The organism is Pseudomonas fluorescens, from assembly GCF_001307275.1.
Taxonomy (GTDB): domain Bacteria; phylum Pseudomonadota; class Gammaproteobacteria; order Pseudomonadales; family Pseudomonadaceae; genus Aquipseudomonas; species Aquipseudomonas fluorescens_AA.
Genome location: NZ_CP012831.1, coordinates 2,929,301 through 2,984,973 on the forward strand (window position 1 = coordinate 2,929,301; position 55,673 = coordinate 2,984,973).

Annotated in this window: 54 protein-coding genes and 1 other RNA gene (1 of these 55 cut by a window edge); 32 read left to right on the top strand and 23 right to left on the bottom strand. The window is 62.4% G+C overall.

Annotated elements, in window-relative coordinates:
- Positions 1-1,318: the 3' portion of an FTR1 family protein gene (locus tag AO356_RS12880; RefSeq protein WP_060740112.1), read on the top strand. Its footprint begins 581 nt before the window's first position; only the last 1,318 of its 1,899 coding nucleotides appear in the window; its start codon lies off the left edge, out of view; its stop codon occupies positions 1,316-1,318.
- Between the two features lie 114 nt (positions 1,319-1,432).
- Positions 1,433-1,888 (top strand): YaiI/YqxD family protein, encoded by a 456-nt coding sequence (locus AO356_RS12885; RefSeq protein WP_060740113.1) that lies wholly within the window; start codon positions 1,433-1,435, stop codon positions 1,886-1,888.
- Between the two features lie 120 nt (positions 1,889-2,008).
- On the opposite strand, the gene elbB is transcribed toward AO356_RS12885, so the two are convergent.
- Complete coding sequence (elbB, locus tag AO356_RS12890; protein ID WP_060740114.1) at positions 2,009-2,677, bottom strand: isoprenoid biosynthesis glyoxalase ElbB; 669 nt, start codon at positions 2,675-2,677, stop codon at positions 2,009-2,011.
- Positions 2,678-2,800: 123 nt separating this feature from the next.
- Here elbB and AO356_RS12895 point away from each other — a divergent pair, with 123 nt between their 5' ends.
- Positions 2,801-4,036: a sterol desaturase family protein gene (locus AO356_RS12895; RefSeq protein WP_060740115.1), complete on the top strand. Its 1,236-nt coding sequence runs from the start codon at positions 2,801-2,803 to the stop codon at positions 4,034-4,036.
- Here AO356_RS12895 and AO356_RS12900 read toward each other — a convergent pair.
- A complete protein-coding gene (locus tag AO356_RS12900; RefSeq protein ID WP_060740116.1) occupies positions 4,017-4,640 on the bottom strand; it encodes a DedA family protein in 624 nt (207 codons plus the stop codon). The two genes, AO356_RS12895 and AO356_RS12900, sit on opposite strands and share 20 nt — an antisense overlap.
- Before the next feature lie 204 nt (positions 4,641-4,844).
- On the opposite strand from AO356_RS12900, the gene hemB reads away from it, so the two are divergent.
- Both hemB and ppk1 read left to right on the top strand, forming a co-directional pair.
- On the top strand, positions 4,845-5,858 hold the full coding sequence (hemB, locus tag AO356_RS12905; RefSeq protein WP_060740117.1) for a porphobilinogen synthase: 1,014 nt from the start codon (positions 4,845-4,847) through the stop codon (positions 5,856-5,858).
- Positions 5,859-5,875: 17 nt separating this feature from the next.
- Positions 5,876-8,092, top strand: coding sequence for a polyphosphate kinase 1 (gene ppk1 / locus AO356_RS12910; RefSeq protein ID WP_060740118.1), 2,217 nt, complete (start codon positions 5,876-5,878; stop codon positions 8,090-8,092).
- A 78-nt stretch (positions 8,093-8,170) separates the two neighbouring features.
- Here ppk1 and ppx read toward each other — a convergent pair whose 3' ends face one another.
- The 5 genes from ppx to AO356_RS12935 form a co-directional block, all read right to left on the bottom strand.
- Complete coding sequence (gene ppx / locus AO356_RS12915; protein ID WP_060740119.1) at positions 8,171-9,673, bottom strand: exopolyphosphatase; 1,503 nt, start codon at positions 9,671-9,673, stop codon at positions 8,171-8,173.
- A 199-nt stretch (positions 9,674-9,872) separates the two neighbouring features.
- A complete protein-coding gene (locus AO356_RS12920; RefSeq protein WP_060740120.1) occupies positions 9,873-10,610 on the bottom strand; it encodes an amino acid ABC transporter ATP-binding protein in 738 nt (245 codons plus the stop codon).
- Complete coding sequence (locus tag AO356_RS12925) at positions 10,597-11,247, bottom strand: amino acid ABC transporter permease (protein WP_053126442.1); 651 nt, start codon at positions 11,245-11,247, stop codon at positions 10,597-10,599. The genes AO356_RS12920 and AO356_RS12925 overlap by 14 nt, the downstream gene beginning before the upstream one ends.
- Positions 11,244-11,912 (bottom strand): amino acid ABC transporter permease, encoded by a 669-nt coding sequence (locus AO356_RS12930; protein WP_060740121.1) that lies wholly within the window; start codon positions 11,910-11,912, stop codon positions 11,244-11,246. Before AO356_RS12930 ends, AO356_RS12925 begins: the two co-directional genes overlap by 4 nt.
- Before the next feature lie 21 nt (positions 11,913-11,933).
- A complete protein-coding gene (locus AO356_RS12935) occupies positions 11,934-12,719 on the bottom strand; it encodes a transporter substrate-binding domain-containing protein (RefSeq protein ID WP_060740122.1) in 786 nt (261 codons plus the stop codon).
- Positions 12,720-12,974: 255 nt separating this feature from the next.
- On the opposite strand from AO356_RS12935, the gene AO356_RS12940 reads away from it, so the two are divergent.
- From AO356_RS12940 to AO356_RS12965, 6 genes are all read left to right on the top strand, one after another.
- Positions 12,975-13,682 (top strand): FadR/GntR family transcriptional regulator, encoded by a 708-nt coding sequence (locus AO356_RS12940; RefSeq protein WP_060740123.1) that lies wholly within the window; start codon positions 12,975-12,977, stop codon positions 13,680-13,682.
- A 121-nt stretch (positions 13,683-13,803) separates the two neighbouring features.
- Positions 13,804-14,133 carry a thioredoxin TrxA gene (trxA, locus tag AO356_RS12945; RefSeq protein ID WP_003206727.1) on the top strand — a complete coding sequence of 110 codons (330 nt, stop codon included), beginning with the start codon at positions 13,804-13,806 and terminating at the stop codon, positions 14,131-14,133.
- Positions 14,134-14,374: 241 nt separating this feature from the next.
- Complete coding sequence (gene rho, locus AO356_RS12950; protein ID WP_003206716.1) at positions 14,375-15,634, top strand: transcription termination factor Rho; 1,260 nt, start codon at positions 14,375-14,377, stop codon at positions 15,632-15,634.
- Between the two features lie 124 nt (positions 15,635-15,758).
- Complete coding sequence (ubiD, locus tag AO356_RS12955) at positions 15,759-17,225, top strand: 4-hydroxy-3-polyprenylbenzoate decarboxylase (RefSeq protein ID WP_060740124.1); 1,467 nt, start codon at positions 15,759-15,761, stop codon at positions 17,223-17,225.
- The gene (locus tag AO356_RS12960; protein WP_060740125.1) at positions 17,225-18,193 is read left to right on the top strand and encodes a CDP-6-deoxy-delta-3,4-glucoseen reductase; all 969 of its coding nucleotides are present in this window, start codon (positions 17,225-17,227) and stop codon (positions 18,191-18,193) included. The genes ubiD and AO356_RS12960 overlap by 1 nt, the downstream gene beginning before the upstream one ends.
- A gap of 323 nt (positions 18,194-18,516) precedes the next feature.
- Complete coding sequence (locus AO356_RS12965; RefSeq protein WP_060740126.1) at positions 18,517-19,185, top strand: gamma-glutamylcyclotransferase; 669 nt, start codon at positions 18,517-18,519, stop codon at positions 19,183-19,185.
- Here the strand turns inward: AO356_RS12965 and glpT are convergent.
- Positions 19,161-20,510: a glycerol-3-phosphate transporter gene (gene glpT, locus AO356_RS12970; protein ID WP_060740127.1), complete on the bottom strand. Its 1,350-nt coding sequence runs from the start codon at positions 20,508-20,510 to the stop codon at positions 19,161-19,163. The two genes, AO356_RS12965 and glpT, sit on opposite strands and share 25 nt — an antisense overlap.
- A gap of 216 nt (positions 20,511-20,726) precedes the next feature.
- Positions 20,727-21,704: an NADPH:quinone oxidoreductase family protein gene (locus tag AO356_RS12975; RefSeq protein WP_060740128.1), complete on the bottom strand. Its 978-nt coding sequence runs from the start codon at positions 21,702-21,704 to the stop codon at positions 20,727-20,729.
- A gap of 150 nt (positions 21,705-21,854) precedes the next feature.
- On the opposite strand from AO356_RS12975, the gene AO356_RS12980 reads away from it, so the two are divergent.
- Positions 21,855-22,271, top strand: coding sequence for a flagellar basal body-associated protein FliL (locus AO356_RS12980; protein WP_060743112.1), 417 nt, complete (start codon positions 21,855-21,857; stop codon positions 22,269-22,271).
- Positions 22,272-22,333: 62 nt separating this feature from the next.
- Here AO356_RS12980 and AO356_RS12985 read toward each other — a convergent pair whose 3' ends face one another.
- From AO356_RS12985 to AO356_RS13000, 4 genes are all read right to left on the bottom strand, one after another.
- Positions 22,334-23,452 (bottom strand): ABC transporter permease, encoded by a 1,119-nt coding sequence (locus AO356_RS12985; RefSeq protein WP_060740129.1) that lies wholly within the window; start codon positions 23,450-23,452, stop codon positions 22,334-22,336.
- The gene (rbbA, locus tag AO356_RS12990; RefSeq protein WP_060740130.1) at positions 23,452-26,178 is read right to left on the bottom strand and encodes a ribosome-associated ATPase/putative transporter RbbA; all 2,727 of its coding nucleotides are present in this window, start codon (positions 26,176-26,178) and stop codon (positions 23,452-23,454) included. The genes AO356_RS12985 and rbbA overlap by 1 nt, the downstream gene beginning before the upstream one ends.
- Positions 26,175-27,140, bottom strand: coding sequence for an HlyD family secretion protein (locus AO356_RS12995; RefSeq protein WP_060740131.1), 966 nt, complete (start codon positions 27,138-27,140; stop codon positions 26,175-26,177). Before AO356_RS12995 ends, rbbA begins: the two co-directional genes overlap by 4 nt.
- Before the next feature lie 80 nt (positions 27,141-27,220).
- On the bottom strand, positions 27,221-27,670 hold the full coding sequence (locus AO356_RS13000) for an EVE domain-containing protein (protein ID WP_060740132.1): 450 nt from the start codon (positions 27,668-27,670) through the stop codon (positions 27,221-27,223).
- Between the two features lie 195 nt (positions 27,671-27,865).
- Here AO356_RS13000 and AO356_RS32825 point away from each other — a divergent pair, with 195 nt between their 5' ends.
- The gene (locus AO356_RS32825) at positions 27,866-28,012 is read left to right on the top strand and encodes a hypothetical protein (RefSeq protein ID WP_177431714.1); all 147 of its coding nucleotides are present in this window, start codon (positions 27,866-27,868) and stop codon (positions 28,010-28,012) included.
- A gap of 23 nt (positions 28,013-28,035) precedes the next feature.
- Here the strand turns inward: AO356_RS32825 and AO356_RS13005 are convergent, their stop codons facing one another.
- The 4 genes from AO356_RS13005 to AO356_RS13020 form a co-directional block, all read right to left on the bottom strand.
- Positions 28,036-28,653, bottom strand: a complete 618-nt coding sequence (locus AO356_RS13005; RefSeq protein ID WP_060740133.1) for a 5-formyltetrahydrofolate cyclo-ligase — start codon at positions 28,651-28,653, stop codon at positions 28,036-28,038.
- Positions 28,654-28,770: 117 nt separating this feature from the next.
- A non-coding RNA gene (gene ssrS, locus AO356_RS13010) (6S RNA) lies at positions 28,771-28,950 on the bottom strand.
- Positions 28,951-28,980: 30 nt separating this feature from the next.
- Positions 28,981-29,298, bottom strand: a complete 318-nt coding sequence (locus AO356_RS13015; protein WP_039590276.1) for a cell division protein ZapA — start codon at positions 29,296-29,298, stop codon at positions 28,981-28,983.
- On the bottom strand, positions 29,295-29,504 hold the full coding sequence (locus AO356_RS13020) for a TIGR02449 family protein (protein ID WP_003177365.1): 210 nt from the start codon (positions 29,502-29,504) through the stop codon (positions 29,295-29,297). The genes AO356_RS13015 and AO356_RS13020 overlap by 4 nt, the downstream gene beginning before the upstream one ends.
- A gap of 130 nt (positions 29,505-29,634) precedes the next feature.
- Between AO356_RS13020 and AO356_RS13025 the strand changes: the two genes are divergently transcribed.
- The 8 genes from AO356_RS13025 to gcvH all read left to right on the top strand — a co-directional run bounded on the left by AO356_RS13025 (position 29,635) and on the right by gcvH (position 38,619).
- Complete coding sequence (locus AO356_RS13025; protein WP_060740134.1) at positions 29,635-30,189, top strand: YecA family protein; 555 nt, start codon at positions 29,635-29,637, stop codon at positions 30,187-30,189.
- A 25-nt stretch (positions 30,190-30,214) separates the two neighbouring features.
- Positions 30,215-31,549, top strand: a complete 1,335-nt coding sequence (pepP, locus tag AO356_RS13030; RefSeq protein WP_060740135.1) for a Xaa-Pro aminopeptidase — start codon at positions 30,215-30,217, stop codon at positions 31,547-31,549.
- On the top strand, positions 31,546-32,733 hold the full coding sequence (ubiH, locus tag AO356_RS13035) for a 2-octaprenyl-6-methoxyphenyl hydroxylase (protein ID WP_060740136.1): 1,188 nt from the start codon (positions 31,546-31,548) through the stop codon (positions 32,731-32,733). The genes pepP and ubiH overlap by 4 nt, the downstream gene beginning before the upstream one ends.
- A gap of 67 nt (positions 32,734-32,800) precedes the next feature.
- Positions 32,801-34,018, top strand: a complete 1,218-nt coding sequence (locus AO356_RS13040; RefSeq protein WP_177431715.1) for a 2-octaprenyl-3-methyl-6-methoxy-1,4-benzoquinol hydroxylase — start codon at positions 32,801-32,803, stop codon at positions 34,016-34,018.
- 217 nt (positions 34,019-34,235) lie between these two features.
- Complete coding sequence (locus AO356_RS13045) at positions 34,236-35,240, top strand: extracellular solute-binding protein (RefSeq protein ID WP_060740138.1); 1,005 nt, start codon at positions 34,236-34,238, stop codon at positions 35,238-35,240.
- A gap of 88 nt (positions 35,241-35,328) precedes the next feature.
- Positions 35,329-36,945, top strand: coding sequence for an ABC transporter permease (locus AO356_RS13050; RefSeq protein ID WP_060740139.1), 1,617 nt, complete (start codon positions 35,329-35,331; stop codon positions 36,943-36,945).
- 155 nt (positions 36,946-37,100) lie between these two features.
- Positions 37,101-38,183, top strand: coding sequence for a glycine cleavage system aminomethyltransferase GcvT (gene gcvT, locus AO356_RS13055; protein ID WP_060740140.1), 1,083 nt, complete (start codon positions 37,101-37,103; stop codon positions 38,181-38,183).
- A 52-nt stretch (positions 38,184-38,235) separates the two neighbouring features.
- On the top strand, positions 38,236-38,619 hold the full coding sequence (gene gcvH, locus AO356_RS13060; protein WP_060740141.1) for a glycine cleavage system protein GcvH: 384 nt from the start codon (positions 38,236-38,238) through the stop codon (positions 38,617-38,619).
- Positions 38,620-38,799: 180 nt separating this feature from the next.
- Here gcvH and AO356_RS13065 read toward each other — a convergent pair whose 3' ends face one another.
- From AO356_RS13065 to AO356_RS13085, 5 genes are all read right to left on the bottom strand, one after another.
- Entirely contained in the window at positions 38,800-39,117 is a 318-nt protein-coding gene (locus AO356_RS13065) for a DUF2388 domain-containing protein (protein ID WP_060740142.1), read from the bottom strand.
- A 68-nt stretch (positions 39,118-39,185) separates the two neighbouring features.
- Positions 39,186-39,635, bottom strand: coding sequence for an NfeD family protein (locus AO356_RS13070; protein ID WP_060740143.1), 450 nt, complete (start codon positions 39,633-39,635; stop codon positions 39,186-39,188).
- Between the two features lie 9 nt (positions 39,636-39,644).
- Positions 39,645-40,565, bottom strand: a complete 921-nt coding sequence (locus AO356_RS13075) for an SPFH domain-containing protein (protein WP_014340768.1) — start codon at positions 40,563-40,565, stop codon at positions 39,645-39,647.
- Positions 40,566-40,754: 189 nt separating this feature from the next.
- Positions 40,755-42,539, bottom strand: coding sequence for a GspE/PulE family protein (locus tag AO356_RS13080; protein WP_060740144.1), 1,785 nt, complete (start codon positions 42,537-42,539; stop codon positions 40,755-40,757).
- A 145-nt stretch (positions 42,540-42,684) separates the two neighbouring features.
- Positions 42,685-43,023 carry a hypothetical protein gene (locus AO356_RS13085; protein ID WP_060740145.1) on the bottom strand — a complete coding sequence of 113 codons (339 nt, stop codon included), beginning with the start codon at positions 43,021-43,023 and terminating at the stop codon, positions 42,685-42,687.
- Between the two features lie 126 nt (positions 43,024-43,149).
- Between AO356_RS13085 and AO356_RS13090 the strand changes: the two genes are divergently transcribed.
- On the top strand, positions 43,150-43,620 hold the full coding sequence (locus tag AO356_RS13090; RefSeq protein ID WP_060743113.1) for an Lrp/AsnC family transcriptional regulator: 471 nt from the start codon (positions 43,150-43,152) through the stop codon (positions 43,618-43,620).
- A 131-nt stretch (positions 43,621-43,751) separates the two neighbouring features.
- Here AO356_RS13090 and AO356_RS13095 read toward each other — a convergent pair whose 3' ends face one another.
- A complete protein-coding gene (locus AO356_RS13095) occupies positions 43,752-45,119 on the bottom strand; it encodes an inorganic triphosphatase (protein WP_053189063.1) in 1,368 nt (455 codons plus the stop codon).
- Positions 45,120-45,277: 158 nt separating this feature from the next.
- Between AO356_RS13095 and argE the strand changes: the two genes are divergently transcribed.
- The 10 genes from argE to AO356_RS13145 all read left to right on the top strand — a co-directional run bounded on the left by argE (position 45,278) and on the right by AO356_RS13145 (position 55,561).
- A complete protein-coding gene (argE, locus tag AO356_RS13100; protein WP_060740146.1) occupies positions 45,278-46,435 on the top strand; it encodes an acetylornithine deacetylase in 1,158 nt (385 codons plus the stop codon).
- Between the two features lie 137 nt (positions 46,436-46,572).
- Positions 46,573-47,871 (top strand): amino-acid N-acetyltransferase, encoded by a 1,299-nt coding sequence (argA, locus tag AO356_RS13105; RefSeq protein ID WP_053126389.1) that lies wholly within the window; start codon positions 46,573-46,575, stop codon positions 47,869-47,871.
- A gap of 466 nt (positions 47,872-48,337) precedes the next feature.
- Positions 48,338-49,660, top strand: coding sequence for an OprD family porin (locus AO356_RS13110; RefSeq protein ID WP_060740147.1), 1,323 nt, complete (start codon positions 48,338-48,340; stop codon positions 49,658-49,660).
- 290 nt (positions 49,661-49,950) lie between these two features.
- Positions 49,951-50,589, top strand: coding sequence for a peroxiredoxin (locus AO356_RS13115; protein ID WP_024617266.1), 639 nt, complete (start codon positions 49,951-49,953; stop codon positions 50,587-50,589).
- Between the two features lie 314 nt (positions 50,590-50,903).
- Entirely contained in the window at positions 50,904-51,497 is a 594-nt protein-coding gene (gene ssuE, locus AO356_RS13120) for an NADPH-dependent FMN reductase (protein ID WP_060740148.1), read from the top strand.
- Between the two features lie 90 nt (positions 51,498-51,587).
- Positions 51,588-52,553, top strand: coding sequence for a sulfonate ABC transporter substrate-binding protein (locus AO356_RS13125; RefSeq protein WP_060740149.1), 966 nt, complete (start codon positions 51,588-51,590; stop codon positions 52,551-52,553).
- 25 nt (positions 52,554-52,578) lie between these two features.
- Positions 52,579-53,727 (top strand): FMNH2-dependent alkanesulfonate monooxygenase, encoded by a 1,149-nt coding sequence (gene ssuD / locus AO356_RS13130; RefSeq protein ID WP_060740150.1) that lies wholly within the window; start codon positions 52,579-52,581, stop codon positions 53,725-53,727.
- Between the two features lie 7 nt (positions 53,728-53,734).
- Positions 53,735-54,517 carry an aliphatic sulfonate ABC transporter permease SsuC gene (ssuC, locus tag AO356_RS13135; protein WP_060740151.1) on the top strand — a complete coding sequence of 261 codons (783 nt, stop codon included), beginning with the start codon at positions 53,735-53,737 and terminating at the stop codon, positions 54,515-54,517.
- Positions 54,514-55,320, top strand: coding sequence for an aliphatic sulfonates ABC transporter ATP-binding protein (gene ssuB, locus AO356_RS13140; RefSeq protein WP_060740152.1), 807 nt, complete (start codon positions 54,514-54,516; stop codon positions 55,318-55,320). The genes ssuC and ssuB overlap by 4 nt, the downstream gene beginning before the upstream one ends.
- Before the next feature lie 25 nt (positions 55,321-55,345).
- Positions 55,346-55,561: a TOBE domain-containing protein gene (locus tag AO356_RS13145; protein WP_003177394.1), complete on the top strand. Its 216-nt coding sequence runs from the start codon at positions 55,346-55,348 to the stop codon at positions 55,559-55,561.
- Positions 55,562-55,673 lie beyond the last annotated feature (112 nt).

The following is a 55,673-nucleotide window of genomic DNA, read 5'->3' on the forward strand; positions in this document are numbered from 1 at the left end:
CGACATGCCGGCCTTCGCCGATCAGCTCGACGACCGTCAGCGCTGGGACCTGGCAACCTACATCGCCAGCTTCAGCGCCGACCCGGCCGCGGCCAAAGGCGAACAGGTCTTCAATCTCGCTGACCTGGCGCGCCAGACCCCGGCCGAAGTGCTCGCCGCGCAAGGCCCCGCAGCGGCGGCGACATTCCGTGCCCAGCGCGCCCAGCCGCCGCAGGTGCAACGTGGCCCGGCGCAGTTGCTCGACTACACGGCCGCCACCCTGGATAAAAGCATCGCCGCGTATCGCGCCGGTGACCACGACCAGGCCTATGACTTGTCGGTAGCGGCTTACCTGGAAGGTTTCGAGCTGGTGGAAAGCTCGCTGGACAACGTCGATGCCAACGTGCGCAAGGACACCGAAAAGGCCCTGATGGCCTACCGTCAGTCGTTGCAGGACGGTTTGCCGGTGGAGCAGGCCGTACAGCGCCTGGACACGGCCAAGGCCAAGTTGAAGGAGTCCGCTGGCCTGCTGGGTGGCGATGGCTTGAGCTGGTCGCTGAGCTACATCTCCGGGTTGCTGATCCTGCTGCGTGAAGGGTTGGAGGCGATCCTGGTGCTGGCGGCGATCCTGGCGTTCCTGCGCAACACCGGCCAGCAGTCGGCGGTGCGCAGCGTCAACGTCGGTTGGGGCCTGGCGCTGCTGGCCGGCCTGGCGACCTGGGGGCTGGCGGCGTATGTGATCGACGTCAGCGGCGCCCAGCGCGAGCTGCTCGAAGGCGCGACGGCGTTGTTCGCCAGTGTGATGGTGCTGTGGCTCGGGGTCTGGATGCACGACCGTCGTCACGCGGCGGCCTGGCAGGATTACATCAAGAGCAGCCTGGTGGGCGGCGGTGGTCGGTTTGGTTTTGCGATCCTGGCGTTCTTCTCGGTCTATCGTGAACTGTTCGAAGTGATCCTGTTCTACGAAACCCTGTGGTTGCAAGCGGGTCCTGCCGGGCATGACGCAGTGCTGGCCGGCGGCGCGACGGCGCTGGTGTTGCTGGTGGGGCTGGCCTGGGTGATCCTGCGCGGCTCGGCGAAACTGCCGCTGGCGCTGTTCTTCAGCATCAACGCCGCGTTGCTGTGCGCACTGTCGGTGGTGTTTGCCGGCCATGGCGTGAAGGCGTTGCAGGAAGCCGGGATCTTCGGCACCCACCCGGTGGCGTTCTTCGACTTCGACTGGCTGGGCATTCATGCCGATGCCTATTCGCTGGCCGCTCAAGTGGTGGCGATCCTGGCGATCGTGGTGCTGTATGGGCGCAGTTGGGTGGCGGAGAAGCGTCGGGTCCAGGTTTCCTGAACAGCGGCATTCGCTGCGCTCATGATCGCGAGCAAGCTCGCTCCCACAGGATGTAGGCTGTCCTGTGTGGGAGCGAGCTTGCTCGCGATGCATTTAAAAAGAGGAACAACCCCAATGCGCGTATGGATCGACGCCGATGCCTGCCCCAAGGCGGCGAAGGAGCTGGTGGTCAAGTTCGCCCTGAAGCGCCGGTTCGAGGTGGTGCTGGTGGCCGGTCAACCGCAGATCAAGCCGGCCCTGGCCTGTGTGAAATTGATCGTGGTGCCCAGCGGCCCCGACGCGGCGGACGACTACCTGGTGGAACACGCCGTGCCGGGTGAGTTGGTGATCTGCAGCGACGTGCCCCTGGCTGATCGGTTGGTGAAGAAGGGCGTCGCGGCCCTGGACCCGCGAGGCAAGGAGTTCGATGCGCAAAACATGGGCGAGCGGCTGGCGGTGCGAAACCTGTTCACCGACTTGCGCGAACAGGGTCATATGGGCGGCGGCCCGGCCGCGTACAGCGAGCGGGACAAGCAGGGGTTTGCCAATGCTTTGGATCGGATATTGACGCGTCTGACCCGATTGCCTTGAATCATGCCCACCCCCCTGTGGGAGCGAGCTTGCTCGCGATACGGTGTATCAACCAATGCAAATGTAGCTGAACCGACGCTATCGCGAGCAAGCTCGCTCCCACAGGGGCTCGGCGTGTTGCTAGGCATCATTCTCGTGCGTCAGCTCCAACACCCGGTCCACCAGCTTGTTGATGCCTGAAGCCGCTTCGCTGATGTTCTGGGCCAGCATGTAGGCCGGGGTGCTGACCAATTTGCGCGCGCGGTCTTCGACGATGTCGGTGACTGCGCAGTCTTCGTGAGTGCCACCCATTTTGCCCACGGCTGCCGCCGTGTCCGGGTCGTTGCCGATGGTGCACGTCACCCCCGGGCCATAGATTTTGGCCGCCAGGGCCGGGGAGATGCAGATCAGCCCGACCGGTTTACCCGCCTCGGCAAAGGCCTCGGTCAAGGCCAGGACCTCTGGCTGGATGGTGCAGCCGGCGCCTTCGACGGCAAAGTTGGAGAGGTTTTTCGCCGAGCCAAAACCACCGGGTACGATCAAGGCGTCGAAATCCTCGGCCCTGGCTTCACGCAAATCCTTTACGTTGCCCCGGGCGATCCGTGCCGACTCCACCAACACGTTGCGGCTCTCGGGCATTTCCTCGCCGGTCAGGTGATTGATCACATGCAGTTGGGCAATGTTGGGGGCAAAGCACTGGACCTGCGCCCCGCGCTGGTCGAGACGCAGCAAGGTGATCACGCTTTCGTGGATCTCGGCGCCGTCATAGACGCCACAGCCGGAAAGGATCACTGCAATTTTTTTGCTCATGGGCTTTTCTCCAGATTCATGGCGTTAAATGTCTACTAATTTGTCACTCGTTGCCATAGGGGGATCGGGCAGCTACACCTAATCTGCCGACTATCTCCTTGCCTCGCGTGCCTGGGTTGCGTCATGAACTTCATCCTGTATGCCGTGCCGTTCTTCTTCGTGCTGATCGCCGTCGAGTTGCTGGCCGATCGCTGGCGGGGTGTGAGCCACTACCGCGTGGCGGATGCGATCAACAGCTTGAGCACCGGCGTGCTGTCGACCACCACGGGCCTGTTGACCAAAGGCGTGGGGCTGCTGACCTATGCCTTTGCGCTGAAACACCTGGCCGTCATCGAACTGCCTGCCGACCGGGCCTGGACCTGGGTGTTCGCCTTCGTGCTCTACGACCTCTGTTACTACTGGCTGCACCGCATGGGCCATGAGCGCAACATCCTCTGGGCCGCCCATTCGGTTCACCACCAAAGCGAGGACTACAACCTGTCCACCGCGTTGCGCCAGACCAGCACCGGGTTCCTGTTGAGCTGGATCTTCTACGTCCCGCTCGCCGTGCTGGGCGTGCCGCTGGTGGTCTTCGTCAGCGTCGCGGCGTTGAATCTGCTGTACCAGTTCTGGGTCCACACCCAGCACATTCCCAAGCTCGGCTGGCTGGAGTGGTGCTTCGTGACGCCGTCCAATCATCGTGCCCACCATGCACAGAACCCTCTCTACATGGATCGCAACTACGGCGGGGTGTTCATTATTTGGGACCGTCTATTTGGCACCTTCCAGGAAGAAGACGATAACGAACCGGTGATTTTTGGCGTGACCACGCCGCTGGCGAGTTGGAATCCGTTGTGGGCCAACCTGCAGTTCTATGCACAGTTATGGGCCGATGCGCGGCGGGCCGGGCGCTGGAGGGACAAGCTGCGGATCTGGTTCATGCCCACCGGCTGGCGTCCGGCGGACGTCGCAGCCCGGTACCCGCTGAACAAGCCGGACCTGAGCCAGTTCCGCAAATTTGCCGTGCCGCTGGACCCGCGCCAGCAGTGGTACGTGGGGCTGCAGTTCTGCGTCTACATTGCCTTGGGCAGTTATTTGATGAACCTTGAAAGCAGCCTGCCGGTCGCCGCCCTGGTGCTGGGGTGGGGCGCGGTGGCCTTCGGTCTGTTCGTGTTGGGCGTGGCCCTGGAGAATCGCCCGTGGGCGCTGAAACTGGAGCTGCTGCGGCTGGCCTCGAACCTGCCGCTGGTGTGGCTGGCGCCCTTGGCCGGGTTGTGGCCGGCCAGCGCTGTGGCCTGGGTCGGGCTGCTCAGCTACAGCCTGCTCAGTGGCATCGGGCTGTATTGCTGCCGCAGCCGGTTTACTCGGTTGGCGTCGTAGGTGCGTCGGATCTGGTTTGTTCCAGGCGTTCAGCTTCGAGGACTTTCCTGGCCAGCCGCGCATTCTTGATGCGTCGGCGCAACCACAGGACCAGGCCCAGCACCAGCAGCGCGCCGAGTACCCACAGCTCGTATTTCTTGATGCTGCCCAACATGCCTTCCAGCACGGCGCCGAAGTGGTACGCGGCAGCGGCCAGGGCCGTGGCCCAGATCGCCGCACCGATGCCGTTGAGCAACAGGTAGCGGCCCGGCGGGTAGCCTGACAGGCCGATCGCCACTGGCATCACCGTGCGCAGGCCATAGACGAAGCGGAAGCTCAGCACCCAGATGTCTGGATGCCGGCGGATGTGCTCCAGCGCGCGATCCCCCATCAACTGCCAACGCGGCTTGCGCGCCAGGAGCTTGCGGCCGTGCTTGCGTCCCAGGAAATACCACAGCTGGTCGCCCGCGTAGCTGCCGCAGAAAGCCACGACCACCACCAGGTTGATGTCCATATAGCCACGGAACGCCAGGAAACCTGCGAGCACGAGGATGGTTTCGCCTTCGAAGAACGTGCCGATAAACAAGGCCAAGTAGCCGAAGTCATGCAGAAATTGTTGGAGCATTGTCTGGGTGCTGGCGAAATGAACGCGCAGCCTAACCCTTCAGGCACATTCAGGAAAGTATCGAAATGTGTCTCGACGTGAACAATTCCTACAGAAGACAATGACTGCGACTACCGGTCGCGCCTTAGCAAAACTGTCACGCGTTCGTCATAATGTCCGCTTATAACTGTCACGCTCGCCCGTCTGCGGGCTCAGGAGTCTGCCGTGAGCTTTACCCCCGCCAATCGTCTGTTCCCTGCTACCCGCCTGCGTCGCAACCGCCGTGATGAGTTCTCTCGTCGGCTGGTGCGTGAAAACGTGCTGACCACCGATGACCTGATCCTGCCGGTATTCGTGCTGGACGGTGAGAACCGTCGCGAAGCGGTGGCGTCGATGCCCGGGGTGGAACGCCTGACCATCGACCTGCTGCTCGAAGAAGCGGCCCAGTGGGTCGAACTGGGCATTCCGGCGCTGGCCCTGTTCCCGGTGACCCCGCCGGCTCTCAAGTCCCTGGACGCCGCCGAAGCCTGGAACCCGGAGGGCATCGCCCAACGTGCGACGCGTGCCCTGCGTGCGCGTTTCCCGGAGCTGGGGGTAATCACCGACGTGGCGCTGGACCCGTTCACCACCCACGGGCAGGACGGTATCCTCGATGAAGAGGGCTACGTGCAGAACGACATTACCGTCGATGCACTGGTCAGGCAGGCGCTGTCCCACGCCGAGGCCGGTGCCCAGGTGGTGGCCCCCTCGGACATGATGGACGGGCGCATCCAGGCGATCCGCGAAGCCCTCGAGGTGGCCGGTCACGTCAACGTGCGGATCATGGCCTATTCGGCCAAGTACGCCAGCGCCTATTACGGCCCGTTCCGCGATGCGGTCGGCTCGGCCCTGAACCTGGGCAAGGCCAACAAGGCCTCTTATCAGATGGACCCGGCCAACAGTCAGGAAGCCTTGCACGAAGTGGCGGCTGACTTGTCAGAGGGTGCAGACATGGTCATGGTCAAGCCTGGCATGCCCTACCTCGACATTCTTTGCCGGGTCAAAGACGAATTCAAAGTGCCGACCTTTGTTTATCAGGTCAGCGGCGAGTACGCCATGCACATGGCCGCGATCCAGAACGGTTGGTTGGGCGAAGGGGTGATCCTGGAGTCCTTGACCGCTTTCAAACGCGCAGGTGCCGATGGCATCCTGACTTACTTTGCCGTGCGCGCCGCCCAATTGTTACGAGAGCAGAAATAGCCTCCCAGGAACTTGCGATGAATACCGAAGGACTCTCCGAAGTTGCCGTAAAAGACGCTCAACCCGTGGTCGAGCAAGTTGCCGAAACACCGCCGGAGCTGGAGCCCGCTCCCCCGGCCGTCATCGAGCCCGCCCCGGCGCCGGCGATTGCCATTCCGAACCTGGATGACAGCAGCCTGTACATCCATCGCGAGCTGTCGCAACTGCAGTTCAACATCCGCGTGCTGGAGCAGGCGCTGGACGAGTCCTATCCGCTGTTGGAACGGCTGAAATTCCTGCTGATCTTTTCCAGCAACCTGGATGAGTTCTTCGAAATCCGCGTGGCCGGCCTGAAGAAGCAGATCACCTTCGCCCGTGAACAGGCGGGTGCCGACGGCTTGCAACCGCACCAGGCCCTGGCCCGCATCAGCGAGTTGGTCCATGGCCATGTGGACCGGCAATACGCGATCCTCAACGACATCCTGTTGCCGGAGCTGGAAAAGCACCAGGTGCGCTTCATCCGCCGGCGCTACTGGAACACCAAGATCAAGACCTGGGTGCGCCGCTATTTTCGCGACGAAATCGCGCCGATCATCACGCCGATCGGTCTCGATCCGACGCACCCGTTCCCGCTGCTGGTCAACAAGAGCCTGAACTTCATCGTCGAACTGGAGGGCATCGACGCCTTCGGTCGCGATTCCGGCCTGGCGATCATTCCGGCGCCGCGCCTGTTGCCGCGCATCATCCGTGTGCCGGAAGATGTCGGCGGCCCCGGCGACAATTATGTGTTCCTGTCGTCGATGATCCACGCCCACGCCGATGACCTGTTCCAGGGCATGAAGGTGAAGGGTTGCTACCAGTTCCGCCTGACGCGTAACGCCGACCTGTCGGTGGACACCGAGGACGTCGAAGACCTGGCCCGGGCCCTGCGCGGCGAACTGTTCTCCCGTCGCTACGGCGATGCGGTGCGCCTGGAGGTGGCCGACACCTGCCCGAAACACCTGTCCGACTACCTGCTCAAGCAGTTCAACCTGCACGAGACCGAGCTGTATCAGGTCAACGGTCCGGTCAACCTGACCCGACTGTTCAGCATCACCGGCCTGGACAGTCACCCTGAGCTGCAATATTTGCCGTTCACGCCGCAGATCCCGAAACTGCTGCAAAACAGCGAGAACATTTTCAGCGTGATCAGCAAGCAGGACATCCTGCTGTTGCACCCGTTCGAGTCGTTCACGCCGGTGGTCGACCTGCTGCGCCAGGCCGCCAAGGACCCTCACGTCCTGGCGGTGCGCCAGACCCTGTACCGCAGCGGCGCCAATTCGGAAATCGTCGATGCCCTGGTGGACGCGGCGCGAAACGGCAAGGAAGTCACGGCGGTGATCGAATTGCGCGCCCGCTTCGACGAAGAATCCAACCTGCAACTGGCCAGCCGCCTGCAAGCGGCCGGCGCGGTGGTGATCTATGGCGTGGTCGGCTTCAAGACGCACGCCAAGATGATGCTCATCCTGCGCCGTGAGGCCGGTGAGATCGTGCGTTACGCCCACTTGGGCACCGGCAACTACCACGCCGCCAACGCCCGCCTGTACACCGACTACAGCCTGCTGACCTCCGACGATGCCTTGTGCGAAGACGTCGGCAAGCTGTTCAGCCAGTTGATCGGCATGGGCAAGACCCTGCGCATGAAGAAACTGCTGCACGCGCCGTTCACCTTGAAAAAGGGCATGCTCGACATGATCGCCCGGGAGACGCAGTTCGCCCTGGACGGCAAGCCGGCCCACATCATTGCCAAGTTCAACTCGCTGACCGATCCGAAGATCATCCGTGCGTTGTACAAGGCCAGCCAGTCGGGCGTGCGCATCGACCTGGTGGTGCGGGGCATGTGCTGCCTGCGGCCGGGCATCCCGGGGGTGTCCCACAACATCCATGTACGCTCGATCATCGGGCGGTTCCTGGAGCATACCCGGGTGTTCTACTTCCTCAACGGCGGGGAGGAGCAGATGTTCCTGTCCAGCGCCGACTGGATGGAGCGCAACCTCGACAAGCGGGTCGAGACCTGCTTCCCGGTGGAAGGCAAGAAGCTGATCCTGCGGGTCAAAAAGGAATTGGAAAGCTACCTCACCGACAACACCCACAGCTGGAGCCTACAGTCGGATGGCCGTTACATCCGCAACACGCCGACCGGCAACCAGAACCCGCGCAGCGCCCAGGCGACGTTGCTGGAGCGCTTGAGCAGCCCGGTGTTGGCGGTTCGTTAAAAAACAGGGGAGGCAGGCTTGGTTTGTGTGGCGAGGGAGCAAGCTCCCTCGCCACAGAGATCTGTGTTGTAGCCGGGCTCAGTGAATGTTCAGCACAATCCCGACCCGGGTCAGCCACTCGGCTTCCTGGGCGAAGTCGGCCTGGGTCAGCTGGTTTTCTTCCAGCCATCCGTCGGGGAACATCACGTCCAGTTGATCGCCGTCGGCATGCAGGGCGACCTGGGGCATTTCCTGGGTGCCACGGATGTGGTGGAACAGGATCGCAAAGCGCAGCAGTACGCACAGGCGAATCAGCTTGATGCCGTCATCGCCGAACTCGGCGAATTTATCCTTGGGAATGTTGCGCCGGTGGCCGCGCACCAATAGCGCGAGCATCTGCTGGTCTTCCCGGGAGAAGCCCGCCAGGTCCGAGTGCTCGATCAGGTAGGCGCCATGCTTGTGGTAGTGATAGTGGGCAATGTCCAGGCCCACTTCATGGACCTTGGCGGCCCAGCCCAGCAGTTCGCGCCAGACCCCGTCGTTCAAGTCCCAGTCATCGGCCACCTGGTCGAAGGCATGCAGTGCCTTGCGTTCAACCCGTGCGGCCTGCTCCAGGTCGACGTGATAACGCTCCATGAGCGAGCCCAGGGTGCGTTCACGCACGTCTTCGTGATGATGACGTCCCAGCAGGTCGTAGAGCACGCCTTCGCGCAGAGCGCCCTCGCAGTGGTCCATGCGTTGCAGTTCGAGGGCGTCGAAAATCGCTTCGAGGATCGCCAGGCCCGCCGGGAAAATCGCCCGGCGGTCGGGCTTGATGCCTTCGAAATCGATCTTGTCCGCTTCACCGAGCTTGAACACCCTGCGCTTGAGCCAGGCCAGGCCTTCGGCGTTGACCTCGCCAGTACCGTGGCCGCCAGCCTTGAGCGCCAGGCCGATGGCGCGAATGGTCCCGGAGGAGCCGATGGCTTCGTCCCAGGTCAGGCGGTGCAGGGCGTGTTCGATGCTCATGATTTCCAGGCGCGCCGCGGTGTAGGCCTGGGCGTAGCGGGCCGGGGTGATCTTGCCGTCGCGGAAATAACGCTGGGTGTAGCTGACGCAGCCCATCTGCAGGCTTTCGCGCAACAGCGGTTCGAAGCGCTGGCCGATGATGAATTCGGTACTGCCACCACCGATGTCCGCCACCAGGCGCTTGCCCGGGGTGTCGGCCAGGGTGTGGGAGACGCCAAGGTAGATCAGGCGGGCTTCTTCACGGCCGGAGATGACTTCCACCGGATGGCCGAGGATCTCTTCGGCGCGACGGATGAATTCGCCACGGTTGCGCGCCTCGCGCAGGGCGTTGGTGCCGACGATCCGCACCGCGCCCAGGGGCATACCGTTGATCAGTTGGGCAAACCGCTTGAGGCAATCGAGCCCGCGCTGGATGGATTCTTCGCTGAGCTTGCGTTCTTCGTCGATGCCGGCGGCCAGTTGGACCTTCTCGCCGAGCCGCTCAAGAATGCGGATTTCCCCGTTCTGGGCTTTTGCGACGACCATGTGGAAGCTGTTGGAGCCCAGGTCGATGGCGGCGATCAGGGACAGATTCTTGGCTTGGGATGGCGGCATGGTCAAAAAGTCTCGGTCGATAACCTCGCCATCCTGCCACGATCGACCGCTTACGCCAACGCAAAGGCGACCGCTTCGCGGTCAATCGCGAGCAAGCTCGCTCCCACACGTGTTTTGTCTCGCTTGCGCAATAGCCGGCAACCGAGAACCTGTGGGAGCGAGCTTGCTCGCGATGAGGCCAGAACCGGCACCGCAAACCTCAGGCCACAGGCTCGACCGTCCCGATGAAATTCGCCAGCTCCGCGGTCTGCGGATCGGCGAACAGCACCTTGGGATCGCCCACCTCATGCACCTTGCCTTGGTGCATGAACACCAGTTTGTCGCCCACTTCCCGGGCGAAACGCATTTCGTGGGTGACCATGATCAGGGTCATGCCTTCCTTGGCCAGTTGCCGCACCACGCTGAGCACTTCATTGACCAGTTCAGGGTCCAGGGCCGAGGTGATTTCGTCGCACAGCAGCACTTTCGGCGACATCGCCAGCGCGCGGGCAATCGCCACCCGTTGCTGCTGGCCGCCGGACAACCGGTCGGGGAAGGCATCGAACTTCTCGCCAAGCCCGACCCGTTCGAGCATCTGCCGCGCCAGCTCGGCCGCCTTGGCCTTGGGCACTTTTTGAACAACTTGCGGCGCGAGCATCACGTTCTCGCCCACCGTCAGGTGCGGGAACAGGTTGAATTGCTGGAACACCATTCCGACTTTCTGCCGCAGGCTGCGCAGGTCGGCGCGGGCGGCATCGAGGTATTCGCCGTCGACTTCGATCACGCCGTCGTTGATCGACTCCAGGCCATTGAGGGTGCGCAGCAAGGTGGATTTGCCCGAGCCGCTACGGCCGATGATCGCCACCACCTGGCCTTCCTCGACGGTCAGATCGATGCCTTTGAGCACGTGATGATCGCCGTAGTATTTATGCAGGGCGGTAATTCTAAGCAGAGGCATGCAGTCTCCTTTCCAGGTAGCGCGCACTGAGGGACAAGGGGTAGCAGAGCAGGAAGTAACCGAGGGCGACCAGGCCATAGACCATGAACGGCTCGAACGTGGCGTTGGCGAGCATGCCGCCGGTCTTGGTCAGTTCGGTAAAGCCAATGATCGACGTCACGGCGGTGCCTTTGACCACCTGCACGGAAAAGCCCACGGTCGGCGCCACGGCGATGCGCAGGGCCTGGGGCAGGATCACGTAGCGCAACTGCTCCAGCGGGTTGAGGGCCAGGCTCGCCGAGGCTTCCCACTGGCCGTTGGAAATCGAGTCGACACAACCGCGCCAGATCTCCGCCAGGTAGGCACTGGTGAACAACGTCAGGGCAATGGCCGCCGCCATCCACGGCGAAATCTCCACGCCGGCCAGGGCCACGCCGAAGAACACCAGGAACAGTTGCATCAACAGCGGCGTGCCCTGGAACAACTCGATGTAGGTGCGGGCGATGTTGCGGGGCAGGGCGCTTTTGGAGATGCGCAGCACCATCACCAGCAGGCCGATTACGCCGCCGCCGATAAACGCCACCAGCGACAGCGCCAGGGTCCATTGCAGGCCGGTGAGCAGGTTGCGCACCACGTCCCAGAAAGTGAAATCGCTCATTGGCCGCTCCTGGCAATGTAGCGGCGCCCCACCCAGTTCAGGAACTGGCGGATCAGCAGCGCCATGCACAAATAGATCAGCGTGGTCAGTGCGTAGGTTTCAAAGGCGCGGAAGTTGCGCGACTGAATGAAGTTGGCGGCAAAGCTCAACTCTTCGGTGGCGATCTGCGAACAGACCGCCGAGCCGAGCATCACGATGATGATCTGGCTGCTCAGGGCCGGCCAGACCTTGCCCAATGCCGGCAGCAGCACCACGTGGCGGAAAGCCTCGAAGCGGCTCATGGCCAGGGCCGCGGCCGCTTCCAGTTGCCCCCGCGGGATGGCCTGGATACCGGCGCGGATGATCTCGGTGGAGTAGGCGCCGAGGTTGATCACCATCGCCAGCACCGCCGCCTGCCATTCGGAAATCTGCAGGCCCAGGGACGGCAAGCCGAAGAAGATGAAAAACAACTGCACCAGGAACGGCGTGTTGCGGATCAATTCCACGTACACACCGAAGAACGCCGCGAACGGACGAATGTTCCAGGCCCGCACCACGCCGCCGACGATGCCCAGGCCGACCCCGAGCAACGTACCGATGGCCGTCAGTTCCAGGGTGAACAGCGCACCGCGCAGCAGCAGCTCGGTGTTTTGCACCACCGGCAGAAAATCGAACTGATAAGCCATGCTCAGCCTCTCAAGCGACGGTCAGAGATCGGCCGGCAGTGGCTGCTTGAGCCAGGTCTGGGAATTCTTCTCCAGGCTGCCATCGGTCTTGGCGGTGGCCAGGATCTGGTTGACCTTGTCCAGCAGCGCCGGCTCGTTCTTGTTCACGCCCACGTACACCGGCGAGTCCTTGAGTTTCACCTTCAGCGCCGGAACACGCTTGGGGTTGCGTTCGCTGATGGCGACCATCACCACGTTGCCGCTGGCGATCAGGTCCACCTGGCCGGCCAGGTAGGCGGCGATGGTCGAGTTGTTGTCTTCGAAGCGCTTGATGGTGGTGCCTTCGGGGGCGACCTTGGTCAACTCGATGTCTTCGATGGCGCCACGGGTGACGCTGATGGTCTTGCCCTTGAGGTCGTCCAGGGTGCTGATGGCGGCATCGGGCGGGCCGAACACGGCCAGGTAGAACGGCGCATAGGCACTGGAGAAGTCGATGACTTTTTCCCGCTCCGGGTTCTTGCCCAGGCTGGAAATCACCAGGTCGACCTTGCCAGTGGTCAGGAAGGGGATGCGGTTGGTGCTGTTGACCGGTGTCAGTTCAAGCTTGACCTTGAGCTGGTCGGCCAGCAGTTTCGCGGTGTCGATGTCCAGGCCACGGGGTTTCATGTCCGGGCCGACCGAACCGAATGGCGGGAAGTCCTGGGGCACGGCGACCTTGAGGGTGCCACGCTTGACCACGTCTTCCAGGCCATCGGCGTGGGCGGGTAACTGACAAAGCATCAGGCTGGCAAACAGGGCTGTGAGCAGGACACTGCAACGCTGAATCATGGCGAATCTCCGCAATCGGTGATGTGATTTCTGCGTTCGGACAGAGCACAGGCCATGCCAAGGCGACTTTTAATCGGCCAAAGCCACGGTTTTGCTGGTGGGCAGCGGTCTTACTGGTCTGAACAGTTGCATTGTGTTTCGCACCGTTATCGGGCGTCGGCATTTGTCGCCGAACCCTGCTGGGGCACGACTTGCCGGGCGCGGCGAATAGCTTTACAACTAGCCGCTCACTGGCCCGGTTCGTCTGAAAAAACCATGAATTCCATCGCTCGTGCCGTTCCTGAAGTGGCTCTGCAAGCCATCCGCAAACTGATCGTCGATGAAGGCTTCGGCCCAGGCGATGCGTTGCCGTCGCAACGGGACCTGGCGCTGCAGCTGGGCGTGAGCCGGGCGTCGTTGCGCGAAGCGCTGTCCTCCCTGAGTGCCTTGGGCATGATCAGCGTGCAGCCGGGCAAGGGGGTGTTCGTGCAGGCACCGGTAGAGGCCCCACGCACCGAGTCGGCGCCGGGTTGGCCGTTCGCGGCCCAGGCTTCGCCGGTGGACATCTTCCAGTTGCGCTACGCCCTGGAGGGCTTTGCGGCGGGGTTGGCGGCGGTGACGCTCAGCGCCGATGAACTCGACCGGTTGCAAGACAATGTCGAAGCCATGCGCCGGGAGCTGAAGGTCGGCGATTTCGACGCCGCCGCGCGGCTGGATTTCGAATTCCATCGGCGAATCCTGCTGGCCAGCGGCAACCAGGCGATGTTGAGCATCCTTACCGCCAGCGCCGACATCTTCCTGGAAAGCCAGAAACTACCGTTCATCCGGGCGGAGCGGGCGATGGAAACCTGGCAGGAGCACCGCAAGATCCTTCGCGCCCTGGCCCGTCGGGCTTGCGGCGCCGCGCAAAAAGCCATGCAGGAACATGTACGTAACGCTGCACTGCGTACCGGGATTTCGTTCGTCGCCCCCACGGCTTCATGAGTCGGGCCATACCCAAATACATCCTGCGCCATAGCGAGACTCAATCAACTGCGGCTTCCTGAACCCGGGAAGGGCCGCTATGATGGGCCACGTTTTTTTGCTGATGACCCCGGAGATTTCCATGAGCAGCGATCTGATCAAACACGTTAGCGACGCTAGCTTCGAAGCTGACGTACTCAAGGCCGAAGGCGCGGTACTGGTCGACTATTGGGCTGAGTGGTGCGGTCCCTGCAAAATGATCGCCCCAGTCCTGGACGAGATTGCCGAGACCTACAAGGGCAAGCTGACCGTTGCCAAGCTGAACATCGACGAAAACCAGGAGACTCCGGCCAAGCACGGCGTGCGTGGTATCCCGACCCTGATGCTGTTCAAGAACGGCAACGTCGAAGCCACCAAGGTCGGTGCGTTGTCGAAGTCGCAACTGGCTGCTTTCCTCGACGCCAACATCTAAGCGCCGAATGCCACTGAAAAAGCCCCGCAAATCGCGGGGCTTTTTCGTTATCCGGGGCTAGACGCTTGCAAACCCAGGTGGTACATTCGGCCCCGCACTGGTTTCTCCATTGCCCCCTGCAAGCCGTCGCCGACGCTCTCCTTTCGAATAAGTACGCGATCCTGTCGCCTTCTCTGCGGCGCGGCCTCATTAAGCCAAAAGCTTAATTTCCCCCCTCCATAAATGATTACGTCATTCCTATATGAATCTGACTGAACTCAAGCAAAAGCCGATTACCGAACTGCTCGAATTGGCCGAACAGATGGGCATAGAAAATATGGCCCGTTCGCGCAAGCAGGACGTGATTTTCTCCCTGCTCAAGAAGCACGCGAAAAGCGGCGAGGAAATCTCCGGTGATGGCGTGCTGGAGATTCTCCAGGACGGCTTCGGCTTCCTTCGCTCCGCAGACGCTTCCTATCTCGCCGGCCCGGACGATATCTACGTCTCGCCGAGCCAGATCCGTCGCTTCAACTTGCGCACCGGTGACACCATCGTTGGCAAGATCCGCCCTCCGAAGGAAGGCGAACGTTATTTCGCCCTGCTCAAGGTCGACACGATCAACTTCGACCGTCCGGAAAACGCGAAGAACAAGATTCTCTTCGAGAACCTGACCCCGCTGTTCCCGACCGTGCGCATGAAGATGGAAGCCGGCAACGGTTCCACCGAAGACCTCACCGGTCGTGTCATCGACCTGTGCGCACCCATCGGCAAGGGCCAGCGTGGCCTGATCGTGGCGCCGCCGAAAGCGGGCAAGACGATCATGCTGCAGAACATCGCGGCCAACATCGCCCGTAACAACCCTGAAGTTCACCTGATCGTGTTGCTGATCGACGAACGTCCGGAAGAAGTGACCGAGATGCAGCGCACCGTGCGCGGCGAAGTGGTCGCCTCGACGTTCGACGAGCCGCCAACCCGCCACGTGCAGGTTGCCGAAATGGTGATCGAGAAGGCCAAGCGCCTGGTCGAACACAAGAAAGACGTGGTGATCCTGCTGGACTCCATCACCCGTCTGGCCCGTGCCTACAACACCGTGATCCCGAGCTCCGGCAAGGTGCTGACCGGTGGTGTCGATGCCCATGCGCTGGAAAAACCAAAGCGTTTCTTCGGCGCCGCGCGGAACATCGAGGAAGGCGGTTCGCTGACCATCATCGCCACCGCACTGGTTGAAACCGGTTCGAAGATGGACGAAGTGATCTACGAGGAATTCAAGGGCACCGGCAACATGGAGCTGCCTCTGGATCGTCGTATCGCCGAGAAGCGTGTCTTCCCGGCCATCAACATCAACCGTTCCGGCACGCGCCGCGAAGAGTTGCTGACCGCCGACGACGAGTTGCAGCGCATGTGGATCCTGCGCAAGCTGCTGCATCCGATGGATGAGGTCGCCGCCATCGAGTTCCTGGTCGACAAGCTGAAGACGACCAAGACCAACGATGAGTTCTTCCTGTCGATGAAACGCAAGTAAATCGCCAAGACAGGCCAGCAAGAGCCGGGGAAACCCGGCTTTTTGCTATCTGTGCATTCACTATTCTGGACGGGCGGCGTTAAACTCGGGCCCCCGAACGCCACGGCCACCATGAGGCTTTTGCATGCAGTATCGCGACTTGCGCGACTTTATCAGCGGGCTGGAACAGCGCGGCGAACTCAAGCGCATCCAGGTACCGGTGTCTCCTGTCCTGGAAATGACCGAGGTCTGCGACCGTACCCTGCGTGCGAAAGGCCCGGCGCTGCTGTTCGAAAACCCGACGGGGTACGATATTCCAGTGCTGGGCAACCTGTTCGGTACGCCGGAGCGTGTTGCCCTGGGCATGGGCGCCGAAGCCGTCAGCGAATTGCGTGAGATCGGCAAGCTGCTGGCCTTCCTCAAGGAGCCCGAGCCGCCGAAAGGCCTGAAGGACGCTTGGTCCAAGCTGCCGATTTTCCGCAAGATCATTGCCATGGCGCCGAAAGTCGTCAAGGACGCGATCTGCCAGGAAGTGGTCATCGAGGGCGACGACGTCGACCTGGCCACGCTCCCGGTGCAGACCTGCTGGCCGGGCGACGTGGGGCCGCTGATCACCTGGGGCCTGACCGTCACCAAAGGCCCGAACAAGGACCGCCAGAACCTGGGCATCTACCGTCAGCAGGTGATTGGCCGCAACAAGGTCATCATGCGCTGGCTGAGTCATCGCGGCGGTGCATTGGACTACCGTGAGTGGTGTGAGAAACACCCCGGCCAGCCCTTCCCGGTGTCGGTGGCCTTGGGCGCGGACCCGGCGACCATTCTCGGCGCCGTCACGCCCGTGCCCGACAGCCTTTCCGAATACGCGTTCGCCGGCCTGTTGCGCGGCAACCGTACCGAGCTGGTGAAATGCCGTGGCAATGACCTGCAAGTGCCGGCCACCGCCGAGATCATTCTTGAAGGTGTGATCCATCCCGGCGAAATGGCCGATGAAGGTCCGTACGGCGACCACACCGGTTACTACAACGAAGTGGACAGCTTCCCCGTGTTCACCGTCGAGCGCATCACCCATCGGATCAAGCCGATTTACCACAGCACCTACACCGGCCGTCCACCCGATGAGCCGGCCATTCTCGGCGTGGCGCTGAACGAAGTGTTCGTGCCGATCCTGCAGAAGCAGTTTCCGGAAATCACCGACTTCTACCTGCCGCCGGAAGGTTGTTCGTACCGAATGGCCGTGGTGACCATGAAGAAGTCGTATCCGGGGCACGCCAAGCGCGTGATGCTCGGGGTCTGGTCGTTTTTGCGACAGTTCATGTACACCAAGTTCGTTATCGTCACTGACGACGATATCAACGCACGGGACTGGAACGACGTGATCTGGGCCATCACCACGCGCATGGACCCCAAGCGCGACACGGTGATGATCGAGAATACGCCGATCGACTACCTCGACTTCGCCTCGCCGGTGTCTGGCCTGGGGTCGAAGATGGGACTCGATGCCACGCATAAATGGCCCGGTGAGACCACTCGCGAGTGGGGCCGGGTTATCGTCAAGGATGAAGCCGTTACCCAACGGATCGATGCCATCTGGAATCAGTTAGGAATAGATTGATGCGTGTAACCTTGCAGCCTTCCGGGGCGGTGCTGGAGATACGGCCCGCCGAGCGGATTCTCGATGGCGCGCGGCGCCTGGGCTATGAATGCCCGCAAAGCTGCCGCAACGGCAACTGCCACGTCTGTGGTGCGTTGTTGGTGGAAGGCCGTGTGGAACAGGCGGGCGAGGTGCGCGACCACGGTGAGATCTTCACGTGCATCGCCGAGCCGTTGGAGGATTGCGTGGTGTTGTGGGATGGCGTGCTGTCGCCGGGCGAGCTACCGGTACGCAACCTGGCGTGCCAGGTGATCGAGTGCGCCGACGTGGGCGGCGATGTCTGGCGAGTGCGCCTGCGGGCGCCAGCGGGCAAGCCACCGCGCTATCACGCCGGACAGTACCTGATGATCGAACGGGAAAACGGCGAAAAATCGGCGTTCTCCCTGGCCTCGGCACCGCATTCCGGGCGCGAGCTGCAGCTGCATGTGTTGGTGCGCGAAAGCAGTGCACAGGCGCTGCTGGAACAACTGCAACGCAACCCCAGCGTGCGCATCGAAATGCCTTTTGGCGACACGCATTTGTCCGAGTTGCCGGACGGACCGTTGGTGCTGATCGCCGCCGGAACCGGCATGGCGCAGATGCACAGCCTGATCGAGCATTGCCGTGCTGCGGGCTTCAAGCATCCGGTGCATCTGTACTGGGGCGTGCGGCGGCCGGACGATTTCTATGAAATCGAGCATTGGGACGAATGGAAAAAACTGCCGAACCTGTTCCTGCACAAAGTCGTCAGCGACTTGTGCGGCTGGGAAGGTCGCTGCGGGATGCTCCATGAAGCGGTGTGCGAGGACCTCAGTGATCTTTCCGGCGTGCACGTCTACGCCAGCGGCTCGCCGGCCATGATCTATGCCACGCTCGATGCGCTGGTGGAAGCCGGCATGGACGCCCACCAGATGCGCGCCGATGTATTTGCCTATGCGCCTCGGGCTTAGCGGCTGACCTGAAATCTGGATTCATGCGCTTTTGTGATCTAGATCGTGCGCTTGTGTGGCGAGGGAGCTTGCTCCCGCTCGGTTGCGCAGCAACCGCCTCCTATGCAGTCCAGCGGGAGCAGGCTCCCTCGCCACACAACAGCCCATGTCCACCCATCGATATAACTGCATATATTTCGTTTCGATATTTAGTCTCAAGGCTAGATACCGATAACGTATATAGGGAGTGGATGGCATTTAACTTGCCTTGATCCCTATGAACGTCAACCCCATGACGGGCCCCATTCACTTTCCGACCCGCGAGGAGCCAACCGCTACCGGCCATGACCGCTATCGAATCCGCCATTACCTGTGCCTTGTACCCGCCACGACTCGAGTTGGGGCCGCAGCTGACCCGTGAGCAATTGCTCGCCTCGATGCAATTGACCATGAGTCTCCACCAGGGCGGTCCGGTCTGGCTGTTCGCGTACGGTTCATTGATCTGGCGGCCGGAATGCACGGCGGTGCAGCGCATGCGCGGTCGGGTCCATGGTTATCATCGCGGTTTGTACCTGTGGTCCCATGAGCACCGCGGGACCCCGGAGTTGCCGGGGCTGGTGTTCGGGCTGGATCGCGGCGGTTCGTGCAGCGGGTTCGCCTACCAATTGCCGGAAGAGAATCTCGAGGACTCGCTGTTTGCCCTGTGGCAGCGCGAGATGCCGGTCCCGTCCTATCGTCCGCACTGGCTCAGTTGCCGTCTCGAGGATGGCAGCCGGGTGCAAGCCTTGGGTTTTGTGCTGGAGCGGCACCTGCCCAGCTATGCCGGCAACGTGCCGGACCATGTGTTGAGCCAGGTGTTCGAAAGCGCCTGTGGGCGTTACGGCACCACTCGCGATTACGTCGAGCAGACCGTCCACGCCCTGCGCAGCCACGCCATGCCAGACCGGAATCTGGAGGCGCGGCTCAAGCGCTGCCAATCAGCGCTGGATCAGGCGACCGCTTCGCGGCTCTGACTGGCTATTTGCTTGTGCCACAGCGTGGGCGCGAGGAACGCCATTGCCAGCAGGCAGGCGCCGATCAGCAGCACAAAGCCACCGTCCCAGCCAAAATGGTCCACGGTGTAGCCCATGGCGGCGCTGGCCGCGACCGAGCCACCCAGGTAACCAAACAGACCAGTGAAGCCGGCAGCTGTACCGGCGGCTTTCTTCGGTGCCAGCTCCAATGCCTGCAAACCGATCAACATCACCGGGCCGTAGATCAGGAAGCCGATGGAAACCAGGGCGATCATGTCGACGGTCGGGTTGCCGGCCGGGTTCAGCCAGTACACCAGCGTGGCCACGGTCACCAGGGCCATGAACACCATGCCGGTCAGGCCACGGTTGCCACGGAAGATCTTGTCCGACATCCAGCCACACAGCAGCGTGCCGGGAATGCCCGCCCACTCGTAGAAGAAATAGGCCCAGGAACTCTTGTCCACCGTGAAGCCCTTGGCCTCCTTGAGGTAGGTCGGCGCCCAGTCCAGCACGCCGTAGCGCAGCAAGTAGACGAAGACGTTGGCCATGGCGATGTACCAGAGCATTTTGTTGCGCAGCACGTATTTGACGAAAATTTCCTTGGCGCTGAATTCGTTCTCGTGGCTCGCGTCGTAGCCTTCGGGGTAGTCGTTCTTGTATTTCTCGATGGGCGGCAGGCCCACGGATTGCGGCGTGTCGCGCATGGTCACGAAGGCAAACACCGCAACGGCGAGCGCTACGGCAGCGGGCACATAGAATGCCGCGTGCCAGTCGTTGAACCAGCCCATCCCCAGCAGGAACAGCGGGCCGATCAGGCCGCCGCCGACGTTGTGCGCCACGTTCCACACCGAGACCACGCCGCCACGTTCCTTCTGCGACCACCAGTGCACCATGGTGCGTCCGCTTGGCGGCCAACCCATGCCTTGGGCCCAGCCGTTGATGAACAGCAGGATGAACATCATGGTCACGCTGGAGGTTGCCCAGGGTGCGAAACCGAACACGAACATCACCCCCGCCGATACCAACAAGCCGAAGGGCAGGAAGTAGCGCGGGTTGGAACGGTCGGACACCAGGCCCATCAGGAACTTCGACAGCCCGTAGGCAATGGCGATGGCCGACATGGCCAGGCCCAACTGGCCACGGGTATAGCCCTCGTCGATCAGGTACGGCATGGCCAGGGAGAAGTTCTTGCGCAACAGGTAATAGCCGGCGTAGCCAATGAAAATCCCGGCGAAGATCTGCCAGCGCAGGCGTCGGTAGGTGCTGTCTATTTTTTCTTCAGGCAATGGAGCCTGATGGGCGGCGGGACGAAAGAAAGCAAACATTCAAGAGCTCCAGATTTCTTGTTTTGACTGCGGATGCGAATGTTACAGTTTCGTTACCGAAAATAGCATCGGTTCGCATCAACAAAAAAGCAGGAATGTTGGAGATACCGTGTTCTTTTATGAACATGTCGCTCAGGTGTAAATGAAGGGCGCTGTGGGAATGGCGAAACCGGGTCGCAGGGTTACGGCCCGGTATGAAACCGTTCGGGTAAGCAATCAGCGAACCTGAACCACCACTTTTCCGACTGCCTTGCGTTGGCCCAGATCATTGATGGCTTGTGCCGCGTTGCTCAGCGGGTATACCTGCGACACCAGCGGCTTGAGCTTGCCCTCGGCGAACCAGCCGAACAATTGCTGGAAGTTGGCGGCGTTGTCCTGGGGTTGGCGTTGGGCGAAGGAGCCCCAGAATACGCCCACCACGGCGGCGCCCTTGAGCAGCGCCAGGTTCACCGGCAGTTCGGGGATGCGTCCGCTGGCGAAGCCCACCACCAGCAGCCGGCCGTTCCAGGCGATGGCGCGGATGGCCTGGTCGAACAGGTCGCCACCCACCGGGTCGTAGATCACATCGGCGCCCTGGCCGTCAGTGAGGCGCTTGATTTCATCTTTCAGGCTGGTTTCGCTGTAGTTGATCAGTTCGTCGGCGCCGGCTGCCTTGGCCACGGCAAGTTTTTCCGCGCTGCTGGCGGCGGCGATGACCCGGGCGCCCATGGCCTTGCCGATTTCCACGGCCGCCAGGCCAACGCCACCGGAGGCGCCGAGCACCAGCAAGGTTTCGCCGGGTTGCAGGTTGGCCCGTTGCTTGAGGGCGTGCATCGAGGTGCCATACGTCATGCTGAAGGCGGCGGCGGTGTTGAAGTCCATGGCCGCGGGAATCGGCAACACGTTGTAGCCTGGCACCGCCACTTGTTCGGCAAAGCTGCCCCAACCGGTCAGCGCCATCACCCGGTCGCCGACCTTCAAATGGCTGACTTTCTCACCCACCTCGCTGACCACGCCCGCCGCTTCGCCACCGGGGGAAAACGGGAAGGGGGGCTTGAATTGATATTTGCCCTCGATGATCAGTGTGTCAGGGAAATTCACCCCGGCGGCGTGCACGTCCAGCAGCACTTCGTTCTTCTTGGCGACGGGGCTGGCGACGTCTTCCAGCACCAGCGATTCGGCGGGGCCGAATTCTTTGCACAGCACGGCTTTCATCAGGGCTATTCCTTTGGGAGTGATGGCCGATAAGTGTAGGTGTGAGAGACAACGGGTCAACGAGCATGCCCCGCCCTGATAGCCGGCCATAAGCTTGTGCTTGAACGGTGGGGCGGTATGCTGGGCCGCAAACCGGATGAGGAGTCAATTGTGAAAGCGCGGATCATGTTGATGCTGGCCCTGTCGTTGCCTGTGGCGGCAATGGCCGAAGAGGCCAAGGAAGCGAAAGAGGGCGAGGCACCGAAAGTCAGTTACATCACCCTCAGCCCGCCATTCGTGGGCAACTATGGCTTGGACGGCACGGCGAAGCTGAAGGTCTACAAGGCCGATGTGGCCCTGCGCGTGACCGGTGACGCCGCCGCTGCGGCGGTCAAGGCCAACGAGCCGCTGATTCGTAACCAATTGGTGGCGTTGTTCGCCCAGCAGACCACCGAGACGATGAACAACCTCGAAGCCAAGGAAAAGCTGCGCCAGGAAGCCTTGAAGCAGACCCAGCAGGTGATGAATGACGAGACCGGCAAGCCGATGGTGGACGATCTGTTGTTCAACAACCTGATCATTCAATAAGCGCTGGCACACAGCCTTGGACAGGGCCTGGGTTTCCAGGCTCTGTCCAAGGCTTTTTTTTATCAAGAGGCCAGGCTTTTACGAAAACGCCCCAGGGCAATAGCGAAGAACGACAGCCCGATGGCCGCCAGTGCCAACAGGTCTGGCCAGACCACGCCAACCCCTGCGTCACGGAACAGGATCGCCGCGCTGAGGCTGACGAAATGGGTCGAAGGCGAGCCTTGCATCACCCATTGCAGCCATTGCGGCATGCTGTCCAGCGGGGTGCTGCCGCCGGACAACAGCAGCATCGGGATGATCACCGGGATCGACAGCAAGCCGAACTGCGGCGTCGAGCGCGCCAGGGTGGCGAGAAAGATACCCAGGGCGGTGCTGGCGAACAGGTAGAGCGCCGTCACCAGCAGGAACAGCAGCATGGAGCCGGCGAGCGGCACGCCCAGGGCAAACTTGACGATGATTTCCAGCGACGCCCAGGTGCACAGCACGACCACCAGCATGTTGCTCCAGATTTTCGCCAGCATGATTTCCAGGGCCGTCAGTGGCAGCACCAGCAAGTGATCGAGGGTGCCGTGCTCGCGCTCGCGCAGCAGTGCGGTTCCGGTCAGGATGATGGCCAGGATGGTGATGTTGTTGACGATCTGGATCACCGCCAGAAACCATCCACCCTCAAGGTTGGTGTTGAACAGCGCACGGGTGGTCAGCCTGATGGGCGTTTGCTCGCTCGCTTGTGCCTGGCCGCTGTAGGTCAGCAATTGCTGTTGGAAAATCCGCCCGATGTAGCCGGCCCCCATGAACGCCTGGCTCATGGCCGTGGCATCGACGTTCAGTTGTAACGCCGGTTCGCGTCCGGCAAGCAGGTCGGCCTGGAAGTTGGCGGGCACGTTGATCACGAAGGTGTAGCGGCCACTGTCCATGACCTTGTCCAGTTCGGCATAGGGCAGCGCCATCGGAGTCTGGAACTCCGGCGGTTGCAGTGCCTGGGCCAGTTGGCGTGAGAGGAGGCTCTGGTCTTCATCCACCACCGCCACGCTGGCGTTGTGAACGCCAATCACCGAGCCTGCGGCCGGCATATAGATCGCCACAGTGAAGGCGTAAGCCAAAAACAGCAGCAGGACCGAGTCGTACCGCAAGCTGGTCAGTTCCTTGAGGCCCAGGCGCCAGATGTGTGAAAGCGTGCGCATCAGGCCTCCTGCTTCTTCAGCATGACCAGGCTGAGCCCGGTGAACCCCAGGAAAAACCCGAACAACGCCAGGCATTGCGGCCATAGCTGGCGCAGATCCAGGGCCTTGGTGAAGGTGCCGACGGCGATGTCCAGGAAATGGCCGGCGGGGAACAACTGGCCCATCACCGACGCTGCGCCTTCCAGGGACGAGCGCGGCACGATCAGCCCGGAGAACTGGATGGTCGGCAGGCTGGTGATGATCATGGTGCCGAGGATCGCAGCGATCTGGGTGCGGGTGAACGCCGAGATCAACAAGCCCATGCTGGTGGTCGCCAGCACGTAGAGCAGGCCGCCCAGTGCCAGCGTCAGGCCGCTGCCCTTGAACGGCACGCCGAACAGCCAGCGATTCATGGCCGTCAGCAGGGCCAGGTTGACCAGGCTGACGACCAGGTAGGGGGCCTGTTTACCCAGCAGGAACTCCAGGCGGGTCAGCGGCGTGGCGTAGAAGTTGGTGATCGAGCCCAGTTCCTTCTCCCGCACGATGCCCAGAGCCGTCAACATGGCGGGAATGAACGCGAGGATCAGTGCCATGACCCCCGGTCCGATGGCATTCACACTGACCACGTCCTGGTTGTAGCGAAACCGGGTTTCCAGCTTGGCCGCGGTGTGCGGGGGGCGCGCCGGGCTGCTCTGTTCGGCCCATTGTTCGAGGTTGGCCAGGTGCACGGCCTCGACATAGTTGCGACTGGTCTCGGCGCGGAACGGCATGCCGCCGTCCAGCCAGGCGCCGACGGTGGGCTGCCGGCCGGCGTACAGGTCGCGACCGAAACCAGGCGGTATTTCCAGGGCCAGCTTGATTTCCGAGCGTTGCAGGCGTCGATGCAGTTCGTTGGCGTCGCGGATAGCCGGTTGCTCCTCGAAATAGCGCGAGCTGCGAAAAGCTTCCAGGTAGGTGCGACTTTGTGGGCTCTGATCCTGGTCGAACACGGCGAAAGCGAGCTTTTCCACGTCCAGGGAGATGCCGTAGCCGAAGATCACCATCATGAACAGGGCACCGAGCAGGGCGAATGCCATTCGCACTTTGTCCCGTAGCAGTTCCTTGCCTTCCCGGCTGGCGACGGCCAACAGGCGACCCAGGCTGAGGCCGTGCCGGTCCCGCGGGGTGTCGGCCTGGTCGAGGGCCACGGGGGTGGCGTCTTGCTGCGCCTCGCCCTGGGCCTGTTCCAGGCAGCTGACGAACGCGGCTTCCAGGGTCTGGCCGTTGAACTGCGCCTGCAGGGCCGCTGGCGTGTCGCAGGCCAGGACCTTGCCGGCGTGCATCAGCGAAATACGGTCACAGCGCTGGGCTTCGTTCATGAAGTGCGTGGAGAGGAAAATCGTCACGCCCTGTTCGCGAGACAACTCGATCAACAGGCGCCAGAAGTCATCCCGGGCGGCCGGATCGACGCCGGAGGTCGGCTCGTCGAGGATCAGCACTTCCGGGCGATGCAGCACGGCCACCGCCAGGGACAAACGCTGGCGCAGGCCCAGGGGCAATGCCCCGGAAGGCTGGTCGGCGAGGTCCTGCAACTGGAAACGTTGGATCAGGTCTTCGATGCGGCTGGTGCTTTCGGTCTTGGGCAGGTCGAACAGCTTGGCGTGCAATGTCAGGTTCTGGCGCACGCTCAGCTCGCCGTACAGCGAGAAACTCTGGGACATGAAACCCACCCGTTTGCGAGTGGCGAGGTCCTTGGCGTTGACCGGGTTGCCCAGCAGGCGGGCGCTGCCTTCGCTGGCAGGCATCAGCCCGGTCAGCACTTTCATGGTGGTGGTCTTGCCGCAACCGTTGGAGCCCAGGAAACCGAAAATCTCACCACGACCAATCGCGAAGCTGACGTGATCGACCGCGGTGAAATCACCGAAGCGCAAGGTGAGGTCATGGGCTTCGATGGCAATGTCGGCGGTGCTGTCGCCCCTGGGAGGGATCGTCAGCGGCTCGGCGTCGTGACCGCTGTCGCCCTGGAAATGGGTGAAGGCCGAGTCGAGCTTGCCGTCCGGCGTGACAGCGGCCAGGTCCGCGCTCAATCCCTGGGCGATCAAGCGACCGTTATCGAGCATCAGGCAATGCTCGAATTGTTCGGCTTCTTCCATGTAGGCCGTGGCGACCAGCAGGGTCAGTTGCGGTCGTTGGCGGCGCACGTCTTCTATCAGTTCCCAGAAGCGTCGCCGCGACAGCGGGTCCACGCCAGTGGTGGGTTCGTCGAGAATCAGCAGGTCCGGCTCGTGGATCAGAGCGCAACACAGGCCGAGCTTCTGTTTCATGCCACCGGACAACTTGCCCGCCGGGCGGTCGGCAAAACGCTGCAGGTCGGTCGCCAGCAGCAGCGTGCCCATGCGTTGTTCGCATTCCGCTCGCGATAGTCCGAACAGCGTGGCGAAAAACCGGATGTTCTCGCGTATCGACAGATCAGGATAAAGGTTGCCCCCCAGTCCTTGAGGCATGAAGGCGATACGTCGGTAGAGGGTGTTGCGATGATGCCGGTCCTCGATCGATGCGCCCAGTACGTCCAGTTCGCCGTGCTGGAGTTTCTTCACCCCGGCAATCAATCCCAGCAGGCTCGACTTGCCGGCCCCGTCCGGGCCGATCAGGCCGCAGCGAGTGCCGACGGGCAGATTGAAAGCGATGTCGTCCAGGGCGGCATGGGCGCCGTAGCGGTGCTTGAGGCCCGAGGCGCGCAGCGCCGGTTCGCCGCCGCCGGCGTTCATTGCAGGTTGGCCGGCCAGTCGATGGGGGCGATGCGCAGATAGCCGGCACCCGGCATGCCGGGTTTGGCCTGGGGCACCTCGCCGGGCCGGGTCAGGCGTACCTTGACGCGGAACACCAGCTTCTGGCGTTCGTCACGGGTTTCGACTTCCTTGGGGGTGAACTGGGATTTCGCCGCGACGAAGCTGATCGTGGCCGGCAGCGGTCGCTCGGGCAGGGCGTCGAGCAGCACGCGTGCTTCGTCGCCGACCGCCAGTTTCCCGGCCACGGAGGCCGGCAGGTAGAGGTTCATGTATTGGTCGTTCGGATCGATCATCAGCAGCACCCGTCCGCCAGCACCCAGCACTTCGCCCGGCTCGGCCAGGCGCAGTTGGATCACGCCGTCGATGGGCGCGCGCAAGCGGCTGTCGTCGATTTCGCTGGTCAGTTGGGCCACCTGGGCGAGGGTCGCGCCGATGGCGGCGTTTGCCGCCGATACCTGGGCCCGGGCCGCATTGACCGCGGCGTTGGCAGTGTCCATGCGAGCTTGCTGTTGGTCGATGACCTGGCCGCTGGCAAAACCACGCTTGAACAGTTCCCGGGTCCGCTGGAGTTCCTGGTGGGCGAGCAATTGTTCGCTCTGGCGCAGATGTACATTGGCCTCGGTGGCCGCGAGATTTTCCCGGGCCCGCAGCACTTCGGCTTCGGCCTGGTTGCGCTGGGCTTCCAGGGTACGGGTGTCCATGCGCGCCAGTAACTGGCCTTTGACGACCTTGTCGCCCTCATTGGCAAGCACTTCGGCCAGGCGACCGGGGGTCTTGCTGGCGATCTGGACTTCGGTGGCTTCGAGGCGCCCGTTGCCCATGCTCAGGCCTTCCGGCAGGCGGTCATGTCGGGACTTCCAGTAGCCGAACCCGCCGGCGGCCAACAAGACGGCCAGCAGGGCGAGGGCAAAGAAACGAGAGGTATGAGGGGGCGTCGACATGTCCGGCATCCTGCGGCTATAGCGTCCAGTTTGCTGGATCCGCTACCGCCCCAGCTTGATATCCATCAATACATGGAGGTTCAGCGCAGGGCAATCACTGCCGCCCACTGCTCGGCGGTCACCGGCATCACCGAAAGCCGCGAGCCTTTCTGCACCAGGGGCATCTCGGCCAGGGCGGCCTGTTGCTTGAGGTAGTCGAGCTTGAGGACGCGGGGGAAGGTCTCGACATGCGCCACGTCGATTGCGGTCCAGGGGTTTTTATCCGGGCCGGCCTTGGGGTCGAAATAATGGCTGTCCGGGTCCAGGGCCGTAGGGTCGGGGTAGGCTGCCTGGATGATTTTGCCAATCCCGGCGATGCCCGGCTCGGGGCAACTGGAGTGGTAGAAAAAGAACTGATCGCCGACGGCCATCGCCCGCAGGAAATTGCGCGCCTGGTAGTTGCGGACCCCGTCCCAGCGCGCCTGGTCGAGCTTTTCCAGGCCCTGGATGGACAATTCGTCGGGCTCGGACTTCATCAGCCAATAGGCCATGATTTTTTCTCCTGGGCGGCGGGTATCAAAATAGTTCGGCGATTTTATGACAAACCGACAGTCGGTTGACGCCAGAGTTTGCGTGTCGCTGCAGCTTGCCGCAAAATGCCGGCCTTCCAAGCTTGACGCTGCTGCACGGCCAATAAGAAAACCGCTGCTGTCATCGTGTGTGATATGCCTTGAGGGGGGCAATCGATGAAACGCAAACCGGATTTGTTGTGGATCTTGGTCATTCTGTTCGGACTGGGTGTCGTGACCACGGGTTACGCCCAGAGCCTGTGGGCCAACAAGACCGAGGCGCCGGTGGATATCACCCAGCCCGCGCCAACGCTCAAACGCTGAACCTGCTTTCCAGGCGCCGCTGATTACCGCGGCGTCAACCCCGCGATATACCATTGCCTGTCGCTGACCGTTCCCTGCAACGGCACGTCCCAGCTTGCCTGCGCCAATCGTTCGACCTTCTGGCACTCATGGGCCAGCCCCAACAGCGTCGGCTTGCGCCACTGCTTGCGTCGCGCCAGGTACGCCAGGCTGCGGTCGTAAAAGCCGCCGCCCATGCCTAGCCGACCTCCCGCATCGTCAAATCCCACCAATGGCAACAACACCAGGTCCAGCGTCCAGACCTTGCGTTGTCGGGCGATGTTCTTGCATGGCTCGGGGATGCGAAACCGGTTGGGCTGCATTTTTTCGCCGGGGTGGATGCGCTGGAACACCATCTTGGTCTGCGGCCACGGGCTGAGCACCGGCAGATAGGTGGCCTTGCCCCGGCGCTGGGCTGCGCGCAGCAGCAGGCGCGGGTCGATCTCGCCATCGTTGGGCAGGTACAGGGCGATGTGCTTCGCTCGGCGGAACAACGGATGCTGGGCCAGTTGTTTGTACAGCCCGCGGGCGGCTTGCCGTTGCTGGGCGGGCGTCAGGGCGCGACGGGCCTGGCGCAGCAGGCGGCGAAGTTGCGGGCGGGGCAGCAGCGCGGGTTCAGTCATGTCGAGGCTTCACGCAGTGGCGATGCCGTACAGCGTAACCGCAAAACAGGACGCTCAGAAATGCCTGCGCCCGGAAACGACAATGCCAGTCCACATGGACTGGCATTGTCTGGAGTCAGGCTCCCCGGATGAACCGCTGTCGGCTTAGCCCTTGAACCCGAAAGTTCAAGGTGGAAGTTGCAGGAGGCGTTAAGGCTTTCCGTCAAGCGGACATGCACACCGGCCCCAACGTGCAACCCCCGTGGTTGTGCGTATCGGCTCAGGGACATCACCAACTGGCAAGCACCCCAGGGAGTGAGGCGAGTATACCCCAGGCAGCCTCGCGAATCAGCCCTTGCTGACGTCTGGATCGGTGGCGAGCACCAGATCCACCCGATCGAGCAGGTCGCGTACCTGCTCACGGGTCGAGCCACTGACCTGTACGTCCGGCGTATCCTGGCGATGCAGCAGGTCGTGGGTGATGTTCAAGGCGGCCATTACGGCGATGCGGTCGGCGCCGATGACTTTGCCGCTGCTGCGGATTTCGCGCATCTTGCCGTCCAGGTAACGGGCGGCGCTCACCAGGTTGCTGCGCTCTTCCTGGGGGCAGATGATCGAATATTCTTTGTCGAGGATCTGCACGGTAACGCTATTGCTTGAACTCATGAGTCTTGCTCCAGGGCCTTGAGGCGCGAAATCATCGATTCGACCTTACGCCGGGCGATTTCGTTTTTTTCAATGAGGTGCGCGCGTTCCTCGCGCCAGGTCTTTTCCTGAGCTAATAGGAGTCCGTTTTGGCTCTTAAGTTGCTCGACCCGGTCAATTAGCAGTTCGAGTCTGGCCATCAGCGCTTGCAGGTCGGTGTCTTCCATTGTGTCCACTGAAGAATGTGTCTGATGGAGGGATGTGGGTCGCACAGCCTCTGATAGTCTTGGCGAGTCTGTCGATGTAGGATACAAGGCCTCCATTCTAGACATAGCGCCGTCTGGCGCCTAGCTGCCCATGCCCATTCAGAATTCCCCGTATCAAGCATTCGCCACCCTGCTGAGCACCAGCGGTCACCCTGTATCGCCTGCCGAACTGCATGGCCTGTTGCTCGGCCGCAGTTGCGCCGGCGCCGGTTTCGATGCCGACGGCTGGTTGGCCGACGCCGCCGAGCTGCTGGAAGGCGAGCCGGCGGACAACGTCCGTAACGCGCTGATCGGCCTGCAGGAAATGGTCAAGGGCGAGTTGACCAGCGATGACATGACCGTCGTCCTGCTGCTGCCCACCGACGACGCCCCCCTGGCCGAGCGCGCCGCGGCGCTGGGCCAGTGGTGCCAGGGCTTCCTTGCCGGCTTCGGCCTGACCCGCCGCGAATACGCGCTGAGCGAAGAGGCCAAGGAAGTGCTGCAGGACTTGGCCGCGATCTCCCAGGTCCAGGATGCCCTGGAAGAGTCCGATGACGGCGAAAGCGACTACATGGAAGTGATGGAGTACCTGCGGGTCGCACCATTGCTACTGTTCACAGAGACCAAGAAAACCGATGCAGCGGCTCCCAAGCCGTCCTTGCATTGAATTTCAGAGGGAACCCCGTCTGCCCATGATTCATATCCCGAAATCGGAATACAGCCGTCGCCGCAAGGCCCTGATGGCGCAGATGGAACCCAACAGCATCGCAATCCTGCCCGCCGCCGCCGTTGCGATCCGCAACCGCGACGTCGAGCATGTCTACCGCCAGGACAGTGACTTCCAGTACCTCAGCGGCTTCCCCGAGCCGCAAGCGGTGCTGGTGCTGATGCCCGGCCGCGCCCATGGCGAATACATCCTCTTTTGCCGCGAGCGCAACGCCGAACGTGAGTTGTGGGACGGCCTGCGCGCCGGCCAGGAAGGGGCGATCCGTGACTTCGGCGCCGACGACGCGTTTCCCATCACCGACATCGACGACATCCTGCCGGGCCTGATCGAAGGCCGCGACCGGGTGTATTCGGCCATGGGCAGCAACCCGGAGTTCGACCGGCACCTGATGGAGTGGATCAACGTGATTCGCTCCAAGGCCCACCTCGGCGCCCAGCCGCCGAACGAATTCGTTGCCCTGGATCACTTGCTGCACGATATGCGCCTGTATAAATCGGCGGCGGAACTGAAGGTCATGCGCGAAGCGGCGCGGATCTCCGCCCAGGCGCACATCCGGGCGATGCAGGCGGCGCGCCCGGGGTTGCACGAGTTCAGCCTGGAGGCCGAGCTCGATTATGAATTCCGCAAGGGCGGGGCGAAGATGCCGGCCTATGGCTCGATCGTCGCGGCGGGGCGCAACAGCTGCATCCTGCACTACCAGCAGAACGATGCGCTGCTCAAGGACGGCGACCTGGTGTTGATCGATGCCGGCTGTGAAATCGACTGCTACGCCAGCGATATCACCCGTACCTGGCCGGTCAGCGGCAAGTTTTCGCCCGAGCAGAAGGCGATCTACGAAGTGGTGCTGGCCGCCCAGGAAGCCGCGTTTGCCCAGATCGCACCGGACAAGCACTGGAACCAGGCCCACGAAGCGACGGTCCGGGTCATAACCGAAGGGTTGGTGCACCTGGGGCTGCTGGAGGGTGAGGTGAACGAGTTGATTGCCAGCGAGGCCTACCGGGCGTTCTACATGCACCGCGCCGGCCATTGGCTGGGCATGGACGTGCATGATGTGGGCGAATACCGGGTTGGCGGCGAGTGGCGGGTCCTGGAAATCGGCATGACGCTGACGGTGGAGCCGGGCATCTATATCAGCCCGAACAACCGCAGTGTCGCGAAAAAATGGCGCGGCATTGGCGTGCGCATCGAGGATGACGTGGTAGTGACCAAAACCGGTTGTGAAATCCTGAGCCGAGGCGTGCCGAAAACGGTCGCCGACATCGAGGCCCTGATGGCCGCCGCCCGGACGCAAGCGGCATGAGCCGGGTCAATCTGGCGATCATCGGTGGTGGCCTGGTCGGCGCGAGCCTGGCGCTGGCCCTGCAGGCCGGTGCCAAGGCCCGGGGCTGGAGGATCATCCTGATCGAGCCCTTCGCCCCCGGCGACGCCTGGCAGCCAAGCTACGATGCCCGGTCTTCGGCATTGTCCTACGGTGCCCGGCAGATTTATCAACGCTTGGGTGTCTGGCAGGAGATTTCCCGTCGTGCCGAACCGATCAAGCAGATCCATGTGTCCGATCGCGGACGGTTTTCCACCGCGCGGCTGTCGGCCATGGAAGAGGGCGTGCCGGCGCTGGGCTACGTGGTGGAAAACGCCTGGCTCGGCCAGTGCCTGTGGCAAGGCCTGGACCCGGAGGTGGTCAGTTGGCGCTGCCCGGCGCAGGTTACGCGTATGGAGCCACTGGTCGGCGGTTATCGCCTGACCCTCGACGACGAAACCACCCTGGAGTGCGACCTTGCCGTTCTGGCCGATGGTGGTCGCTCCAGCCTGCGCGAGCAGTTGGGGGTCGGCGTACGCAGTCGTCCCTATGACCAGAGCGCCTTGATCGCCAACATCACCCCCAGCGAAGCCCACAATGGCATGGCCTTCGAACGCTTCACCGATGACGGCCCGATGGCCTTGTTGCCGCTGCCGGAGAATCGTTGCGCGCTGGTCTGGACCCGCCAGGGCATGGACGCGCAACGGCTGGCGGCCCTCGACGAGCGCAGCTTCCTCGCCGAATTGCAGGGTGTGTTCGGTTATCGCCTGGGGACGCTGAAGCAGGTGGGTGTACGGCACCTGTACCCGTTGGCGCTGGTGGAGGCCGAAGAGCAGGTCCGTCCGCACCTGGCGATCCTGGGCAATGCCGCCCACAGCCTGCATCCGATTGCCGGGCAGGGGTTCAACCTGTCCCTGCGCGATGCCCAGGCCCTGGCCGATGCCTTGCTCGACAGCGACCGCGAGCCGGGGGATTTTGCTGTGTTGCAAGCCTACCGCGAGAGCCAGCGCATGGACCAGGCCCTGACCGTGGGCTTCTCCGACCAGGTCACGCGGCTGTTCGGCAGCAGCCTGCCGTTGGTGTCCCTGGGCCGCAACCTCGGCTTGCTGGGCCTCGACCTGCTGCCGCCGGCCAAGCGCTGGTTCGCCCGCCAGGCCATGGGGCTGGGGACGCGTCCCGATGCTTGAGGCTGAGGTGGTCATTTCTTTTCATGGGCGGCTGATGTCGCCCGCAAAACAGGCTTAGAGCATGGAATTGCGTGCAGATCTGCTGATTGTCGGCGCCGGTATGGTCGGCAGCGCCCTGGCGCTGGCGTTGCAGGGCAGTGGCCTGCAAGTGTTGTTGCTCGACGGCAGCCCGATGAGCGTCAAGCCCTTCGATCCCCAGGCCGCGTTCGAGCCCCGGGTCAGTGCCTTGTCGACGGCCAGCCAGCGGATCCTCGATCGCCTGGGCGTCTGGCAGGGCATCACCACCCGGCGTACCAGCCCTTACACCGACATGCACGTCTGGGACGGCAGTGGCACCGGGCAGATCCATTTTTCCGCGGCCAGCCTGCATGCCGAGACGCTTGGGCACATCGTGGAAAATCGCGTGGTGCAGGATGCCCTGCTGGACCGCCTGCATGACTGCGACCTGGGCTTGTTGGCCAACGCCCGGCTGGAGCAGATGCGTCGTTCTGGCGACGACTGGCTGCTGACCCTGGCCGATGGCCGCACGTTGCGGGCGCCCCTGGTCATTGCCGCCGATGGCGCGAATTCCGCTGTGCGCCGCCTGACCGGCGTGGCGACGCGCGAATGGGATTACCTGCACCACGCCATCGTCACCAGCGTGCGCAGCACCCGGCCGCATCGGATGACGGCATGGCAGCGCTTCACCGACAACGGCCCGCTGGCGTTCCTGCCCCTTGAGCGTGACGGCCAGCACGACTGGTGCTCGATTGTCTGGTCCACCACCCCCGAAGAAGCGCAGCGCTTGATGGCGCTCGATGACAGCGAATTTTGCAACGAACTGGAACGCGCCTTCGAAGGCCAGCTTGGCCCGGTACTGAGCGCCGACCCGCGCCTGTGCGTACCGCTGCGCCAGCGACATGCCAAGCGCTATGTGGCCGAAGGGCTGGCGTTGATCGGCGACGCGGCCCATACCATCCATCCATTGGCCGGGCAGGGGGTGAACCTGGGCTTCCTCGACGCCGCCGTGCTGGCCGAAGTGCTGTTGCACGCGGCTGGTCGTGGCGAGCGGTTGGCGGACGTGAAGGTGTTGAGCCGCTACGAGCGCCGACGCATGCCCCACAACCTGGCGCTGATGGCGGCGATGGAGGGCTTCGAGCGGTTGTTCCAGGCCGATCCGCTGCCGGTGCGCTGGTTGCGCAACACCGGGCTGAAGCTGGTGGACCGCCTGCCTGAGGCCAAGGCCTTGTTCGTGCGCGAGGCGCTGGGGTTGAGTGGGGACTTGCCGGATTTGGCCAAGGCCTGAGATGTGGGTTGGGGCTTATGGCCTCATCGCGAGCAAGCTCGCTCCCACAGTCGTCACCGGTTCGAATGTGGGAGCGAGCTTGCTCGCGATGAGGCCGTCACAGCCACCTCACTCCATCTGTGCAACATTTGGAAATGTGTCCACCCACTGTTCGATTGAGATGCCAAATGTGAGTCCTTATCATTTGCGCCTCTTTCGCCATCCAGAGACCGCTATCATGTTGGCAACCAAGCGCCTGCTGTCCGTCCTCGCCTTGACCCTGATCGGCACCACTGCCGCCCAGGCCGCCGATGAGGTGGTGGTCTACTCCTCGCGTATCGATGAACTGATCAAGCCGGTCTTCGATGCCTACACCCAGAAAACCGGCGTCTCGGTGAAGTTCATCACCGACAAGGAAGCGCCGTTGATGCAGCGGATCAAGGCCGAAGGCGAGAACGCCACCGCCGACCTGCTGCTCACCGTCGATGCCGGCAACCTCTGGCAGGCCGAGCAGATGGGCATTCTCCAGCCGTTCACCTCCCCGGTGATCGACGCCAACATCCCGTCCCAATACCGCGCCTCGTCCCACGCCTGGACCGGCTTGAGCCTGCGGGCGCGGACCATTGTCTATTCCACCGACCGGGTTAAACCGGGCGAATTGACCACCTATGAAGCGCTGGCCGGCAAAGAGTGGGAAGGCCGTCTGTGCCTGAGGACCTCGAAAAAGGTCTATAACCAGTCCCTGACCGCCACGCTGATCGAAACCCACGGTGCGGAAAAAACCGAGGAAATCCTCAAGGGCTGGGTCAGGAACTTGTCCACCGACGTGTTCTCCGATGACATCGCATTGCTTGAAGCGATCAATGCTGGCCAGTGCGATGTCGGTATCGTCAACACCTACTACTATGGCCGCCTGCACCAGCAGAAGCCGGACCTGAAGGTGAAGCTGTTCTGGCCGAACCAGGCTGATCGCGGCGTGCACATCAACCTCTCGGGCATTGGCTTGACCAAGCATGCGCCGCATCCGGATGCCGCCAAGAAACTGGTGGAGTGGATGACCACGCCAGAAGCGCAAAGCATCTTCGCCGACGTGAACCAGGAGTTCCCGGCCAACCCGAAGGTCGAGCCGTCCAAGGAAGTGGCGGCCTGGGGCTCGTTCAAGGCCGACACCTTGCCGGTGGAAGTCGCGGGTAAACGCCAGGCCGAAGCCATTCGCATGATGGATCGCGCTGGCTGGAATTAACCCCAAGCCAGGCACGATTCCCTGTGGTGGTTATAAAATAGATGCCCGCGCCAATGCGCGGGCATCATCATTTGAACGAGAGCTCCCCTTGGCCCACCCCGCCCAACGCCGCTGGTACCCCCTGGTCTTCGCCATCGCTGCGCTGGTCCTGTTGCCCTTGAGTGTCTTGCTGCTGTCCTGGCAGAGCATCGACCAGCAAATCTGGTCCCACTTGTGGGATACGCAGATGCCGCGCTTGTTGGGCAACACCCTCACCTTGATCCTTGGCGTGGGTGTCGGCGTGACCTTGCTGGGTGTCAGCCTCGCCTGGCTCACCAGCCTGTGTGAATTCCCGGGACGTCGCTGGCTCGATTGGGCGTTGATGCTGCCGTTCGCGATTCCGGCCTATGTGTTGGCGTTCGTTTTCGTTGGCCTGCTGGATTTCGCCGGTCCCGTGCAGACGCTGATGCGTGAATGGTTCGGCAGCGGCCTGCGCCTGCCCCGGGTTCGTTCCACCGGCGGGGTGATCCTGGTGCTGGTGCTGGTCTTTTACCCTTATGTCTATTTGTTGGCGCGCAGTGCCTTCCTGGCCCAGGGCAAGGGCTTGATGGAGGCTGCCCGGGTACTGGGGCAGTCGCCATGGCAGGCGTTCTGGCGCGTGGCGCTGCCGATGGCCCGGCCAGCCATCGGTGCGGGCGTGGCGCTGGCGCTGATGGAAACCCTGGCGGATTTCGGCGCGGTGTCGGTGTTCAACTTCGACACCTTCACCACCGCCATCTACAAGACCTGGTACGGCTTCTTCAGCCTTTCCAGCGCTGCCCAACTGGCCAGCCTGCTGTTGCTGGCGGTGATGCTGGTGCTCTACGGCGAACGCCGGGCCCGCGGCGCTCACCGGACCAGTAACGAGCGGCCCCGGGTCAAGGCGTTGTACACGTTGCGCGGCCTCAAGGCCGTGGCGGCCAGTGGCTGGTGCTTCCTGGTATTTGCCTGCGCGTTTGTCATCCCGGTGCTGCAGTTGGTGGTGTGGTTCTGGCAACGCGGTCGTTTCGACCTGGATGAGCGTTATGCCGGGCTGATTGTCCATACCCTCTACCTGGGCGGCCTGGCGGCGCTGGTCACCGTCTGTGTGGCCTTGCTGCTGGCGTTCGCCCGGCGGCTGGCGCCGACCCGTCCGATTCGTGCCGGCGTCGGCCTGGCGAACCTGGGGTATGCCTTGCCCGGTTCGGTGCTGGCGGTGTCGATCATGCTTGCGTTCAGCTACCTGGACCGTGAGCTGGTCATCCCGCTGTCGACCTGGCTCGGCGGTGCAGGCAAGCCATTGTTGCTGGGCAGCCTGTCGGCGCTGTTGCTGGCGTACCTGGTGCGTTTCCTGGCCGTGGCCTACGGGCCGTTGGAGAGCAGCCTGGCGCGCATTCGTCCGTCCTTGCCCGAAGCGGCACGCAGCCTTGGGGTCAGTGGCCCGCGACTGTTTTTCAAAGTGTATCTGCCGTTGCTGTTGCCCGGCACCTTGAGCGCGGCGTTGCTGGTGTTCGTCGATGTGCTCAAGGAAATGCCCGCGACGTTGCTGATGCGCCCGTTCGGCTGGGACACGCTGGCGGTGCGGATCTTCGAGATGACCAGCGAAGGGGAGTGGGCCCGGGCCGCGTTACCGGCGCTGACGTTGGTATTGGTGGGGCTGTTGCCGGTCATCGGATTGATACGACGTTCGGCCCATCGAAACAGCTAGGTGCCAGTCCTACCTCATGCGGCTACAATGCGCGGCATTCGGTGCGGTCCGTCTGTCGGACCGGGCAACTGAGAGCGTCAGAAAACTCCTTTTTTCAGACGTTCGCGCTACGCAGTGTCCGTCCGCACCTTCGCCAAGCCCGGAAGGAGAAACCCATGGGACAGCGTACGCCTCTGTATGACCTTCATCTCGCCCTTGGCGCGAAGATGGTCGATTTTGGCGGTTGGGATATGCCTTTGCATTACGGCTCGCAGGTCGAAGAACACCATCAGGTGCGTCGCGACTGCGGTGTGTTCGATGTATCCCACATGACCGTGATCGACGTCGCCGGCCCCCAGGCCAAGGTCTGGCTGCAGCGCTTGCTGGCCAATGACGTCGACCGCTTGCAAGACACAGGCAGTGCCTTGTACAGCGCGATGCTCAATGAGCGCGGCGGCATCGTCGACGACATGATCATCTACCGTGTCGAAGACGGTTATCGCCTGGTCTTCAACGCCTCGACCCGCGATCAGGACCTGGCCTGGATGCAGGCACAACTCGGTGACTACGACGCGCAACTGCATGAGCGCCCCGAGCTGGCGATGCTGGCGATCCAGGGCCCCCACGCCCGGCAGAAGATTGCCGAGCTGGTCACGCAATCCCGTGGGCAAATCATCCAGCAACTCAAGCCTTTCGAAGGGCGCGCCGACGGCGAATGGTTCATCGCCCGGACCGGCTACACCGGCGAAGATGGCCTGGAAATCGTCCTGCCCGCCCAGGAGGCCCCGAGTTTCTTCAACGACCTGGTCGGCGCAGGCATTTCGCCCATCGGCCTCGGCGCCCGCGACACCTTGCGCCTGGAGGCCGGCATGAACCTCTACGGCCAGGATATCCACCAGGATGTTTCACCGCTGGCCTCGAACATGGCCTGGAGTATCGCCTGGGAACCGGCGAGCCGTCAGTTCATCGGGCGCAGCGCGCTGGAGACCGAGCTGGCCAGCGGTGTGCAGCACAAACTGGTCGGACTGGTGCTGGAAGAACGGGGTGTTTTGCGCGCCCACCAGGTGGTTCGCATCGCCAATGTTGGCGAAGGGGAGATCACCAGTGGTAGTTTTTCTCCTACGCTTAGCAAGTCGATCGCCCTGGCACGTGTTCCGATGGCAACCGCCGACCGTGCCGAGGTAGAAATTCGCGGCAAGTGGTACCCGGTACGGGTGGTCAAACCGACCTTCGTCCGCCATGGCAAAACCCTGATCTAACCTTTTGCGGCGGGCCGCTGGCCGCTGACACTTTCTATTGAGGACACAGAATATGAGCGATATCCCTGCCGAACTGCGTTTTGCCGAAAGCCATGAGTGGGCGCGTCTGGAGGCCGACGGCTCTGTTACCGTGGGCATCAGTGATCATGCGCAGGAAGCCTTGGGCGACGTGGTCTTTGTCGAGCTGACCGAGGTCGGCACGGTCTTTGAGGCGGGCGCCCAGGCCGGCGTGGTGGAGTCGGTCAAGGCCGCTTCCGATATCTATTCCCCGATTGCAGGTGAAGTGATTGCAGTCAATGAAGAACTGAGCGGTTCGCCTGAGCTGCTGAACTCCGATCCGTACGGCGCCTGGATCTTCAAGCTCAAGCCAAGCAACACGGCTGAGCTGGACAAGTTGCTGGACGCGGCGGGTTACAAGGCTGCCATCGGCGAATAAGGACGACTGCACCTGCGGGAGCGAGCTTGCTCGCGATAGCGGTGGATCAGCGGCATTGATGTGGGCTGACACTCCGCTATCGCGAGCAAGCTCGCTCCCACAGGGGGTTGGGATAGCCCTGGGATTTTCACCGGGCAAAAAGATGCCGCTCATCGAGCGGCATTTTTTATTGGCCGGGCATCAGTCCTGGGCGACGGCGTTTTTCGCCAGGATCGCGTTGGCCAGTTCCATGTCGGTGGCGTGCAGGCCTGGGTTATCGGCACGCACTTTCTGCATCGCCGCTTCCAGGTAAGGGCCACGGATACCGCCATCGCTGGCGACGAAGCTGCCGGCGTCGTCCTGGGCGGCGACGATCAGTTTGTGATCCTTGAAGGTCAGGTAGGTGGAACCGGTGGTCGCACCGGACGAGATGACGTTACGCCAAAACGTGTCGGCCATTGCCGAGCCAACAGGAAGAGACAGCAAGGCTAGGGTAGCGACAGCAAGTTTGAGACGCATGATAGGTGACTCCACTGGGTTAACTATGACGTTGGATTACCTGCGTCTCGATTCAGTTCCATGACTTGTCAGTCAGCCCGTTCCACCTGCAGCACCGCGCCCTCCTGCGCCACCACCCTGACCCGCGTGCCAACGGGCGATTCGGGCCCCTTGGCCAGCCAGACACTGTCGGCCACCTTGATCTTGCCGCGGCCATCGACAATCGCTTCATGCACCAGGAAGACCTTGCCGATCAGTTCCTGCCCGCGCAGGTTCAGGTGCGGCTGATCGCTTTGGCGCACAGCGCTGCGCTGGCGTCGCCACCAGTACAGTGCCGTGGCGATGGCGAACAGGCCGAACAACAGGAACTGCAGCTCCCATGGCATCTGCGGCAGGAAGAACGTGAGCACGCCGACTGCCGCGGCGGCCATGCCGATCCACAGCAGGTAACCACCGGCGCCGAACACTTCAAGGATCAGCAGGATGACGCCCAGCGCCAGCCAGTCCCAGTACGACATGTGTTGCAGGAACCCCCACATACGCGCGCCTCAGGCTTTCTTGCTGTCGAAGGTGGCCCTGACGATCTCGCCGATGCCACCGACCGCACCGATGACCTGGCTGGCTTCCAGCGGCATCAGGATCACCTTGCTGTTGTTGGCCGACGCCAGTTTGCCCAGTGCATCGATGTATTTCTGTGCGACGAAGTAGTTCACGGCCTGGACGTTACCGTCGGCAATGGCCTGGGACACCACCTGGGTGGCCAACGCTTCGGCTTGCGCCTGGCGCTCGCGGGCCTCGGACTCCAGGAACGCCGCCTGGCGGCTGCCCTCGGCCTCGAGGATCTGCGCCTGCTTCTTGCCTTCGGCGGTGAGAATCGCCGATGCGCGCAGGCCCTCGGCTTCGAGGATCTGGGCGCGCTTGATACGTTCGGCTTTCATTTGCCCCGACATGGCGGCCATCAGGTCGGCCGGGGGGCTGATGTCCTTGATCTCGATCCGGGTGATCTTGATGCCCCACGGCGCCGTGGCTTCATCGACGGTGCGCAGCAGTTTTTCGTTGATGCCGTCGCGCTGGCTCAGCATCGCGTCCAGCTCCATGGACCCCAGCACGGTGCGGATATTGGTTTGCAGGAGGTTGCGGATGGCGTGCTCGAGGTTATTCACCTCGTAGGCCGCCTGGGCCGTATTGACCACCTGGAAGAAGCACACGGCGTCGATCTGTACCGTGGCGTTGTCGGCGGTGATGACTTCCTGGGGCGGGATGTCCAGCACGCTTTCCATGACATTGATCTTGCGCCCGATGCGATCCATCACCGGGATGATGATGTTCAGGCCGGGCTTGAGGGTGTTGGTGTAGCGGCCGAACCGCTCGACAGTCCATTGGTAGCCCTGGGGCACGACCTTGAAGCCCATGAAGAGAATGGCGACCACCAGGCCGATGAAAAGTAAAAGTACGCTACCGATCTGCATGACGGTTCCCTGTGCGAGTTGAGATGGACCTGCGAGCCCTGAGTGTAGGGCAAGCGGCCATTATCCTCACTCTGTGGGAGCAAACTCTGTGGGAGCAAAGCTTGCTCGCGATGCAGGCGCCTTGCTTCCCCGGGAGACCGCGTCATTTTCATCGCGGGCAAGCCTTGCTCCCACAGCCTCTCGTCACAGCTACTTCTGTTCGCTCTGCGGTGTCACGCGCAGGACTTCCTCGACGGTGGTCAAGCCCGCCGCCACCTTTTGCGCCCCCGACAGCCTCAGGCTGCGCATGCCTTCCTTGAAGGCCTGGCGGCGCACCGCCAGCAGGTCGGTGTCGGGGTGGATCAAGGCCTTGATGCTGTCGGTCAGTTGCATGATTTCGTAGACACCGGCGCGGCCGCGGTAACCGGTGTCGCGGCATTCCAGGCAGCCGACGGCCTGTTGGGCATTGCTCGGCAACGGTGCCTGCCAGGGCCGCGTCAGGGTCTGCCAGTCGTCTTCGTCCAGGGCCAGCGGGGCCTTGCATTGCGGGCACAGGGTGCGCACCAGCCGTTGGGCCATGACCCCGAGCACGGTGGCCTTGATCAGGTAATGGGGCACACCCAGCTCCAGCAGGCGGCTGATGGCGCTCGGCGCGTCGTTGGTGTGCAGCGTCGACAGCACCAGGTGCCCGGTCAGCGCCGCCTGGATCGCCATTTCAGCGGTTTCCAGGTCACGGATCTCACCGATCATGATGATGTCCGGGTCTTGTCGCATCAGTGCCCGTACCCCGGCGGCGAAGGTCAGGTCGATGTTGTGCTGGACCTGCATCTGGTTGAAGGATGCCTCGACCATTTCAATCGGGTCCTCGATGGTGCAGAGGTTCACTTCCGGCGTCGCCAGTTTCTTGAGCGTGGTGTAGAGGGTGGTGGTCTTGCCGGAACCGGTAGGTCCGGTCACCAGGATGATGCCATTGGGCTGGCGGGTCATGTCCTGCCAGCGGCGCAGGTCGTCGGCGGAGAAACCGAGCTGGTCGAAATCCTTGAGCAGCACTTCCGGGTCGAAGATCCGCATGACCATTTTTTCGCCGAACGCCGTGGGCAAGGTCGACAGGCGCAATTCCACTTCGCCGCCGTCCGGGGTCTTGGTCTTGACCCGGCCGTCCTGGGGTTTGCGTTTTTCCGCGACGTTCATCCGCCCCAGGCTCTTGAGGCGGCTGACGATCGCCATCGTGACCTGCGGCGGAAACTGATAGACGGTGTGCAGCACCCCGTCGATGCGAAACCGTACCGTGCCCTGCTCGCGGCGCGGTTCGATGTGGATATCGCTGGCCCGCTGCTGGAAGGCGTATTGGAACAACCAGTCGACGATATTGACGATGTGAGCGTCGTTGGCGTCCGGCTCCTGGTCACTGGCCCCCAGGTTGAGTAACTGTTCGAAATTGCTCAGGTTGCTCGGTTGCTGGTCGGTCGTGGTGGCGCCGCTGACCGATTTGGCCAGGCGATAGAACTCCACGCTCAAGCGTTGGATATCCACCGGGTTGGCGACCACCCGCTTGATCGGCAGCTTGAGCACGTGGGTCAGGTCGGCTTCCCAGCTGCTGACGTAGGGTTGTGCGCTGGCAACGGTGACGGCGTCACGATCGACGGCTACTGCGAGGATCTTGTGGCGCTGGGCAAAGGCATAGGACATCAAGGGCGTCACGGCCGCTACGTTGATTTTCAGCGGGTCGATGCGCATGTAGGGTTGGCCGGCCTGCTGGGACAACCACAGGGTCAGGTTCTCCAGGTCCAGGCGCTTGCCGGGTCGACTGAGGTCGTCCAGGTGTTGGTTGGCAATGAACTCCAGCGGATGTAGCTGGCTATTGGCGCTGTGGCGTCGGCGGGCGTTGAGCGCGGTTTCGGCTGAATCCTGGCTGATGAAGCCCTGGGTGACCAGTTGGCGCAGCAGATCATTGAGGTCCAGCCAGCGGTCCTGAGTGGCGTGTTTGGTGGACATGCGGGTTCCTATTGGACAATTGCAGCAAAGCCGCGATACAGACGCTTCGGCGTCCTCGCTCGGTCTGCAAAAGAATAGTCCCGACCCTGTGGTCCGTTGGGCCACTACCCGACCAATGCGTTACCAGGTCTTGCCCGTGGGGCGCTCAGCCGGCCGCCTGGGTCGGCTCAACCCTCGTAAATTCAGCGCTTTGCAGGTCCACCGAGCACATGCCGATCAGGTTACGTAGTTTTTCAGCGATCACCTGGGCTCGGTGCCAACTCAGCCCATCCAGGCCGATGTCCAGCGACAGCAGATCGTCGAGGCGCTCGACGCGCACGTGCCGTGGCGTCAGGCCCTGCAAGGCAAACAGGTTCAACGCCCGGCACAGCAGATCCGGCTCGGCCTCGGCCAGCATCTGGTACTGCACTCGGCAATGGGCATTGGCGGCGTGCCAGACGTCCGCGCGGGTCGTGGTTGTGGCAACGGCTTCGAGTGGGGGCATGGGTGGTCTCCTGGGATTCGGGAGAAATATTTACATGTGTCGCGGGGTATTTCTTATCTAAGATGAGTGGTTCTAGCGATTTTTCGAATCGCTTGATTCTCCAAATCATTATTTATGGGTTTGTTTATGCAAAGCGAGCTGGATGGCTACGACCGCCGGATACTGGCGCTGCTGCAAGAGGATGCCTCGCTGTCCAGTGCGCAAATCGCCGAGCAGGTCGGCTTGTCTCAATCGCCGTGCTGGCGGCGGATCCAGCGGATGAAGGAGGAGGGCATCATCCGTGCTCAGGTGACGTTGCTGGATCGCAAGAAAATCGGCCTGAACACGCAGATCTTCGCCGAAGTGAAACTCAACGCCCATGGCCGTTCGAACTTCACCGAGTTCACCGAGGCGATTCGCGGCTTCCCCGAAGTGCTGGAGTGTTATGTGTTGATGGGGGCGGTGGATTTTCTGCTGCGTATCGTCACGGCGGACATCGAGGCGTATGAGCGATTCTTTTTCGAAAAGCTGTCGATGGTGCCGGGGATCCAGGAAGTGAATTCGATCGTGGCGCTGTCGGAGATCAAGTCGACGACGAGTTTGCCGGTGGTGCGCTGAAGCTTGTTTCCAGGGTGTTTGTGCTGGCCTCATCGCGAGCAAGCTCGCTCCCACAGTTGATCTTCAGCGGCCACTAGATGTGGTTACAACGCTGAACCCCTGTGGGAGCGAGCTTGCTCGCGATGGCGGCATCACAGGCGCAGCAAAGTCTTCCAAGCCCGATTCTGGTACACCGCAATCGCCTGCTGCTTGCGTGCATCCAGGGTTTCGTCGGTGATGGGTTGGTTGGCCAGTTGCGCCAGCTTGTTCAGCTCACCATAAAGGCGATCCATTTCCGGGATCTCCAGCACATGACGGGCGTGGTGCAGCCAGGCCTGGATGCGTTCGATACGCGGCAGTTGCTCGGCGAGGTCTTCCGGCTGCTGCTGATAGCGTTGCAATTGCAGGGACGAGGATTCTTCCCCCAACAGACGTGGCAGCCAGCTGCCCAGTTGCGCCGCGCCCTGGCGATTGCCACGGGTGTTGCGCTCGGCGGCCCAGCTGCGGGCCAGCAGCCAGCGTGAGGTATTGAGGGAAAACAGGCCCCAGCGCGGGTCTTGCAGCTCTTCAAGGAACTGTTCCGGCGCGGCCTTGCGCACGTCTTCGTCGTCCAGGCCGGCCTGGACCAGCGGACGCCAGTCTTCCAGCAACGCGTCCAGGGCCAGGCGCAGGTCGTGGGTCGATTGGCGTGGCGCGGCCTGGCCGAGGCTGCTGAGCAGGGCACGCAGTTCGGCGAGGTTTTCCACCCAGTCCTGCAGCAGGCGCCAGTGGCCGTTGAAACGGTATTGTTCGGCCAGGCGCTGGCTGCTGCCGAGCAAATGCCAGCTCAGCGCGGCGAAGGCGTCATCCAGCGGCGTTTCGGCGGTCAACTGCGGGGCCGGCAGGCTCAAGGCATAGCTGCCCGCGTCATGCAGGCGATAGCCACGCTCGGCCTTGCTGATGTCGCACGGCATCAAGGGCAGGGTCGCGGCCAGCTCGGCGGCCAGTTCCAGCAGGGCGGCGGGCTCGCCTTCGCGCAATTCCAGCTCCAGTTCGCAGATTTCTTCCTTCTGCTTGCCCACCACGACGTGGCCCAGGTCCAGGGCGGCTTCGATGACCACCTTGCTTTTGCCACGGCCCCAGGCGATTTCAGCGCGTTCGCGGACGAAATCGGTGGTGAAGATGGCCTTGAGGGTTTTTTTGTCCAGTTCGGCCAGGGCCTCGGGCCAGCACTCGCCGTCGAGCTTCTTCAGGTCAAGCTTGGCCTTGGGCAGGTGCCAGTCGTATTCATTGCGTTCGGACAGGCCGGCGACGCTCTGGCCACGGGTCTTGAGGGTCTGGATCACCTCTTCGCCGTCGCGGCGCAGGCGCAGGGCGACCTTGGCCCGGGCCAGGTCGCGTTCTGGCGTGTCGAAATACTGGTTCATCAATTCGTGGCGTTCCCAGCCACTCTTGTTGCGTTTTTTCAGCAGCGGATGCTCGCGCAAGGCTGCCAGGGTCTCGCGGCTGACGCGGAGTTTGATTTCGGTTTCTTTCTGCATGGCCGGAAAATCCAGGGATCGGGTGCGCAGCCGGGGGAAGGTGTGGCTGCCAAGGCCGTGCAGTGTACAGGACTCGATCATCCTACGCGCCGCGACGGTTTATTCCTTGCGCCGGATGGTTCTATGATGGACATCAATCTGTAAGCCTGGAGTCAGCGATGCCTTTGCCGTCCATGAAAGATCAATTCGCTGCCCTGATCGCCACGCCTTCGGTCAGCTGTACCCAACCTGGGCTCGACCAGTCCAACAGTGCCGTGATCGAGCTGCTGGCAGGCTGGCTCACCGAGCTGGGGTTCTCCTGCGATGTCCAGCAGGTCAGCCCCGGCAAATTCAATTTGCTGGCCAGTTTCGGCAGTGGTCCCGGCGGCCTGGTGTTGGCGGGTCACAGCGACACGGTGCCGTTCGACGGTGCGTTATGGCAGACCGATCCATTGAAGCTCACCGAGGTCGATGGCCGTTGGGTGGGCCTGGGCAGTTGCGACATGAAGGGTTTTTTCGCCTTGGCCATCGAAGCGGTCAAGCCGCTGCTGGACCAACCGTTCAAGCAACCGCTGCTGATCCTCGCGACCTGTGACGAAGAAAGCTCCATGGCCGGCGCCCGGGCCCTGGCCGATGCCGGTCGACCGTTGGGGCGCGCGGCGGTGATCGGCGAGCCGACCGGCCTGCGACCGATTCGCCTGCACAAGGGCGTGATGATGGAGCGCATCGATATTCTCGGGCGCAGCGGCCATTCCTCCGACCCAAGCCTGGGCCGCAGCGCCCTGGAAGCTATGCACGATGCCATGGGCGAATTGCGTGGCCTGCGCCTGCAATGGCAGCGTGAATTCCGTAATCCGCAGTTCAGCGTGCCACAACCGACCCTGAACTTCGGTTGCATCCACGGTGGCGACAATCCCAACCGGATCTGCGGCCAGTGTTCCATGGAATTCGACCTGCGGCCGTTACCGGGCATGGACCCGCAAGTGCTGCGGGCGGCGATCCGGCAGAAGCTCGAGCCGATTGCCGAGCGACACCAGGTCAAGATCGACTATGCGCCGCTGTTCCCCGAAGTGCCGCCGTTCGAGCAGGCCGAGGACGCCGAGTTGGTCCGCGTGGCCGAACGACTGACCGGCCATCGCGCCGAAGCAGTGGCGTTCGGCACCGAAGCGCCTTATCTTCAGCGCCTTGGCTGCGAAACCCTGGTGCTCGGTCCTGGCGATATCGCCTGTGCCCACCAACCGGGCGAGTACCTTGAAATGTCACGTTTGCAACCTACCGTACAGCTGTTGCGGCAGTTGATCGGCCATTACTGCCTGACGCCGGCCACGGCCGGTTAAATTGTGCCCTTGCGGGCCCGTATTCATCACATGAGGAGAGCGCGCGTGTCGCCAAGCCTGTTCCGACGATAACCACCAGCCCGTTGTGCGTTCTGTTTCGTCTTTTTTTGGCTGTTATTTATTACAGGTCCAGGTTCATGCCCGAATACGTCAATTGGCTTCGTCACGCTTCGCCCTACATCAACGCCCACCGCGATTGCACCTTTATCGTCATGCTGCCCGGCGACGGGGTGGAACACCCCAATTTCGGCAACATCGTCCATGACCTGGTGCTGCTGCACAGCCTCGGCGTACGCCTGGTGCTGGTCCACGGTTCGCGCCCGCAGATCGAGACCCGCCTCGCGGCACGGGGCCTGACGCCCCATTACCACCACGGCATGCGCATCACCGATGCGGCGACCCTGGAGTGCGTGATCGACGCGGTCGGCCAGTTGCGCATCGCCATCGAGGCACGCCTGTCCATGGACATGGCCTCCTCACCCATGCAGGGCTCGCGGCTGCGGGTCGCCAGCGGCAACCTGGTCACCGCGCGTCCTATCGGGGTGCTCGAAGGCGTGGATTATCACCACACCGGTGAAGTGCGCCGGGTCGATCGCAAGGGCATCAACCGCCTGCTGGACGAGCGCTCCATCGTGTTGCTGTCGCCGTTGGGTTATTCGCCCACTGGGGAGATCTTCAACCTGGCCTGTGAAGACGTCGCCACCCGGGCGGCCATCGACCTGGCGGCCGACAAGCTGTTGCTGTTCGGCGCCGAGCAAGGGCTTATCGGCGAGGACGGACGGCTGGTTCGGGAGTTGCGCCCGCAACAGGTCCCGGGCCACATGCAACGCCTGGGCAGCGACTATCAGGCCGAACTGCTGGATGCGGCGGCCCAGGCCTGTCGTGGCGGCGTCGCACGCAGCCACATCGTCAGCTATGCCGAGGATGGCGCGCTGCTGGCTGAACTGTTCACCCGCGATGGCAGCGGTACGCTGGTGGCCCAGGAGCAATTCGAGGTGGTACGTGAAGCGGCCATCGAAGATGTCGGCGGCCTGCTGGACCTGATCAGCCCACTGGAAGAGCAGGGGATTCTGGTGCGTCGCTCCCGCGAAGTGCTGGAACGCGAGATCGAGCAGTTCAGCGTGGTCGAGCGCGAAGGCATGATCATCGCCTGCGCGGCGCTGTACCAGATCGCCGACTCGGATGCCGGGGAGCTGGCCTGCCTGGCGGTGAACCCGGAATACCGCCACGGTGGCCGGGGCGATGAACTGCTGGAGCGAATCGAAACCCGGGCTCGGGCCCAAGGGCTCAAGACGCTGTTCGTGCTGACGACCCGGACCGCCCACTGGTTCCGCGAACGCGGTTTCGAGCCCAGCAGCGTCGACCGTCTGCCGGCAGCGCGGGCGTCACTCTACAACTATCAGCGTAATTCGAAGATCTTCGAAAAAGCCCTGTAGAGCCGTCCTGAACCCTTGCGCGACCGCGATCTTGATTTCAGACAATGAGCAGCTAGTCTGGAACGCTCAAGATCGCACCGTGCGCGAGCCGTCGTGATCAGGATCGAAGCCATTGGAGGCGCCGGAGCCTATTTCGCCGCAGGATGAGCGGACCTCGCAAAAAGCCCGATAAAACACCATTCAGTAATCCTCGCTATCGCCGATAAGCCTTTCCACGGCTTGATGACGCTTTGCTGGCAACCATATGTCGAAACGAGCTGAAAACTAACGAAACAATTCTTTTTGGATTTATAGAGAATCCATTATTCTGCGGGCCGGTGTAGCGGGGTTAGACCTTGGTCGTAGTCACAAATGGTTACGATTGACTTGTCAGTCACGGTCTGGCGCTAATCGCGCATCCGCGGATTCCGGGCGTTCGATCCGGAACCAAAGACACACAAGAATTAGAAAACGAGAGGAGCGAAGCATGAACAAGTCCACCTTGGCCCTGGCTGTGGCCGTTGGGGTTTTGGCGCAGCAGGCAGGCGCCGCCGGTTTTATTGAAGACAGCAAGGCTACCTTGGGTCTGCGTAACTTCTACATCAACACGGATAACCGTGATTCGGCTGCTACAACGAACAAGTCTGAAGAATGGGGCCAAGGTTTCGACCTGCGCTTCATTTCCGGCTACACCCAAGGCACCGTCGGCTTCGGTATCGATGCCATCGGCCTGCTGGGTATCAGGCTGGATTCGGGCGGCGGTACCAACGGTGCCTCCAATAACAGCTACGGCGGCACGGTCTTCCCGAGCAAGTCCAACGGCGAAGCGGTGGATAACTTCTCCAGCCTGGGCCTGACCGCCAAGGCGAAGATCTCCCAGACCGAGCTGAAGCTGGGCACCCTGCAGCCAAAACTGCCGGTCATCGTGACCAACGATGGTCGTCTGCTGCCGCAAACCTTCCAAGGTGGCCAGATCACCTCGAACGAGATCAAGGACCTGACGCTCGTCGGCGGCCAGATCGAGCACGCCAAGGGTCGTAACTCCAGCAACAACGAGGAGTTGTCCATTGCCGGTGCGAACGGTCGTACCGCCAGCGGTCGCGACAGCAACAAGTTCATCTACGGTGGCGGTGACTACAAAATCACCAAGGACCTGACTGCCCAGTACTACTACGGCAACCTGGAAGACTTCTACAAGCAACACTTCCTGGGCCTGATCCACAACTGGGCCATCGGCCCGGGTGTACTGAAGTCCGACCTGCGTTATTTCAACAGCCGCAGCGACGGCGCCAATGGTCATGACTCCACCTACTACACCACTGGCTACTATGGCGGCAGCGTCACCAAGGGCAAGGTCGACAACAACCTGTACAGCGGCCTGTTCCTGTACACCGTTGCCGGTCACACCTTTGGTGGTGGTTACCAGGCGAGCAACGGCGACAGCGATTTCCCTTGGCTGAACCAGGGCGACGGTTCGTCGGCTTACCTGACCACCGACATGCAAATCGCCAAGTTCGCCCGTGCCGGTGAACGTACCTGGCAGGGTCGCTACTCGTACGACTTCGCCAAGCTCGGCGTTCCTGGCTTGACCGCTGGCGTCATCTACCTGCGCGGCGACAACATCGACCACGCCACCGGTGACAAGACCGAGTGGGAACGTGACATCACTGTTGGCTACGTCGTACCGGAAGGTGCGCTGAAGAACGTTGGCGTGATGTGGAAAAATGCTACCTGGCGCAACGACATCCCAGGTCAGCGCGACCAGGATGAAAACCGCCTGATCGTCAGCTACTCGATCCCGCTGCTGTAAGCAACGCGCTCACCTGACGAAAAAAAGCCCCGCCCGGCATCACGCCGGGCGGGGCTTTACGTTTTTCGAGTCGGGCCCACCCCTGTAGCCTTCCTCGAAACTTCTCCTCTTTCAGCAACTCGAGGCCTTCTCGAACCTCGATGACGATCTTGGGCCGGTAGGCGTAATGGCGCCAGTGAACAGTTTTTTATATTCACTAATGATCTAGATAAATTGATATTTATTCTTTTTAAATCAATCGAAACCGGTGCAAAGTTGGGCTCACGACAACCTCATCCAGGAGCCGCACCATGAGCCTCAGACTTGGCGACATCGCCCCCGACTTCGAGCAGGATTCCAGCGCCGGCAAGATTCGCTTCCACGAATGGCTCGGCGACAGTTGGGGTGTGCTGTTTTCCCACCCGGCGGACTTCACACCGGTATGCACCACTGAGTTGGGCCTCACCGCCAAGCTCAAGGACGAGTTCGCCCAGCGCGGGGTCAAGGCCATTGCCCTTTCGGTGGACCCGGTGGACTCGCACCATAAGTGGATCGAGGACATCAACGAGACTCAGAACGCCGTGGTCAATTTTCCGATCCTGGCCGATGCCGACCGCAAGGTGTCGGACCTGTACGACCTGATCCACCCCAATGCCAGCGACACCTTGACCGTGCGCTCACTGTTTGTGATCGACCCGAACAAGAAGATTCGCCTGACCATCACCTATCCGGCCAGCACCGGGCGCAATTTCAACGAGATCCTGCGGGTGATCGATTCCCTGCAGCTGACCGACAACTACAAAGTCGCCACCCCGGCCAACTGGCAGGACGGTGATGAAGTGGTGATCGTGCCGTCGCTCAAGGATGAAGAGGAACTCAAGCAGCGCTTTCCCAAGGGTTACCGCGCCGTGAAGCCTTACCTGCGCCTCACCCCGCAACCCAATCGCTGACGCAACACCTGATCCGAACCTGTGGGAGCGAGCTTGCTCGCGATGACGTCGGATCTGCCAGCGTCAATGTCGGCTGATCCACCGCTATCGCGAGCAAGCTCGCTCCCACAGGTTGGTCTTTCTGTGCACCAAGGGTTTTGGCCGTTTCGACGGCCTTTTTTTATTGCGCCAGGGAAAGGATATTTAATATATCTAGATTGCATAACCAAATGAATAAATATGATTTAAAGATATATGAATCCCCTGTTATGGTTTGACCCATGCAGCGAGATCGCCCGCCGCGAATCGCACGTGACAGTTAAGGAAGGGTAGGCATGTTGGTCGTCTCACTCGGTGGCAGTCCCAGCCAACGCTCCCGCTCAGGGGTGCTGCTGGAACGTTCGCAACGCTGGTTGCAGCAGCAAGGTGTGGAAGTGGTGAGTTATCAGGTACGCGACTTCCCGGCCGAAGATCTGCTCCATGCCCGTTTCGACAGCCCGAAGGTGGTCGACCTGCTCCAGCAGATCGAAAACGCTGATGGCCTGTTGATCGCCACGCCGGTGTACAAGGCGTCTTTTTCCGGCGCACTGAAGACTGTGTTGGACCTGCTGCCTGAGCGCGCCCTGGCCCATAAAGTGGTGTTGCCGATGGCAACCGGCGGCAGCATCGCCCACATGCTGGCGGTGGACTACGCCCTCAAGCCGGTGTTGTCGGCGCTCAAGGCCCAGGAAATGCTCCACGGGATCTTTGCCGAAGACAGCCAGATCGCTTACGGCGAGGGCAGCGCCCAGGCGCAATTGACGCCGGCCCTGCAACAGCGCCTGAATGAGGCGCTGGAACAGTTTTTCAGTGCCATGGCCCGTCGGCCCAGGCCGCTGGACCCCAATGTATTGAACGAACGTTTGCTGAGTGCTCGCTGGAGCATTTGAAGCCCGAACACCCTGATTCAACTCACCTTACTCAGCCGCCAACGGCCCAGCAGGTGCAGCCAAAACCCCACAGCAGAAAGGAGAGGCGCCATGCGCACTGTCATTTTGCGTCGCGGGCTGGTCGCTCTGTTTGCTGCGGCTGTGTCCCTCGGCGTCATCGCTCAAGCTCAAGCCGAGACCTTGCGGATCGGTTATCAGAAATACGGCACGCTGGTGCTGCTCAAGGCCAAGGGGTCGTTGGAGAAGCGCCTCGCCGCCCAAGGCGTGGACGTGCAATGGACCGAGTTCCCCGGCGGCCCGCAGCTGCTGGAAGGCTTGAACGTCGGTTCCATCGACTTTGGCGTGACCGGTGAAACCCCGCCGGTGTTTGCCCAGGCCGCGGGCGCCGATTTGCTCTATGTCGCCTACGAACCACCGGCACCCACCAGCGAAGCCATCCTCGTGCCCAAGGGGTCGGCCATCCAGTCGGTGCAAGACCTGAAGGGCAAGAAAGTCGCGCTGAACAAAGGCTCCAACGTCCACTACCTGCTGGTGCGGGCGCTGGAAGACGCCGGCCTCAAGTATTCCGATATCCAGACCGTGTTCCTGCCGCCGGCCGACGCCCGTGCCGCGTTCGAACGGGGCAGCGTGGACGCCTGGGTGATCTGGGACCCGTACCAGGCTGCCGCCGAGCAACAGTTGCAGGCACGCACCCTGCGTGACGGCAAAGGCATCGTCGATAACCACCAGTTCTACCTCGCCACCAAACCCTATGCGCAGAAGCACCCGCAGGTCATCACGACCCTGGTGGAGGAAGTGCGCGCAGTCGGCGAGTGGTCCAAGGCCAACCCTGAAGACGTGACCAAGCAGGTCTCGCCGCTGCTGGGCCTGCCGGCGGACATCACCCTGACGTCGGTGAAACGCCAAGGCTACGGGGCGCTGTTCCTCACGCCGGAAGTGGTGGCGGCACAACAGAAAATCGCCGACAGCTTCTACCAGCTCAAATTGATTCCCAAGCCCTTGAGCATCAAGGACGTGATCTGGACGCCGCCGGCGGCCGTCGCGAACGCGCAGTAATTCGATTCCTTTAGGAGACCACTCCATGAGCCTCAATATTTTCTGGTTCCTGCCTACCCACGGCGACGGCCATTACCTTGGCACTGCCGAAGGCGCCCGCGCCGTCGATCACGGTTACCTGCAGCAGGTCGCCCAGGCGGCGGATCGACTGGGCTTCGGCGGGGTGCTGATCCCCACCGGGCGTTCCTGCGAGGACTCCTGGTTGGTGGCCGCTTCGTTGATTCCCGTGACCCAGCGCCTGAAATTCCTCGTGGCCCTGCGCCCCGGGATCATTTCCCCGACGGTGGCGGCGCGTCAGGCCGCGACCCTCGACCGGTTGTCCGGCGGGCGGGCGTTGTTCAACCTGGTGACCGGCGGTGACCCGGACGAACTGGCCGGCGATGGCCTGTTCCTCGACCACGAGCAACGCTACCAGGCCTCAGTGGAGTTCACCCGCATCTGGCGTCGGGTACTGGAAGGCGAGACCGTGGACTACGACGGCGAGCACATCAGTGTGAAGGGCGCCAAGCTGCTCTATCCGCCGATCCAGCAACCGCGTCCGCCGCTGTATTTCGGCGGCTCGTCGGAAGCCGCCCAGGACCTCGCCGCCGAGCAAGTGGAAATGGTGCTGACCTGGGGCGAGCCGCCCGCGGCCGTGGCGGAAAAAATCGCCCAGGTACGGGCCAAGGCAGCGAAACTGGGCCGTACCGTGCGCTTCGGTATTCGCCTGCATGTGATCGTGCGGGAAACCAACGCCGAAGCCTGGCAGGCGGCCGACCGGCTGATCTCCCACCTGGACGACGACACTATCGCCCGTGCCCAGGCCTCCCTGGCGCGCTTCGATTCGGTGGGCCAGCAACGCATGGCCGCCCTGCACGGTGGCCGTCGCGACAAGCTGGAAGTCAGCCCCAACCTCTGGGCCGGTGTCGGCCTGGTACGCGGCGGTGCCGGTACGGCGCTGGTGGGCGATGGCCCGACCGTGGCGGCGCGGGTCAAGGAGTACGCTGACCTGGGCATCGACACCTTTATCTTCTCCGGTTATCCACACCTGGAAGAGTCCTATCGCGTGGCGGAACTGTTGTTCCCGCACCTGGACGTGGAGCGCCCTGAGCTGCCGAAAAGCCAGGGCTATGTGAGTCCGTTCGGTGAAATGGTCGCCAACGACATCCTGCCCAAAGCTGCGTCCCAGAGCTGAGGCGGCCATGAAGAAAATCATCCACAACCTCGCGCCCTGGGCGGTGCCGCTGCTGTTGCTGGCGGTCTGGCAACTGTCGGTATCGGCTGGCTGGTTGTCCACGCGGATCCTCCCGGCACCGGTGGCGGTGATCGAAGCCGGGGTCAACCTGGTGCGCAGCGGCGAAATCTGGACACACCTGGCGATCAGCGGTTGGCGCGCAGCAGTCGGTTTCCTGATCGGCGGGGGCATCGGCCTGACCCTGGGCTTCATCACCGGGTTGTCGAAATGGGGCGAACGCCTGCTGGACAGCTCCGTGCAAATGGTCAGGAACGTCCCGCACCTGGCGCTGATTCCGCTGGTGATCCTGTGGTTCGGCATCGACGAGTCGGCGAAGATTTTCCTGGTGGCCCTGGGCACGTTGTTTCCCATCTACCTCAACACCTACCACGGGATTCGCAACGTCGACCCGGCGCTGGTGGAGATGTCCCGCAGCTACGGCTTGTCCGGCTTCAGCCTGTTTCGCCAGGTGATCCTGCCGGGGGCCTTGCCTTCGATCCTGGTGGGCGTGCGCTTTGCCCTGGGTTTCATGTGGCTGACGCTGATCGTGGCGGAAACCATCTCGGCCAGCTCCGGCATCGGTTACCTGGCGATGAATGCCCGGGAGTTCCTGCAGACCGATGTGGTGGTGCTGGCGATTCTCCTGTACGCCGTGCTGGGCAAATTGGCCGACCTGGCCGCTCGCGGGCTTGAGCGGGTCTGGCTGCGCTGGCACCCGGCGTACCAAGTGAACAAGGGAGGTGTGGCATGACCGCCCAACAACCTCCGCATCTGCTGCGTGGCATCCCGCTGGCGGTGCGCAAGCTGCAAAAAACCTTCGGCACGCGCCAGGTCTTGCGCGACATCGACCTGCATATCCCGGCCGGGCAGTTCGTGGCCGTGGTCGGTCGCAGTGGCTGTGGCAAAAGTACCTTGCTGCGCTTGTTGGCTGGCCTCGATCAGCCCACCGGTGGACAGCTGCTGGCCGGTTCGGCGTCGTTGAGCGATGCACGGGAAGACACGCGGCTGATGTTCCAGGAGGCACGTTTGCTGCCCTGGAAAAAAATCATCGATAACGTCGGCCTCGGTCTCAAGGGCAATTGGCGCCCGCAAGCGTTGCAGGCACTGGAAGCGGTGGGCCTGGCCGACCGCGCCCATGAGTGGCCGGCGGCGCTGTCCGGCGGCCAGAAGCAACGGGTGGCCCTGGCCCGCGCATTGATTCATAAGCCCCGGCTGTTGCTGCTCGACGAACCCTTGGGAGCGCTGGACGCCCTGACCCGTATCGAGATGCAGCAACTGATCGAAAACCTCTGGCGGCAGCACGGCTTCACGGTGTTGCTGGTGACCCACGACGTCAGCGAAGCGGTGGCGATTGCCGATCGGGTGATCCTGATCGAGGACGGCCAGATCGGCCTCGACCTGGCCATCGACCTGCCGCGTCCACGGGCTCGCGGCTCTCATCGCCTGGCGAGCCTGGAAACCGAAGTCCTCAACCGTGTGCTGTCCTTGCCCGGCCAACCGCCGGATCCCGAACCCGTTTCACCCTTGCCCACGCAATTGCGTTGGGCGCAATAACTTCATCCAGACAGGAATCGACACCATGACTATCAAAGCCATCAACGTACGCAACCAGTTCAAAGGCACCATCAAGGAAATCGTCGAAGGCGACGTACTGTCGGAAATCGACGTGCAGACTGCTTCCGGCATCGTCACGTCGGTCATCACCACCCGTTCGGTCAAGGAGCTGGAACTGGCGATCGGCAGCGAAGTGATCGCCTTCGTCAAATCCACCGAGGTGTCTATCGCCAAGTTGTGAACGATGCTTCACCCACAGCCCCGGACGGCGTGAGCCCTTCGGGGCTTTTCTATAGCGTATTGCCGGTCAGTCAAGGACCAAGCGGCGCAGAAATCTGTGGGAGCAAAGCTTG

Excerpts from the sequence above, each read along its gene's own strand:
- AO356_RS12885 (WP_060740113.1), top strand. The coding sequence starts at position 1,433 with ATGCGCGTATGGATCGACGCCGATGCCTGCCCCAAGGCGGCGAAGGAG.
- elbB (WP_060740114.1), bottom strand. The coding sequence starts at position 2,677 with ATGAGCAAAAAAATTGCAGTGATCCTTTCCGGCTGTGGCGTCTATGAC.
- AO356_RS12895 (WP_060740115.1), top strand. The coding sequence starts at position 2,801 with ATGAACTTCATCCTGTATGCCGTGCCGTTCTTCTTCGTGCTGATCGCC.
- AO356_RS12900 (WP_060740116.1), bottom strand. The coding sequence starts at position 4,640 with ATGCTCCAACAATTTCTGCATGACTTCGGCTACTTGGCCTTGTTTATC.
- ppk1 (WP_060740118.1), top strand. The coding sequence starts at position 5,876 with ATGAATACCGAAGGACTCTCCGAAGTTGCCGTAAAAGACGCTCAACCC.
- ppx (WP_060740119.1), bottom strand. The coding sequence starts at position 9,673 with ATGCCGCCATCCCAAGCCAAGAATCTGTCCCTGATCGCCGCCATCGAC.
- AO356_RS12920 (WP_060740120.1), bottom strand. The coding sequence starts at position 10,610 with ATGCCTCTGCTTAGAATTACCGCCCTGCATAAATACTACGGCGATCAT.
- AO356_RS12925 (WP_053126442.1), bottom strand. The coding sequence starts at position 11,247 with ATGAGCGATTTCACTTTCTGGGACGTGGTGCGCAACCTGCTCACCGGC.
- AO356_RS12930 (WP_060740121.1), bottom strand. The coding sequence starts at position 11,912 with ATGGCTTATCAGTTCGATTTTCTGCCGGTGGTGCAAAACACCGAGCTG.
- AO356_RS12935 (WP_060740122.1), bottom strand. The coding sequence starts at position 12,719 with ATGATTCAGCGTTGCAGTGTCCTGCTCACAGCCCTGTTTGCCAGCCTG.
- AO356_RS12940 (WP_060740123.1), top strand. The coding sequence starts at position 12,975 with ATGAATTCCATCGCTCGTGCCGTTCCTGAAGTGGCTCTGCAAGCCATC.
- trxA (WP_003206727.1), top strand. The coding sequence starts at position 13,804 with ATGAGCAGCGATCTGATCAAACACGTTAGCGACGCTAGCTTCGAAGCT.
- rho (WP_003206716.1), top strand. The coding sequence starts at position 14,375 with ATGAATCTGACTGAACTCAAGCAAAAGCCGATTACCGAACTGCTCGAA.
- ubiD (WP_060740124.1), top strand. The coding sequence starts at position 15,759 with ATGCAGTATCGCGACTTGCGCGACTTTATCAGCGGGCTGGAACAGCGC.
- AO356_RS12960 (WP_060740125.1), top strand. The coding sequence starts at position 17,225 with ATGCGTGTAACCTTGCAGCCTTCCGGGGCGGTGCTGGAGATACGGCCC.
- AO356_RS12965 (WP_060740126.1), top strand. The coding sequence starts at position 18,517 with ATGACCGCTATCGAATCCGCCATTACCTGTGCCTTGTACCCGCCACGA.
- glpT (WP_060740127.1), bottom strand. The coding sequence starts at position 20,510 with ATGTTTGCTTTCTTTCGTCCCGCCGCCCATCAGGCTCCATTGCCTGAA.
- AO356_RS12975 (WP_060740128.1), bottom strand. The coding sequence starts at position 21,704 with ATGAAAGCCGTGCTGTGCAAAGAATTCGGCCCCGCCGAATCGCTGGTG.
- AO356_RS12985 (WP_060740129.1), bottom strand. The coding sequence starts at position 23,452 with ATGCGCACGCTTTCACACATCTGGCGCCTGGGCCTCAAGGAACTGACC.
- rbbA (WP_060740130.1), bottom strand. The coding sequence starts at position 26,178 with ATGAACGCCGGCGGCGGCGAACCGGCGCTGCGCGCCTCGGGCCTCAAG.
- AO356_RS12995 (WP_060740131.1), bottom strand. The coding sequence starts at position 27,140 with ATGTCGACGCCCCCTCATACCTCTCGTTTCTTTGCCCTCGCCCTGCTG.
- AO356_RS13000 (WP_060740132.1), bottom strand. The coding sequence starts at position 27,670 with ATGGCCTATTGGCTGATGAAGTCCGAGCCCGACGAATTGTCCATCCAG.
- AO356_RS32825 (WP_177431714.1), top strand. The coding sequence starts at position 27,866 with ATGAAACGCAAACCGGATTTGTTGTGGATCTTGGTCATTCTGTTCGGA.
- AO356_RS13005 (WP_060740133.1), bottom strand. The coding sequence starts at position 28,653 with ATGACTGAACCCGCGCTGCTGCCCCGCCCGCAACTTCGCCGCCTGCTG.
- AO356_RS13015 (WP_039590276.1), bottom strand. The coding sequence starts at position 29,298 with ATGAGTTCAAGCAATAGCGTTACCGTGCAGATCCTCGACAAAGAATAT.
- AO356_RS13020 (WP_003177365.1), bottom strand. The coding sequence starts at position 29,504 with ATGGAAGACACCGACCTGCAAGCGCTGATGGCCAGACTCGAACTGCTA.
- AO356_RS13025 (WP_060740134.1), top strand. The coding sequence starts at position 29,635 with ATGCCCATTCAGAATTCCCCGTATCAAGCATTCGCCACCCTGCTGAGC.
- pepP (WP_060740135.1), top strand. The coding sequence starts at position 30,215 with ATGATTCATATCCCGAAATCGGAATACAGCCGTCGCCGCAAGGCCCTG.
- ubiH (WP_060740136.1), top strand. The coding sequence starts at position 31,546 with ATGAGCCGGGTCAATCTGGCGATCATCGGTGGTGGCCTGGTCGGCGCG.
- AO356_RS13045 (WP_060740138.1), top strand. The coding sequence starts at position 34,236 with ATGTTGGCAACCAAGCGCCTGCTGTCCGTCCTCGCCTTGACCCTGATC.
- gcvT (WP_060740140.1), top strand. The coding sequence starts at position 37,101 with ATGGGACAGCGTACGCCTCTGTATGACCTTCATCTCGCCCTTGGCGCG.
- gcvH (WP_060740141.1), top strand. The coding sequence starts at position 38,236 with ATGAGCGATATCCCTGCCGAACTGCGTTTTGCCGAAAGCCATGAGTGG.
- AO356_RS13065 (WP_060740142.1), bottom strand. The coding sequence starts at position 39,117 with ATGCGTCTCAAACTTGCTGTCGCTACCCTAGCCTTGCTGTCTCTTCCT.
- AO356_RS13070 (WP_060740143.1), bottom strand. The coding sequence starts at position 39,635 with ATGTGGGGGTTCCTGCAACACATGTCGTACTGGGACTGGCTGGCGCTG.
- AO356_RS13075 (WP_014340768.1), bottom strand. The coding sequence starts at position 40,565 with ATGCAGATCGGTAGCGTACTTTTACTTTTCATCGGCCTGGTGGTCGCC.
- AO356_RS13080 (WP_060740144.1), bottom strand. The coding sequence starts at position 42,539 with ATGTCCACCAAACACGCCACTCAGGACCGCTGGCTGGACCTCAATGAT.
- AO356_RS13085 (WP_060740145.1), bottom strand. The coding sequence starts at position 43,023 with ATGCCCCCACTCGAAGCCGTTGCCACAACCACGACCCGCGCGGACGTC.
- AO356_RS13090 (WP_060743113.1), top strand. The coding sequence starts at position 43,150 with ATGCAAAGCGAGCTGGATGGCTACGACCGCCGGATACTGGCGCTGCTG.
- AO356_RS13095 (WP_053189063.1), bottom strand. The coding sequence starts at position 45,119 with ATGCAGAAAGAAACCGAAATCAAACTCCGCGTCAGCCGCGAGACCCTG.
- argE (WP_060740146.1), top strand. The coding sequence starts at position 45,278 with ATGCCTTTGCCGTCCATGAAAGATCAATTCGCTGCCCTGATCGCCACG.
- argA (WP_053126389.1), top strand. The coding sequence starts at position 46,573 with ATGCCCGAATACGTCAATTGGCTTCGTCACGCTTCGCCCTACATCAAC.
- AO356_RS13110 (WP_060740147.1), top strand. The coding sequence starts at position 48,338 with ATGAACAAGTCCACCTTGGCCCTGGCTGTGGCCGTTGGGGTTTTGGCG.
- AO356_RS13115 (WP_024617266.1), top strand. The coding sequence starts at position 49,951 with ATGAGCCTCAGACTTGGCGACATCGCCCCCGACTTCGAGCAGGATTCC.
- ssuE (WP_060740148.1), top strand. The coding sequence starts at position 50,904 with ATGTTGGTCGTCTCACTCGGTGGCAGTCCCAGCCAACGCTCCCGCTCA.
- AO356_RS13125 (WP_060740149.1), top strand. The coding sequence starts at position 51,588 with ATGCGCACTGTCATTTTGCGTCGCGGGCTGGTCGCTCTGTTTGCTGCG.
- ssuD (WP_060740150.1), top strand. The coding sequence starts at position 52,579 with ATGAGCCTCAATATTTTCTGGTTCCTGCCTACCCACGGCGACGGCCAT.
- ssuC (WP_060740151.1), top strand. The coding sequence starts at position 53,735 with ATGAAGAAAATCATCCACAACCTCGCGCCCTGGGCGGTGCCGCTGCTG.
- ssuB (WP_060740152.1), top strand. The coding sequence starts at position 54,514 with ATGACCGCCCAACAACCTCCGCATCTGCTGCGTGGCATCCCGCTGGCG.
- AO356_RS13145 (WP_003177394.1), top strand. The coding sequence starts at position 55,346 with ATGACTATCAAAGCCATCAACGTACGCAACCAGTTCAAAGGCACCATC.